72 protein-coding genes and 2 pseudogenes are annotated in these 55,206 nt (G+C 35.8%); 56 read left to right on the top strand and 18 right to left on the bottom strand.

Features of this window, described 5'->3' with window-relative positions:
* Positions 1-104 precede the first annotated feature (104 nt).
* Together AC1DKZ_RS03065 and AC1DKZ_RS03060 are read right to left on the bottom strand one after the other, a co-directional pair.
* Positions 105-347, bottom strand: coding sequence for a DUF2626 domain-containing protein (locus AC1DKZ_RS03065; RefSeq protein ID WP_002015110.1), 243 nt, complete (start codon positions 345-347; stop codon positions 105-107).
* A 129-nt stretch (positions 348-476) separates the two neighbouring features.
* Positions 477-1,172: a helix-turn-helix transcriptional regulator gene (locus tag AC1DKZ_RS03060; protein WP_476995630.1), complete on the bottom strand. Its 696-nt coding sequence runs from the start codon at positions 1,170-1,172 to the stop codon at positions 477-479.
* A 205-nt stretch (positions 1,173-1,377) separates the two neighbouring features.
* Here AC1DKZ_RS03060 and comGA point away from each other — a divergent pair, with 205 nt between their 5' ends.
* From comGA to AC1DKZ_RS03010, 10 genes and pseudogenes are all read left to right on the top strand, one after another.
* Positions 1,378-2,421, top strand: coding sequence for a competence type IV pilus ATPase ComGA (gene comGA / locus AC1DKZ_RS03055; RefSeq protein ID WP_353825465.1), 1,044 nt, complete (start codon positions 1,378-1,380; stop codon positions 2,419-2,421).
* A pseudogene (comGB, locus tag AC1DKZ_RS03050) lies at positions 2,408-3,444 on the top strand (competence type IV pilus assembly protein ComGB). Before comGA ends, comGB begins: the two are co-directional and overlap by 14 nt.
* An 11-nt stretch (positions 3,445-3,455) precedes the next feature.
* Positions 3,456-3,755 (top strand): competence type IV pilus major pilin ComGC, encoded by a 300-nt coding sequence (gene comGC, locus AC1DKZ_RS03045; protein WP_002088623.1) that lies wholly within the window; start codon positions 3,456-3,458, stop codon positions 3,753-3,755.
* The gene (gene comGD / locus AC1DKZ_RS03040; RefSeq protein WP_002165074.1) at positions 3,752-4,207 is read left to right on the top strand and encodes a competence type IV pilus minor pilin ComGD; all 456 of its coding nucleotides are present in this window, start codon (positions 3,752-3,754) and stop codon (positions 4,205-4,207) included. The genes comGC and comGD overlap by 4 nt, the downstream gene beginning before the upstream one ends.
* Positions 4,200-4,496: a type II secretion system protein gene (locus AC1DKZ_RS03035; RefSeq protein WP_476995721.1), complete on the top strand. Its 297-nt coding sequence runs from the start codon at positions 4,200-4,202 to the stop codon at positions 4,494-4,496. The genes comGD and AC1DKZ_RS03035 overlap by 8 nt, the downstream gene beginning before the upstream one ends.
* Positions 4,480-4,943 (top strand): annotated as a pseudogene (gene comGF / locus AC1DKZ_RS03030) (competence type IV pilus minor pilin ComGF). The gene AC1DKZ_RS03035 and the pseudogene comGF overlap by 17 nt, the downstream one beginning before the upstream one ends.
* A complete protein-coding gene (comGG, locus tag AC1DKZ_RS03025; RefSeq protein ID WP_016096113.1) occupies positions 4,940-5,311 on the top strand; it encodes a competence type IV pilus minor pilin ComGG in 372 nt (123 codons plus the stop codon). The pseudogene comGF and the gene comGG overlap by 4 nt, the downstream one beginning before the upstream one ends.
* Positions 5,312-5,484: 173 nt before the next feature.
* On the top strand, positions 5,485-6,135 hold the full coding sequence (locus AC1DKZ_RS03020; protein WP_476995629.1) for a 2OG-Fe(II) oxygenase: 651 nt from the start codon (positions 5,485-5,487) through the stop codon (positions 6,133-6,135).
* A gap of 120 nt (positions 6,136-6,255) precedes the next feature.
* A complete protein-coding gene (locus AC1DKZ_RS03015) occupies positions 6,256-6,753 on the top strand; it encodes a shikimate kinase (RefSeq protein ID WP_002138327.1) in 498 nt (165 codons plus the stop codon).
* A 38-nt stretch (positions 6,754-6,791) separates the two neighbouring features.
* Entirely contained in the window at positions 6,792-6,992 is a 201-nt protein-coding gene (locus AC1DKZ_RS03010; protein WP_002015009.1) for a YqzE family protein, read from the top strand.
* A gap of 66 nt (positions 6,993-7,058) precedes the next feature.
* Here AC1DKZ_RS03010 and AC1DKZ_RS03005 read toward each other — a convergent pair whose 3' ends face one another.
* Positions 7,059-7,691 carry a VC0807 family protein gene (locus tag AC1DKZ_RS03005; RefSeq protein WP_002145755.1) on the bottom strand — a complete coding sequence of 211 codons (633 nt, stop codon included), beginning with the start codon at positions 7,689-7,691 and terminating at the stop codon, positions 7,059-7,061.
* A gap of 126 nt (positions 7,692-7,817) precedes the next feature.
* Complete coding sequence (locus tag AC1DKZ_RS03000; protein WP_080019198.1) at positions 7,818-7,934, bottom strand: GTP pyrophosphokinase; 117 nt, start codon at positions 7,932-7,934, stop codon at positions 7,818-7,820.
* Between the two features lie 72 nt (positions 7,935-8,006).
* On the opposite strand from AC1DKZ_RS03000, the gene AC1DKZ_RS02995 reads away from it, so the two are divergent.
* Together AC1DKZ_RS02995 and AC1DKZ_RS02990 are read left to right on the top strand one after the other, a co-directional pair.
* On the top strand, positions 8,007-8,234 hold the full coding sequence (locus AC1DKZ_RS02995) for a hypothetical protein (protein ID WP_000032698.1): 228 nt from the start codon (positions 8,007-8,009) through the stop codon (positions 8,232-8,234).
* Between the two features lie 98 nt (positions 8,235-8,332).
* Entirely contained in the window at positions 8,333-8,464 is a 132-nt protein-coding gene (locus AC1DKZ_RS02990; RefSeq protein ID WP_002088613.1) for a hypothetical protein, read from the top strand.
* Positions 8,465-8,513: 49 nt separating this feature from the next.
* On the opposite strand, the gene AC1DKZ_RS02985 is transcribed toward AC1DKZ_RS02990, so the two are convergent.
* Positions 8,514-9,308 carry a YqhG family protein gene (locus tag AC1DKZ_RS02985; protein WP_002088611.1) on the bottom strand — a complete coding sequence of 265 codons (795 nt, stop codon included), beginning with the start codon at positions 9,306-9,308 and terminating at the stop codon, positions 8,514-8,516.
* Entirely contained in the window at positions 9,295-10,977 is a 1,683-nt protein-coding gene (locus AC1DKZ_RS02980; protein WP_002015016.1) for a DEAD/DEAH box helicase, read from the bottom strand. Before AC1DKZ_RS02980 ends, AC1DKZ_RS02985 begins: the two co-directional genes overlap by 14 nt.
* A gap of 390 nt (positions 10,978-11,367) precedes the next feature.
* Here AC1DKZ_RS02980 and gcvT point away from each other — a divergent pair, with 390 nt between their 5' ends.
* The 12 genes from gcvT to AC1DKZ_RS02920 all read left to right on the top strand — a co-directional run bounded on the left by gcvT (position 11,368) and on the right by AC1DKZ_RS02920 (position 20,415).
* Positions 11,368-12,468 (top strand): glycine cleavage system aminomethyltransferase GcvT, encoded by a 1,101-nt coding sequence (gene gcvT, locus AC1DKZ_RS02975; protein WP_002034013.1) that lies wholly within the window; start codon positions 11,368-11,370, stop codon positions 12,466-12,468.
* 20 nt (positions 12,469-12,488) lie between these two features.
* A complete protein-coding gene (gcvPA, locus tag AC1DKZ_RS02970) occupies positions 12,489-13,832 on the top strand; it encodes an aminomethyl-transferring glycine dehydrogenase subunit 1 (protein ID WP_476995628.1) in 1,344 nt (447 codons plus the stop codon).
* A complete protein-coding gene (gene gcvPB, locus AC1DKZ_RS02965; protein WP_002122485.1) occupies positions 13,829-15,304 on the top strand; it encodes an aminomethyl-transferring glycine dehydrogenase subunit 2 in 1,476 nt (491 codons plus the stop codon). The genes gcvPA and gcvPB overlap by 4 nt, the downstream gene beginning before the upstream one ends.
* Positions 15,305-15,586: 282 nt before the next feature.
* Positions 15,587-15,790: a DUF3929 family protein gene (locus AC1DKZ_RS02960; RefSeq protein WP_000262495.1), complete on the top strand. Its 204-nt coding sequence runs from the start codon at positions 15,587-15,589 to the stop codon at positions 15,788-15,790.
* Between the two features lie 70 nt (positions 15,791-15,860).
* The gene (locus AC1DKZ_RS02955; protein ID WP_002088608.1) at positions 15,861-16,052 is read left to right on the top strand and encodes a hypothetical protein; all 192 of its coding nucleotides are present in this window, start codon (positions 15,861-15,863) and stop codon (positions 16,050-16,052) included.
* 118 nt (positions 16,053-16,170) lie between these two features.
* On the top strand, positions 16,171-16,545 hold the full coding sequence (locus AC1DKZ_RS02950; protein ID WP_002190660.1) for a GntR family transcriptional regulator: 375 nt from the start codon (positions 16,171-16,173) through the stop codon (positions 16,543-16,545).
* Between the two features lie 3 nt (positions 16,546-16,548).
* Positions 16,549-17,421 (top strand): ABC transporter ATP-binding protein, encoded by an 873-nt coding sequence (locus AC1DKZ_RS02945; RefSeq protein ID WP_476995627.1) that lies wholly within the window; start codon positions 16,549-16,551, stop codon positions 17,419-17,421.
* Entirely contained in the window at positions 17,402-18,070 is a 669-nt protein-coding gene (locus AC1DKZ_RS02940) for an ABC-2 transporter permease (protein ID WP_476995626.1), read from the top strand. Before AC1DKZ_RS02945 ends, AC1DKZ_RS02940 begins: the two co-directional genes overlap by 20 nt.
* A gap of 14 nt (positions 18,071-18,084) precedes the next feature.
* On the top strand, positions 18,085-18,717 hold the full coding sequence (locus AC1DKZ_RS02935) for an ABC-2 transporter permease (RefSeq protein WP_012261704.1): 633 nt from the start codon (positions 18,085-18,087) through the stop codon (positions 18,715-18,717).
* A gap of 31 nt (positions 18,718-18,748) precedes the next feature.
* Positions 18,749-19,372 carry an ABC-2 transporter permease gene (locus AC1DKZ_RS02930; protein ID WP_476995625.1) on the top strand — a complete coding sequence of 208 codons (624 nt, stop codon included), beginning with the start codon at positions 18,749-18,751 and terminating at the stop codon, positions 19,370-19,372.
* 14 nt (positions 19,373-19,386) lie between these two features.
* Entirely contained in the window at positions 19,387-19,983 is a 597-nt protein-coding gene (locus AC1DKZ_RS02925) for an ABC-2 transporter permease (protein ID WP_476995624.1), read from the top strand.
* Positions 19,984-20,229: 246 nt separating this feature from the next.
* Positions 20,230-20,415 (top strand): hypothetical protein, encoded by a 186-nt coding sequence (locus tag AC1DKZ_RS02920; RefSeq protein WP_215600701.1) that lies wholly within the window; start codon positions 20,230-20,232, stop codon positions 20,413-20,415.
* A gap of 170 nt (positions 20,416-20,585) precedes the next feature.
* Here AC1DKZ_RS02920 and AC1DKZ_RS02915 read toward each other — a convergent pair whose 3' ends face one another.
* From AC1DKZ_RS02915 to AC1DKZ_RS02895, 5 genes are all read right to left on the bottom strand, one after another.
* A complete protein-coding gene (locus tag AC1DKZ_RS02915; RefSeq protein WP_088034289.1) occupies positions 20,586-20,843 on the bottom strand; it encodes a DUF3975 family protein in 258 nt (85 codons plus the stop codon).
* Positions 20,844-20,858: 15 nt separating this feature from the next.
* Positions 20,859-21,173, bottom strand: coding sequence for a DMT family transporter (locus AC1DKZ_RS02910; RefSeq protein ID WP_002015033.1), 315 nt, complete (start codon positions 21,171-21,173; stop codon positions 20,859-20,861).
* A gap of 1 nt (position 21,174) precedes the next feature.
* Entirely contained in the window at positions 21,175-21,507 is a 333-nt protein-coding gene (locus AC1DKZ_RS02905; protein WP_000312339.1) for a DMT family transporter, read from the bottom strand.
* Between the two features lie 71 nt (positions 21,508-21,578).
* Positions 21,579-22,160 carry a TetR/AcrR family transcriptional regulator gene (locus AC1DKZ_RS02900; RefSeq protein WP_002034003.1) on the bottom strand — a complete coding sequence of 194 codons (582 nt, stop codon included), beginning with the start codon at positions 22,158-22,160 and terminating at the stop codon, positions 21,579-21,581.
* Between the two features lie 97 nt (positions 22,161-22,257).
* On the bottom strand, positions 22,258-23,235 hold the full coding sequence (locus AC1DKZ_RS02895) for a LacI family DNA-binding transcriptional regulator (protein ID WP_476995623.1): 978 nt from the start codon (positions 23,233-23,235) through the stop codon (positions 22,258-22,260).
* 317 nt (positions 23,236-23,552) lie between these two features.
* On the opposite strand from AC1DKZ_RS02895, the gene AC1DKZ_RS02890 reads away from it, so the two are divergent.
* Complete coding sequence (locus tag AC1DKZ_RS02890) at positions 23,553-24,089, top strand: hypothetical protein (RefSeq protein WP_002129065.1); 537 nt, start codon at positions 23,553-23,555, stop codon at positions 24,087-24,089.
* A 37-nt stretch (positions 24,090-24,126) separates the two neighbouring features.
* Here AC1DKZ_RS02890 and AC1DKZ_RS02885 read toward each other — a convergent pair whose 3' ends face one another.
* Complete coding sequence (locus tag AC1DKZ_RS02885) at positions 24,127-24,510, bottom strand: rhodanese-like domain-containing protein (protein WP_002015038.1); 384 nt, start codon at positions 24,508-24,510, stop codon at positions 24,127-24,129.
* A 170-nt stretch (positions 24,511-24,680) separates the two neighbouring features.
* On the opposite strand from AC1DKZ_RS02885, the gene AC1DKZ_RS02880 reads away from it, so the two are divergent.
* Complete coding sequence (locus AC1DKZ_RS02880; protein WP_476995622.1) at positions 24,681-25,517, top strand: lipoate--protein ligase family protein; 837 nt, start codon at positions 24,681-24,683, stop codon at positions 25,515-25,517.
* A gap of 28 nt (positions 25,518-25,545) precedes the next feature.
* On the opposite strand, the gene AC1DKZ_RS02875 is transcribed toward AC1DKZ_RS02880, so the two are convergent.
* Positions 25,546-26,385, bottom strand: coding sequence for a hypothetical protein (locus AC1DKZ_RS02875; protein ID WP_002138306.1), 840 nt, complete (start codon positions 26,383-26,385; stop codon positions 25,546-25,548).
* Between the two features lie 271 nt (positions 26,386-26,656).
* On the opposite strand from AC1DKZ_RS02875, the gene splB reads away from it, so the two are divergent.
* The 3 genes from splB (at position 26,657) to AC1DKZ_RS02860 (ending at position 28,945) form a co-directional block, all read left to right on the top strand.
* Entirely contained in the window at positions 26,657-27,682 is a 1,026-nt protein-coding gene (splB, locus tag AC1DKZ_RS02870) for a spore photoproduct lyase (protein ID WP_002015042.1), read from the top strand.
* 133 nt (positions 27,683-27,815) lie between these two features.
* Positions 27,816-28,244: a transcriptional regulator MntR gene (mntR, locus tag AC1DKZ_RS02865; protein ID WP_002143106.1), complete on the top strand. Its 429-nt coding sequence runs from the start codon at positions 27,816-27,818 to the stop codon at positions 28,242-28,244.
* Between the two features lie 53 nt (positions 28,245-28,297).
* The gene (locus tag AC1DKZ_RS02860) at positions 28,298-28,945 is read left to right on the top strand and encodes an HAD family hydrolase (RefSeq protein ID WP_431181678.1); all 648 of its coding nucleotides are present in this window, start codon (positions 28,298-28,300) and stop codon (positions 28,943-28,945) included.
* A gap of 80 nt (positions 28,946-29,025) precedes the next feature.
* Here the strand turns inward: AC1DKZ_RS02860 and AC1DKZ_RS02855 are convergent, their stop codons facing one another.
* Together AC1DKZ_RS02855 and AC1DKZ_RS02850 are read right to left on the bottom strand one after the other, a co-directional pair.
* On the bottom strand, positions 29,026-29,427 hold the full coding sequence (locus AC1DKZ_RS02855) for an SA1362 family protein (protein ID WP_002015046.1): 402 nt from the start codon (positions 29,425-29,427) through the stop codon (positions 29,026-29,028).
* A 79-nt stretch (positions 29,428-29,506) separates the two neighbouring features.
* Positions 29,507-30,427, bottom strand: a complete 921-nt coding sequence (locus AC1DKZ_RS02850) for a DUF1385 domain-containing protein (RefSeq protein ID WP_002015047.1) — start codon at positions 30,425-30,427, stop codon at positions 29,507-29,509.
* 244 nt (positions 30,428-30,671) lie between these two features.
* Between AC1DKZ_RS02850 and AC1DKZ_RS02845 the strand changes: the two genes are divergently transcribed.
* From AC1DKZ_RS02845 to efp, 4 genes are read left to right on the top strand one after another with little or no spacing between them, the layout of a single operon-like run.
* Entirely contained in the window at positions 30,672-31,157 is a 486-nt protein-coding gene (locus AC1DKZ_RS02845; protein WP_113935559.1) for a YqhR family membrane protein, read from the top strand.
* Positions 31,158-31,212: 55 nt separating this feature from the next.
* Complete coding sequence (gene aroQ, locus AC1DKZ_RS02840; RefSeq protein ID WP_070144825.1) at positions 31,213-31,653, top strand: type II 3-dehydroquinate dehydratase; 441 nt, start codon at positions 31,213-31,215, stop codon at positions 31,651-31,653.
* 4 nt (positions 31,654-31,657) lie between these two features.
* Complete coding sequence (gene pepQ / locus AC1DKZ_RS02835) at positions 31,658-32,719, top strand: Xaa-Pro dipeptidase (protein ID WP_002033991.1); 1,062 nt, start codon at positions 31,658-31,660, stop codon at positions 32,717-32,719.
* A 21-nt stretch (positions 32,720-32,740) separates the two neighbouring features.
* On the top strand, positions 32,741-33,298 hold the full coding sequence (efp, locus tag AC1DKZ_RS02830; RefSeq protein ID WP_002033989.1) for an elongation factor P: 558 nt from the start codon (positions 32,741-32,743) through the stop codon (positions 33,296-33,298).
* 35 nt (positions 33,299-33,333) lie between these two features.
* Here the strand turns inward: efp and AC1DKZ_RS02825 are convergent, their stop codons facing one another.
* Together AC1DKZ_RS02825 and AC1DKZ_RS02820 are read right to left on the bottom strand one after the other, a co-directional pair.
* Positions 33,334-33,654, bottom strand: a complete 321-nt coding sequence (locus tag AC1DKZ_RS02825; RefSeq protein ID WP_002138295.1) for a hypothetical protein — start codon at positions 33,652-33,654, stop codon at positions 33,334-33,336.
* Positions 33,635-34,216 carry a GNAT family N-acetyltransferase gene (locus AC1DKZ_RS02820; RefSeq protein ID WP_113935558.1) on the bottom strand — a complete coding sequence of 194 codons (582 nt, stop codon included), beginning with the start codon at positions 34,214-34,216 and terminating at the stop codon, positions 33,635-33,637. Before AC1DKZ_RS02820 ends, AC1DKZ_RS02825 begins: the two co-directional genes overlap by 20 nt.
* 178 nt (positions 34,217-34,394) lie before the next feature.
* Between AC1DKZ_RS02820 and AC1DKZ_RS02815 the strand changes: the two genes are divergently transcribed.
* From AC1DKZ_RS02815 to AC1DKZ_RS02775, 9 genes are read left to right on the top strand one after another with little or no spacing between them, the layout of a single operon-like run.
* Positions 34,395-34,676: a YqhV family protein gene (locus AC1DKZ_RS02815; RefSeq protein WP_000816054.1), complete on the top strand. Its 282-nt coding sequence runs from the start codon at positions 34,395-34,397 to the stop codon at positions 34,674-34,676.
* Between the two features lie 27 nt (positions 34,677-34,703).
* Positions 34,704-35,630: a stage III sporulation protein AA gene (gene spoIIIAA, locus AC1DKZ_RS02810; protein ID WP_476995621.1), complete on the top strand. Its 927-nt coding sequence runs from the start codon at positions 34,704-34,706 to the stop codon at positions 35,628-35,630.
* The gene (gene spoIIIAB / locus AC1DKZ_RS02805) at positions 35,624-36,139 is read left to right on the top strand and encodes a stage III sporulation protein SpoIIIAB (protein ID WP_002088574.1); all 516 of its coding nucleotides are present in this window, start codon (positions 35,624-35,626) and stop codon (positions 36,137-36,139) included. The genes spoIIIAA and spoIIIAB overlap by 7 nt, the downstream gene beginning before the upstream one ends.
* A 14-nt stretch (positions 36,140-36,153) precedes the next feature.
* Positions 36,154-36,357: a stage III sporulation protein AC gene (gene spoIIIAC / locus AC1DKZ_RS02800; RefSeq protein ID WP_000020914.1), complete on the top strand. Its 204-nt coding sequence runs from the start codon at positions 36,154-36,156 to the stop codon at positions 36,355-36,357.
* A gap of 23 nt (positions 36,358-36,380) precedes the next feature.
* Positions 36,381-36,764 carry a stage III sporulation protein AD gene (spoIIIAD, locus tag AC1DKZ_RS02795; RefSeq protein ID WP_078172833.1) on the top strand — a complete coding sequence of 128 codons (384 nt, stop codon included), beginning with the start codon at positions 36,381-36,383 and terminating at the stop codon, positions 36,762-36,764.
* A gap of 10 nt (positions 36,765-36,774) precedes the next feature.
* Positions 36,775-37,947: a stage III sporulation protein AE gene (gene spoIIIAE, locus AC1DKZ_RS02790; protein ID WP_002067101.1), complete on the top strand. Its 1,173-nt coding sequence runs from the start codon at positions 36,775-36,777 to the stop codon at positions 37,945-37,947.
* Between the two features lie 12 nt (positions 37,948-37,959).
* A complete protein-coding gene (gene spoIIIAF, locus AC1DKZ_RS02785) occupies positions 37,960-38,592 on the top strand; it encodes a stage III sporulation protein AF (protein WP_113935555.1) in 633 nt (210 codons plus the stop codon).
* Positions 38,582-39,244, top strand: coding sequence for a stage III sporulation protein AG (gene spoIIIAG / locus AC1DKZ_RS02780; protein WP_113935554.1), 663 nt, complete (start codon positions 38,582-38,584; stop codon positions 39,242-39,244). The genes spoIIIAF and spoIIIAG overlap by 11 nt, the downstream gene beginning before the upstream one ends.
* A 15-nt stretch (positions 39,245-39,259) precedes the next feature.
* Positions 39,260-39,916 carry a SpoIIIAH-like family protein gene (locus AC1DKZ_RS02775; RefSeq protein ID WP_002067104.1) on the top strand — a complete coding sequence of 219 codons (657 nt, stop codon included), beginning with the start codon at positions 39,260-39,262 and terminating at the stop codon, positions 39,914-39,916.
* 52 nt (positions 39,917-39,968) lie between these two features.
* Here the strand turns inward: AC1DKZ_RS02775 and AC1DKZ_RS02770 are convergent, their stop codons facing one another.
* On the bottom strand, positions 39,969-40,166 hold the full coding sequence (locus AC1DKZ_RS02770) for a hypothetical protein (protein ID WP_012261697.1): 198 nt from the start codon (positions 40,164-40,166) through the stop codon (positions 39,969-39,971).
* 471 nt (positions 40,167-40,637) lie between these two features.
* On the opposite strand from AC1DKZ_RS02770, the gene accB reads away from it, so the two are divergent.
* The 14 genes from accB (at position 40,638) to spo0A (ending at position 55,171) form a co-directional block, all read left to right on the top strand.
* Positions 40,638-41,126, top strand: a complete 489-nt coding sequence (gene accB / locus AC1DKZ_RS02765; protein WP_476995620.1) for an acetyl-CoA carboxylase biotin carboxyl carrier protein — start codon at positions 40,638-40,640, stop codon at positions 41,124-41,126.
* A gap of 16 nt (positions 41,127-41,142) precedes the next feature.
* Entirely contained in the window at positions 41,143-42,495 is a 1,353-nt protein-coding gene (gene accC / locus AC1DKZ_RS02760) for an acetyl-CoA carboxylase biotin carboxylase subunit (protein WP_002015065.1), read from the top strand.
* A gap of 22 nt (positions 42,496-42,517) precedes the next feature.
* The gene (locus AC1DKZ_RS02755) at positions 42,518-42,910 is read left to right on the top strand and encodes an Asp23/Gls24 family envelope stress response protein (RefSeq protein WP_000807630.1); all 393 of its coding nucleotides are present in this window, start codon (positions 42,518-42,520) and stop codon (positions 42,908-42,910) included.
* A 348-nt stretch (positions 42,911-43,258) separates the two neighbouring features.
* Positions 43,259-43,651: a N utilization substance protein NusB gene (gene nusB / locus AC1DKZ_RS02750; RefSeq protein ID WP_113935553.1), complete on the top strand. Its 393-nt coding sequence runs from the start codon at positions 43,259-43,261 to the stop codon at positions 43,649-43,651.
* A 23-nt stretch (positions 43,652-43,674) separates the two neighbouring features.
* Entirely contained in the window at positions 43,675-44,535 is an 861-nt protein-coding gene (folD, locus tag AC1DKZ_RS02745) for a bifunctional methylenetetrahydrofolate dehydrogenase/methenyltetrahydrofolate cyclohydrolase FolD (protein ID WP_113935552.1), read from the top strand.
* A 26-nt stretch (positions 44,536-44,561) separates the two neighbouring features.
* Positions 44,562-45,920, top strand: a complete 1,359-nt coding sequence (gene xseA / locus AC1DKZ_RS02740) for an exodeoxyribonuclease VII large subunit (RefSeq protein ID WP_002015068.1) — start codon at positions 44,562-44,564, stop codon at positions 45,918-45,920.
* Positions 45,910-46,140 carry an exodeoxyribonuclease VII small subunit gene (gene xseB, locus AC1DKZ_RS02735; protein ID WP_000428422.1) on the top strand — a complete coding sequence of 77 codons (231 nt, stop codon included), beginning with the start codon at positions 45,910-45,912 and terminating at the stop codon, positions 46,138-46,140. Before xseA ends, xseB begins: the two co-directional genes overlap by 11 nt.
* Positions 46,140-47,033, top strand: a complete 894-nt coding sequence (ispA, locus tag AC1DKZ_RS02730; RefSeq protein ID WP_002015072.1) for a (2E,6E)-farnesyl diphosphate synthase — start codon at positions 46,140-46,142, stop codon at positions 47,031-47,033. Before xseB ends, ispA begins: the two co-directional genes overlap by 1 nt.
* Positions 47,034-47,341: 308 nt before the next feature.
* Positions 47,342-49,234, top strand: a complete 1,893-nt coding sequence (gene dxs / locus AC1DKZ_RS02725) for a 1-deoxy-D-xylulose-5-phosphate synthase (protein WP_002067083.1) — start codon at positions 47,342-47,344, stop codon at positions 49,232-49,234.
* Positions 49,235-49,237: 3 nt separating this feature from the next.
* Complete coding sequence (locus AC1DKZ_RS02720; RefSeq protein ID WP_002015074.1) at positions 49,238-50,077, top strand: TlyA family RNA methyltransferase; 840 nt, start codon at positions 49,238-49,240, stop codon at positions 50,075-50,077.
* A gap of 142 nt (positions 50,078-50,219) precedes the next feature.
* Positions 50,220-50,669, top strand: coding sequence for an arginine repressor ArgR (argR, locus tag AC1DKZ_RS02715; RefSeq protein ID WP_002015076.1), 450 nt, complete (start codon positions 50,220-50,222; stop codon positions 50,667-50,669).
* Positions 50,670-50,938: 269 nt separating this feature from the next.
* On the top strand, positions 50,939-52,678 hold the full coding sequence (recN, locus tag AC1DKZ_RS02710; RefSeq protein WP_002088564.1) for a DNA repair protein RecN: 1,740 nt from the start codon (positions 50,939-50,941) through the stop codon (positions 52,676-52,678).
* Positions 52,679-52,797: 119 nt separating this feature from the next.
* Positions 52,798-54,090 (top strand): SpoIVB peptidase, encoded by a 1,293-nt coding sequence (spoIVB, locus tag AC1DKZ_RS02705; protein ID WP_215600697.1) that lies wholly within the window; start codon positions 52,798-52,800, stop codon positions 54,088-54,090.
* A gap of 286 nt (positions 54,091-54,376) precedes the next feature.
* Complete coding sequence (spo0A, locus tag AC1DKZ_RS02700; RefSeq protein ID WP_002015081.1) at positions 54,377-55,171, top strand: sporulation transcription factor Spo0A; 795 nt, start codon at positions 54,377-54,379, stop codon at positions 55,169-55,171.
* Positions 55,172-55,206 lie beyond the last annotated feature (35 nt).

Here is a 55,206-nt window from a genome sequence, read left to right as displayed (position 1 = left end):
AATTCCCCCTAATTCCAATGTGTTATATAGAATATAAGGTAATAAAACCTATAAGTCAACTAGGGAATTGCGGGATTAAAAAAAAGATGGCAATTTGCCATCTCTTAATGCCCAGCTCCAGGGACAAGTAAAAATGTTGTGTACCATGTAAATCCGATGAAGAAAACGGTTAAATATGCCCCGAATACGTATATATACATACGCTCTGTTAATTTTAAATAACTTAAAAGTACGAAGAATCCTGTTTGTCCTAAAAATAGTAGTGCGGTCGAATGCATATCCCCTACGTAAAACATAACCGAGAAAATTCCAGTCCAAAAGCCGAGAACGCGAAACATGCGCTCCATGCCATCTCCCTCCTTTTCTAAAAAAAGTAAAACCTCTTTTCATTATAGTTTATTTTTCTAACTATTGTAAATATTCATTCATATAAAAAAGAAGCCAATTATAATATTGACTTCTTCTTAGTTGAAAAACTAAATTTGAACTTTATAGTTACAAGATTTGCAGCCATCTAGTAGACTATCGTTTCGTGTTAATTCCACGTTCGGGAATAAGATTTCAAAAATCCCTTTCATCATATCTCCGTGCATGTTACAAATTTCAGTTGGATGATGCGCAGCAACTTCTTTAAACGGACAATTGTGTACATCATAGAAAATTTTTGTGCCATCCGTACTTATTTCAAAAGCAGGAGATAAACCAGCTGTTGAGAATGCTTCTTTTGCGATTTGTATTTTTTGTTCTATCGTCAATGCTTCTGCACTTACATTTAAGCGATGCATATGTTGTTGCATTAATTCTTTACCGAATTGTTTCCCTGTTTCATATAGCGCTTTTTCACCAGCACTACCTAAGCTTAGCAGTGAATTAAATGCTATCTGCGCTAATAATTGATAATCGCGAAATGGGAATTGTAACTGGATGACATCTTGAGACAAGACGTATAGTCTGCTTGGTCTGCCGCCTTTCCCAGTTTTTTTTGTTTCTGATTTGAGCATATTAACATCTTCTAATTTAGATAAATGTAAACGCGCTACGTTTGGATGAATGTTAAACTCATCTGCAATTTCTTGTACAGTTACGTAATTATGCTTTTGCGAAATATATTTATAAATGTAATAACGAGTAGGGTCAGATAACACACCTGTAATTTTTAAAGCTTGTTCCATTAGGATCTCCACCTTTATCACTTTATCCAAGATATTAACATTATAATACAGATAAACTTCCATATAGGTAATTTCAGACAATAATTCAGAAATTGTTCATAATTTCACAAACATATTTTCCCTTTTTATCCTAGTGAAAATACAAAATCTCTAATTTTTCTTGTGCATTTTTTTATGATATATACATAGTGAGGAGGGAAACTTGATGAATAGTGTCGAGCTTTTTGCAAATATGATTATGAAAGAAGCTTGTGGGGTGCAAGCATCGGACTTACATATTGTGCCCAGGCAGAAGGATGTGGCGATTCAATTACGTATTGGAAAAGATTTAATTACGAAACGGTGTATTGAAAAGGGATTTGGAGAAAAGCTTGTTTCGCACTTTAAATTTTTAGCATCAATGGATATAGGAGAGAGGAGAAAACCTCAAAATGGTTCGTTGTACTTACAAATTGATGGACAAGAAGTGTATTTACGCCTTTCAACACTTCCAACAGTATATCAAGAAAGTCTCGTTATTCGCCTCCATTTACAAGCATCTGCTCAGCCGTTGTCTCACCTTTCGTTATTTCCAAGTTCAACGGAAAAATTACTCTCTTTTTTAAAGCATTCGCATGGGTTACTCGTATTTACTGGGCCGACTGGTTCTGGAAAAACAACAACAATGTATGCGTTATTAGAAGTAGCTAGAAAATGGCAAACACGTCGCATCATTACACTAGAAGATCCAGTTGAGCAAAGAAAAGATGGTTTATTACAAATTCAAATAAATGAAAAAGCTGGTATCACATATAAAACGGGATTAAAGGCTATTTTGCGTCATGATCCAGATATTATTTTAGTTGGCGAAATTCGTGATGAAGAAACAGCAAAAGTAGCTGTAAGGGCCAGTTTGACGGGACATTTAGTAATGACAACCTTGCATACAAATGATGCGAAAGGAGCGATACTACGATTTATGGATTATGGTATTACAAGGCAAGAAATTGAACAATCATTATTAGCAGTAGCTGCTCAGCGGCTCGTCGAATTAAAATGTCCATTTTGCAGAGGGAAGTGTGCAACTTTATGTAAATCAATGAGGAAAGTGAGACAGGCAAGCATTTATGAACTGTTATATGGATATGAATTAAAACAAGCGATTAAAGAAGCAAGTGGAGAACATGTTACGTATCACTATAAAACGTTGGAATCGTCGGTTCGAAAAGGGTATGCTTTAGGCTTTTTAGAAGAAGATGTATATGTTTAAGAGAAAATGGAGTTTAAGTGATCAAGCATTATTATGTAAAAGATTAAGTGATTTATTAGAGAAAGGTTACTCACTTTTGCAGGCGTTAGAATTTTTGCAGTTGCAACTACCATTAGGGAAGAAATTACAGTTACAGCGTATGATCGAGGGATTGAAAAATGGACAAAGTTTGCACGCTTCTTTTCACCAATTAATGTTTCACTCTGAGATGTTAAGTTATTTGTTTTATGCAGAGCGACATGGTGACATTTCTTTTGCTTTGCAACAAGGGAGTGTACTTCTTTACAAGAAAGATAAATATAGGAAAGATATGATGAAAGTAATGCGATATCCTATGTTTTTATCATTTTTTTAATGATTATGCTTTCTGTTTTTAACCTCATTTTATTGCCTCAGTTTGAAATGATGTATAGTTCTTTACGTTCTACAGCACCACCACTTACGGAGCAAATTTTAGTTGCAATTAAATTATTACCCTACTTCATTTATATCATTTTTCTTATCGTTATAACGGGATTTAATTTATATATATTTTATTTTCGAAAACTTCCGCCTACTCAAAAGGTAAAGATTATGATCCGTATTCCCCTTATGAAAACATTTCTTATTTTAAATCATTCGCATTATTTTTCCACTCAATTAAGTGGCTTATTACACGGTGGATTGTCGGTACACGAAGCATTAACAATAATGATGAAGCAAAAGTGTCATCCGTTCTTTCAGTATGAAGCAGACCGAATTGAGCGGCAATTAATTGCAGGAGAACCGTTACAATCTATTATTGATAAAAGCGGTTATTACGAGAAAGAACTTTCTTATATCATTACGCATGGACAAGCAAACGGTAATTTAGCAAATGAGCTTGGTGATTACAGTGAGCTCATTATTGAAAAAGTAGAACAAAAAATTAAACGTATGTTATTTGTGATTCAACCCATTTTATTTACATGTCTTGGGGTTATAGTCATTTTGATGTACTTAGCGATGATTATGCCGATGTTTCAAATGATGAATTCTATATAGGGGGCATTTACATGCAGAATGAGGAGGGTTTTACTCTTTTAGAAATGTTATTAGTTATGGTTGTCATAACTGTATTATTACTATTAATTATTCCAAATGTAGTTACACAGCGCTCATCCGTCCAAGGAAAAGGATGTGCAGCCTATGTGAAATCTATAGAAGCACAAATACAAGCATATCACTTGCAACATAATAAGATTCCATCAATAGAGGAACTTGAAACAGGAAAGTATATTACTTCAAAAACTTGCCCGAAAGGTGAACCAATCCATATTTCCGATGATGGTACGGTATCAGCTGGGAAATCGTGAAGCAAAAAGGTTTTACTCTTTTAGAAATGCTACTTGTCTTATTTGCTATTTCTGTACTGAGTGTTGTTACGCATTTTAACGTTACTTCATTACATGAAAAACAAAAAGTTGAGCAGTTTTTGAAACAGTTTTCAAATGATATTTTGTATATGCAGCAGTTAGCGATTAAGCGTCAAAAACATTATACGTTACGCTGGTTTAAAGAGAAACATATGTATTATATTTCGGAATCGGAGACAGCCCTTTTAATTGCTAAGGGAGAATATGATAAAGATGTCCAAATTGATCTGCATACCTTTCCAAATCCAATGACATATAATCCGAGCGGGAATATTAATAGGGGTGGTACGATTTTACTTTCCTATCGAGGGTATAAATATGAGATTGTATTTCAGCTTGGAAGAGGGAGATTTACGTATCGTGAAGTGTCAAAAAGGATCAGTAATGGTTGAAATGGTTGTAGCGTTAAGTTTAATAATGATGGCGGTATTGTTATTGCTCCCGCAAACATTATTAATTATGCAAGAAAGAAAAAATATAAAAATGAGCTATAAAGCATTAATATTATTAAAAAAAGAAGCGGCCTTATTTAAGTATGAGAATGAGGAAAAGCGAGTAAAAGAGCAAGTCATAAAAGGAATTGTATATTACACATATTGGAGAGGAGATGAAGTTTGTACGATGTGGAAAGATATGAGAGGAAAAGCGATGGAGCAATGCCTTTATGCAAAGGAAAAATAAAAAAGAAGCGGGATTTACATTAATAGAAATGATTGCATGTTTGTTGCTTTTATCAATGTTCTTTTTACTTTTACCGCGTCTTCATATTATGGGGATAGAAAATACACATTCAAAAGGATTAAATGACTGGGAGTGGGATGTGTTTTTAGGACAAATGCAATTAGAGTTTCGTGAAGTATTAAGTGGGAGGAAGATAGAGTTAGAAAACGGTGGGAATATTTTACGCTTCCAACTTCGTAATGGTGATCAGGTGACGTATGAAAAGTTGAATAGTAATTTAATAAGAAAAGTAAATATGCGCGGAAGGGAATTTATATTACAAAGGATTGAAGCGATTTCGTATAAATTAACACCTCATTTGTTATATATATATATGTGAAAGATATAAGTGGTGAAATATATGAAGGCGTGGCTGTGCGCTATAGTGAAATTGAGATAGAAACATGAGAAAACAAGATGGATTTGTAATGCCAGGAACAATTATTTTTCTTATTTTATTCATTTCATTTTTGATGTACGAAACGAATATGTTACTTTCGGATAAAAAATTTTATTCTGAAATAGAACAAAGTTTTTTCATGGAGGAACTTGTTGATCGAGCTATTTCAGATATAAAAAGAGACTTACAGCAAAAAGAAAAAGAGGATGTTTTTTTATTTCAGTATGAAAGAGGAGAAGTGAGTGGAAAGTACGTCTTTGAAAATGATGTTATTATCATTTCTTTGCAATGTGTTACAAAACAGAGAGTTTTCTATACAGTGAGCTTTCACTATAGGAAAAAGGATAATAAAATATTTGATTGGGTAGAAGGATAATATGTAAAATATATGGAGAAGAACCATGAGTTTCTATTGTGGAGGGAGTCAATTTCTTTGAGGAAAGGGATAAGAACGATGTTTAAAAGTTTAAATTTTCTCAAAAAAGAGAAAGGTAGAAAGAATGTGATATATTCATGCTATCCAATCATTTTTTCTAGGGAGATAAGAAAATGACAAATAACAATCAAATAGGTGAAAATAAGGAACAAACTATTTTTGATCATAAAGGAAATACGATTATGACAGAGGATAGGGAAATACAAATTATTTCAAAATTCGAAGAACCTCTTATTGTTGTATTAGCAAATGTATTAAGTGATGAAGAGTGCGCTGAATTGATTGAATTGTCTAAAAGCGATATGAAACGTTCTAAAGTTGGTTCATCACGTGATGTAAATGATATTCGAACGAGTAGTGGTGCATTTTTGGAAGAGAATGAACTTACTTCGAAGATTGAAAAACGAATTTCATCTATCACGAATGTTCCTGTAGCGCATGGAGAAGGATTGCACATTTTAAATTATGAAGTGGATCAAGAATATAAAGCGCACTATGATTATTTTGCAGAACATAGCAGGTCAGCTGCTAATAATCGTATAAGTACTCTTGTGATGTACTTAAATGATGTAGAAGAAGGCGGGGAAACATTCTTTCCGAAATTAAATCTTTCTGTACACCCTAGAAAGGGAATGGCAGTATACTTTGAGTACTTTTATCAAGATCAATCACTAAATGAGCTTACGTTACATGGAGGAGCACCTGTAACGAAAGGTGAGAAATGGATTGCAACGCAGTGGGTGAGAAGAGGTACTTATAAGTAAAAGCGAGTATGTTACGTTTTGTTCTTCATTTTACAAGAAGAACAAAACGTTTTTTTATTAAATAAAGTAACATCTTTCGTTATAATAACAAATAATAACGGATGATTGAGAGGAACGAAAATGAAATCTATATACATAACCGGCTATATGGGAGTCGGGAAAACAACAATTGGAAAAGCGTTAAGTAAAGAACTCCATATGGAAGTTGTAGATACAGATCAAAAAATCGAAGAGCAGAAAGAGAAGGCGATTCGGTATATTTTTGCAGAAGAAGGCGAAATGGCTTTTCGTGAATATGAAAGTGAAATGTTACGTTCACTACCGGTTCAGAATGTAATTATGACAACTGGTGGAGGGATTATTGAACGAGAGGAAAATCGAAAGTGGATGAAGGAAAATGGAACTGTTGTGTATTTATATTGCGATCCACATGTAATTGCAGAAAGGCTTCGTGAAGATACGACACGTCCACTATTTCAGAAGAAAGATATAGATGCATTTATAACGAAATTTGAATCGCGCCGAGCGTATTATGAAGAGGCTGATATTCATATCGATACGACAAATAAGTCGGTAAAGCAAATTATGAATGAATTAAAGCAAAAGATTAATGAATAAAAAAGTGGACATACTAATCAAGTAGAGGTGATGATAATATGTCTACTAATGATTATGTACGCTTTGTGACACAGCAATTTGTGTCATATATGGATGCTCCAAAAGAGGATCGAAAACAACAGAAACAACAACGTCGTGCGGAGAAAGAGCCATTCTTAAATAAATGGTTTGGTGTTATGCCACTGAGCGCTGCTTTGTTTTATCGAAATGTAAAAAATAAAAGAAAAAAATCAAGCTAACTTTTTCGTAATATGTTTAGCAAAACAAAAATCCCCTAGTATAACAAGATGCTAGGGGATTTTTGTTTATTGCACAGACTCTTTTTCCTCAGTAACCGCATGTATTTTATTGTTTACCCATACAAATCCAATTCCGATACAAATAGAAATCCCCCAGCCAACAGCGGTCATAATAGCTCTCATTTCACCATATCCATCTACACCGAAAACAGAGATGAAATAGATTTTCAAGAAGCTTTTTAATATAAATTGAAGGCCGAAAAATAGTGTTAAATATTGCAGTGCTGGATATATACGACTATCACGATAAAGCTCACGGCTTTTATCACGATCATGACCTTGCAGTGCTGCGATATCAGCTGCGAAATATAACATGAGTGGTTTTTTTATAAAGATTGTACATATAACGATGCAGCCAAGTACGATATGATAATATGCATCATTCCATAGCATTCGTTCAGCCGACCCAGATATTAAGTCTACCGCTGTATTAGAAATAAGTGTAATTAAAATAAAGAACCCTGTAACGTTAAGCTGTTTTTCTTTTTTAAAGGTATACAGTGTATAAATAATCCCCGGAACAGAGGAAATTAACATTGCGTAATAAGGATCGATATAAGGTTTTGCAAATTTCCAAATGAGGAATGGGAATACGAGATAAAAGACAAGATCTAATATAGCTTTTTTATTTTGATTCATACATGGCCTCCTTAAGTCATACATATATTTTATAATATAATTTCTGAAAATTGTATAAGGTTAATGAAAAAAAGAAAAGTAGATGATTAGTAGATTAAAAAATTGCCCCTAGCGTAGTAAGTTTTTTTAGTATATAATAAAGGAAACGCTTTCATTTTTGGTTTGTTCACAAAATGGACGGAAAATCACATATTTACTATTGATATGTTGCTTTATAATGAAACCAATTAAATATACATGCATACAATATTGTGAAATAAATAACATAAATAATCTATATAAATGTAAACGTTATCAAAGAGAGAGGTGGAGACAATGAGTAAATTTTTCTTCAATCATAATCCAGCAACATTAGAGGATGGAAGACTGGTTAAGTATGCTGAAATTATTTATGGAGAAGGTGGCCGTTCTGTATTAGAAAATTTAATGGTGAAGGCATCTATCAGATTACGTGATCGTTATCCGAATAAATCTGACGAACAGATCTCGAACCTCGTAAATCAAGGCATCCATGATATGTTTCAAAAGTACGTGAATGAGTAAGAGCAGCTACTGGCTGCTCTTATTTTTTTGTATAAGGATTGTGCCTCTAGCTGAAAATAAAGATGCATTTTGAAACATGCAAAAAGGAGGCGAAAAAGATGAGTAATGGAATTGGTCGTTCAAAAGAAAATCTTCCAACTGATGCAAACCATGTAAGTGCAAAGGATCGTGCATATCAGAAACGTATGACAGAGAAAAAACAGCAAGAGCGTAATGAAGATAGAGAATAGGCTGGGAACATATCTTAAAAGAAGCTCCTTCAATCTGAAGGAGCTTTCTTTAAGATAGAAAATGATTTGCGGTAACATAAAAGAGACCACCGTTTATAATTTGTATTGTAATGCGTGGTTCGTATTGTTCTTGTAATGCTTGCTTTTCAATTTCATAGCTTTCTGGAAGTTCATCGCTATCTTCGTAAAATCGATTTAAAAGGTCTAAATCGTGATTCCAACGCACTCTCGCTTCTTTTGCCCACGTGTGGTCATCTTCAGCGATTATACTTTTTAAAGCATCCTCTATACGTTGTAAGCCACTTTGTGGCTTAATGATAGGTGAGAGGGTAAAACAAAAGTCAGGTATTTTCGGTGTGAGTTTGATCTCTGCTAAAGTGTCGTGAAAGTTTGCAATCATTGTCCCGGAAATAAGATGAATACCGATGGAATGAAGTATGTCTTTTTTTCGGTCGCATTGATAAGATACTTTTATATTTACACCAAGCCAAGGATGAAGGGGGGTATGAGTTGCCCCGCTATGTTTCACTTCCTCATATAAACGTATGTATGAACCTAGTTCTTTTGTTGTTTCAAATATTTGATGCAAACGGGGTGAACCGTAATGAATAAGTTCACCGTCGTTTTCTTCGTTTTCTGGATTTGTAATAAGAGTAAGGCGCATCGGGTTCGGAACGCCTCCTGTTTTTTCAAGATAGTGCCAATAGAAAGGGCGGTTCATTAATAATTTATCCATTTCAATTGTTAACTGCACGTCTAATAGGTGAGGGGAACGTTCTAAAATTTCGCAGTTATTCGCCTCAAAAAAGTTATATAAGTAATTATGAATTTCATTTTGCTGCATAGTCTTGCACCTCTGCTTCATTGCGCTTCGCAAAATCGATAATAGATGTTAAATTTTCCATCTTGATTCGAATTTCACCTTCGCTTTTTGACTGCGCGAAAATTTCTTGAATATGCGCATCAATATTTTTCATGTTGATTCTCGTTAAAATTTCATCGAGTTCACCGATTACACGTTCAAATAAATTAATTTTTTCATATAGTAGTTTTAAAATGTGCTCTTCAACAGTGTGCTTTGTTGCTAAGTTATAAATATGAACATCATTTTTTTGTCCAAGACGGTGAATACGTCCAATCCTTTGCTCGAGTCGCATTGGATTCCACGGTAAGTCGTAATTAATCATATGGCTACAAAATTGTAAGTTAATTCCTTCACCACCAGCTTCGGTCGCAATTAATACTTGGGCATGATTTTGGAAAAGCTCCTTCATCCAATCTTTCTTCCCGCGCTTAAATCCACCGCGAAATGGAACAGAGGAAATGCCATGTTGTTGTAAGAACCATTGTAAATACATTTGTGAAGCTCTATATTCAGTGAAGATAATGACTTTATCGTCAACTTCTTTTATAAGCTCTAGTGCTTTATTTGCTTTGGAGTTGAACGGAATATGATTAATTTTGTCCATCAGCACATCAATATGTGGGTCCTTTATGTAGTGCTCATTTTCTTTCTGTCTTTTTTCTACATGTTTTTTTAGTGAATAGTAAACAGCTTCACGACTACTACATGCTTCCCGTTTTAAAGTTAAGGATGAGAAAGCAGATGTGACGGCATCTTGTCCACGCCAATTTTCAATTTCATTATACAAAGCTTGTTCTTCTTCATTGAATTCAACGAAGATTGTTCGTACATGCCTCTTCGGCCAATCAATGCCAGTGTTATTGCGTCTATTTCGAACCATTACTTTATTGATAAGAGCTTTTAAATCTTCATCGGATTCAGTGGAACGATTTTTAGAAGCGTAATATTCTTCAAAATTAGATTGATTGCCTAAATGACCTGGTTTTAATAAAGAAACGAGGTTGAAGATTTCATCGATTTTATTTTGAACAGGAGTTGCAGTTAGTAATAAACAAAACTTCTTTTTTAATCGCTGTGCAAATTCATAGTTTTTTGTTTTATTATTTTTTAGTTTATGTGCTTCATCGATAATAATAAGGTCATACTCTAGGTTTAAAACGATATCGCGATGCGGTGAACGTTTCGCAGTATCGATTGATGAAACGATGACATCAGCTTGTTCCCAAGAATAACTTTTCTTTTGAGCGACCGCAGGAATAAAAAATTTTGTGTTTAGTTCATACGCCCATTGAGATACGAGAGAAGCTGGAACGAGAATGAGTACCTTTTTTACAAGTCCTCGAACCATATATTCTTTTAAAATAAGTCCAGCTTCAATCGTTTTTCCAAGTCCGACTTCGTCTGCTAGAATCGCTTTACCATTCATTTGTTCAATGACATTTTGAGCGACCTCTAATTGATGTGGAAGCGGCGTGAAATGTGATAAATGTTTCGGTGCTTGCAATCCATCAAAAGTAGGGACGAGTAACGATTTCTCTGTTTTATAAGCTAAATGATATAAATCCCAATTTGTCCAAGGGCCATCTTCATCAATTCTTTTTAAAAAATTATTTTGCCACGTTCGATCTACGGAAATATCGACATTCATTAAGACTCTCCCACCTTTTATAAACTAAAGTGATTATTAAAAAAATCTTTATTATAAGCCTTGTAATAAGGCGCTATCACAATTACTAAAAGTTAAAGAATAGACAACGATAAAGGTCTAAATCTTAAAAGTTGTATTTAATAGGATTAAGAATAAAAAATTCTAAATTATTTTTTATGCTAGAATATTGATGAAATATAGCGAATGATGTTAGGATAATGGTGTGAAATGTGTGGAATCTTTCGTATTTTATCCAAGAAAGCACTTTTTTATTTACGCTTTCATAAAAAAATATAGTGAGATTCCGTATATCCTATCTTTTCAGAATGAAAATGTTTAGATATGGGAAGCAACTTTTATTGATTTGTCAGAGCATAAGGGGGAAAGAGCATGATTACATTACAACGTACACCGTTATTTGATGTATACGCGAAGTATGGTGGGAAAACAGTCGACTTCGGTGGTTGGGAATTACCAGTTCAATTTTCAAGCATTAAAGAGGAACATGAAGCTGTACGTACAGGAGCAGGTTTGTTCGATGTATCTCATATGGGAGAAGTAGAGGTAAAAGGTGTAGATAGTTTAGCATTTTTACAACGTGTTGTTACAAATGACGTATCTACCTTAAAGGTAGGGGGCGCACAATATACAGCTATGTGCTATGAAAATGGTGGCACAGTAGATGATTTATTAATCTACAAACGTGGTGAAGAAGACTATTTATTAGTAATCAATGCGTCAAATATCGAGAAAGATTACGAATGGTTAGCTAGCCATGTAATTGGCGATGCGAAAGTAGTCAATGTTTCTAGTGAAGTTGCGCAGCTTGCAATTCAAGGACCAAAAGCAGAAGGCATTTTACAAAAAGTTGTGTCAGAAGATTTGAAAGAAATTAAGTTCTTTAAATTTAAAAATAATATTCTTGTAGATGGAATTCCTGCACTTGTATCTCGTACAGGTTACACAGGTGAAGATGGATTCGAAATTTACTGTAAGAGTGAAGATGCAGCAAAACTTTGGGAGAAACTTCTTGAAGTGGGAGCAGAAGAGGGCTTAAAACCATGTGGCTTAGGTGCTCGTGATACACTTCGCTTCGAAGCAACACTTCCGTTATACGGACAGGAGTTATCAAAAGATATTACACCGATTGAAGCGGGAATTGGCTTTGCGGTAAAACCAAATAAAGAAGCAGATTTCTTTGGAAAAGAAACGTTAAAAGAGCAAAAAGAAAACGGTGCATCTCGTAAATTAGTCGGCATCGAAGTAATCGAACGCGGTATTCCTCGTACGCATTACCCTGTATTTATAGGAGAAGAAAAAATCGGGGAAGTAACGAGTGGTACACAATCTCCAACGTTAAAGAAAAGCATTGGTTTAGCACTAATTGATGTAAAATACGCAGCAGTTGATACAGAAGTAGAAATTGAAATTCGTAATAAACGCGTCAAAGCAGTAGTTGTTCCAACACCATTTTATAAACGTTCAAAGTAACGGGGAGAGGGGTAGATTTCATGTTGCATCGTTATCTTCCAATGACAGAAGAAGACAAAAAAGAAATGTTACAAACGATCGGCGTTCAAACGATCGACGAATTATTCTCTGATATTCCAGAGAGTGTTCGTTTTAAAGGGGATTTAAAAATTAAAGAAGCAAAATCAGAGCCAGAGCTTTTAAAAGAGTTATCTCAAATGGCTAGTAAAAATGCTAATTTAAAAGAATATGCTTCTTTCTTAGGAGCAGGTGTATACGATCATTACGCTCCAGTAATTGTTGATCATGTTATTTCTCGTTCAGAGTTTTATACAGCTTACACACCATACCAACCAGAAATTTCACAAGGGGAATTACAAGCAATTTTTGAATTCCAAACAATGATTTGTGAATTAACAGGAATGGATGTAGCAAACTCTTCTATGTATGACGGAGGTACAGCTTTAGCTGAAGCGGCAATGCTAGCAGCTGGTCATACTCGCAAAAAGAAAATTCTTGTATCTAAGGCAGTTCATCCAGAATCAAGAGCGGTACTTGAAACATATGCAAAAGGTCAAAATCTTGAAGTTGTTGAAATTGATCATAAAAACGGTGTAACAGATTTAGAAGTATTACAAAGTGAAGTAGATGATACAGCTGCTTGTGTAATCGTTCAATATCCAAACTTCTTCGGACAAGTGGAAAAGTTAGCTGATATCGAAAAAATCGTTCATCAACAAAAATCATTATTTATCGTTTCTTCAAATCCATTATCATTAGGCGCATTAACACCGCCAGGAAAATTCGGTGCTGATGTTGTAATCGGTGATGCACAACCATTCGGTATCCCAACGCAGTTTGGTGGACCGCACTGTGGTTACTTTGCAACAACGAAAGCATTTATGCGTAAAATTCCAGGACGTCTTGTCGGACAAACTGTAGATTCAGATGGTAAACGTGGATTTGTATTAACGTTACAAGCACGTGAACAGCATATTCGCCGTGATAAAGCGACGTCTAACATTTGTTCAAACCAAGCGTTAAATGCATTAGCAGCTTCTGTTGCAATGACGGCACTTGGCAAACAAGGTGTAAAAGAAATGGCACGTCAAAACATTTCTAAAGCACAATATGCAAAACGTCAATTCGAAGCGAAAGGCTTCACTGTAACGTTCGCTGGACCATTCTTTAATGAATTTGTTGTAGATTGCAAACGTCCAGTTAAAGAAATAAATGATGTATTAATACAAAAGAATATTATCGGTGGTTACGACCTAGGCCGTGATTATAAAGAGCATGAAAATCATATGCTTGTAGCAGTAACAGAGCTTCGTACAAAAGAGGAAATTGACACACTTGTAAACGAAATGGGGGCTATCCAATGAAGAACCAAGACCAAGCACTTATTTTTGAAGTGACTAAAGAAGGACGCGTAGGATATAGCTTACCCAAATTAGATGTAGAAGAAGTAAAATTAGAAGATGTGTTTGAGAGTGATTATATTCGAGTAGAAGATGCAGAGCTTCCAGAAGTATCTGAACTTGATATTATGCGCCATTACACAGCGCTTTCAAACCGTAACCACGGTGTGGATTCAGGATTCTATCCACTTGGGTCTTGTACGATGAAGTATAATCCTAAAATTAATGAAAACGTAGCTCGTTTCGCAGGATTTGCAAATATTCATCCACTTCAAGATGAAAAGACAGTGCAAGGTGCAATGGAATTAATGTATGACTTACAAGAACATTTAATTGAAATTACAGGTATGGATACTGTTACGTTACAACCAGCAGCTGGTGCACACGGAGAATGGACAGGATTAATGTTGATTCGTGCATATCATGAAGCGAACGGTGACTTTAACCGTACGAAAGTAATTGTTCCTGACTCTGCTCACGGGACAAACCCGGCGTCTGCAACAGTAGCTGGTTTTGAAACAATTACGGTGAAATCAAATGAACATGGTCTTGTTGACTTAGATGATTTAAAACGTGTTGTAAACGAAGAAACAGCAGCACTTATGTTAACAAATCCAAATACATTAGGCCTATTCGAAGAAAATATTTTAGAAATGGCAGAAATCGTCCATAACGCAGGCGGTAAATTATACTATGATGGTGCAAACTTAAATGCGGTATTAAGCCAAGCGCGCCCAGGAGATATGGGATTTGACGTTGTGCATTTAAACCTTCATAAAACATTTACAGGTCCTCACGGCGGCGGTGGCCCAGGTTCTGGTCCAGTAGGTGTGAAAGCTGATTTAATTCCGTACTTACCAAAACCGATTTTAGAGAAAACAGAAAATGGCTATCACTTTAACTATGATCGTCCAGAAGCAATTGGGCGCGTAAAACCATTCTATGGTAACTTCGGAATTAACGTTCGTGCATACACATATATTCGTTCTATGGGCCCAGATGGCTTGCGTGCAGTAACTGAGTATGCTGTATTAAATGCGAACTATATGATGAGAAGATTAGCACCATTCTATGATCTTCCGTTCGATAGACATTGCAAGCATGAATTTGTATTATCTGGTCGTCGTCAAAAGAAACTTGGTGTACGTACATTAGATATTGCAAAACGTCTGCTTGATTTCGGTTACCATCCACCAACAATTTACTTCCCATTAAATGTGGAAGAATGTATTATGATTGAGCCAACAGAAACAGAATCAAAAGAAACATTAGATGGTTTCATTGATAAGATGATTCAAATTGCTAAAGAGGTAGAAGAAAATCCAGAAGTTGTACAAGAAGCACCACATACAACAGTAATAAAACGTTTAGATGAAACATTGGCTGCTCGTAAACCAGTTTTACGTTATGAAAAGCTAGCACCTGTACAAGTGTGATTGGAAAAAAAGAACTCGCTACATGCGGGTTCTTTTTTTTGCAAAATTGGTGTGGCTAGAATGAAAAAATGTTGAAAATTTATATTTTTTGTTTCTTATTGCTGTAAAGGTGCGGTTTTATAGGTGTTTTTGTTGAAAAAGTCGGTTTGATAAAAGTATTTATTTTTGTTAGAATTTTATTGAAATTAAGAAGATGTGATGAGGTAGAAATTACTCATTTTTATGTATATGTGAAAAAACGAGCAAGACGGGGGTGGAAGTGTGGGATATCGATGTTATAGAATGGTATACCATTTAGAAAATGGAGAAACAATTAAAGATGTAAAAGAATTTTGTTACCGAGACCAAGGGAAAGTGTTAGAAAGAGTAGCGCACCGTGTAATGGATAATAGAGAAGTGACAGCGATTGATAAACAAGGAACAATCATTTCAATAGCGTGTGAGGACATTGTAAAGGTAGAACTTGATTACATAACAGAAAGTTAACCTTGAGTCATATCGAATTATTCGATACAATATACTGTTGAATGGTGAAGAGAGAAGAGAGGAGTTTATCATGGGTAATACAAGACACTTTTATATGTTTATTTTAGCGTTTGTTCTTGTTGTGGCGTTAACGATTTATTTAATTGTTGATAGCAGCTGGTACAATACAGTTCATCCAGCATTCCTTCTTTTTATGTATGTAGGAATTGCGGTTGTTAGTTTCGGAATGAGAGACGAAATGTTAGATCGCTTTGAAAAGTGATACATATACGAAAGACCAACAGGAAAATGTTGGTCTTTTTTTCTTGCCAAAAATAGGATGTTGTGTATATACTGTGTATACAAGGTATATACAGTATATACACACACTGGAGGAAAACATGAATATTATTATTTCGAATTCTTCCCAAGACCCTATTTATGTGCAAATAAGAAAACAATTAAGCCAGCTTATTTTAAATGGTGGTTTAAAGGGTGGAGACCAATTACCGTCTATTCGTAGCTTAGCGAAGGAATTACAAATTAGTGTAATTACAACGAAGCGTGCATACGAGGAGCTTGAAAAAGAAGGATATATAGAAACTGTTGCTGGGAAGGGGACATATGTTTCACGTAAAAATAATGAACTATTAAAAGAACAGCGGCTACGTCTATTGGAAAGTAAAGTGGAAGAGATTGTGAATGAAAGTAAAGTGTTGCAGCTTTCACTGGAAGAGTTGCAACAGATGATTGCGTGTTTATACAAGGGGGAATAAGAGATGTTAGAGCTAAAAAACGTTTGTAAAACTTATCAAGATTTCTCAGTGAAAAATGTAAGTTTTACATTGCCACGTGGATATATTATGGGATTTATCGGACCGAATGGAGCTGGAAAAAGTACGACGATCAAAATGATTATGAATTTAATCAGAAAAGAGAGCGGTGATATAAAAATTTTTGGTAAGGACAATAAGAAAGCCGAAAAGGAAATAAAACAAAATATCGGTTTTGTGTATGATGAAAATCATTATTACGAAGATTTAACGTGTGAGCAAATGAAACGGATTATTGCACCGTTATATAAAAAGTGGGACGAAAAGCAGTATCAATCGTATATGCAGAGATTACAAGTTCCAACGTATAAAAAGATTAAAGAGTTATCCAAAGGGATGAAAATGAAATTTGCGATTGCAATCGCACTTTCACACCATGCGGAATTCATTATTATGGATGAACCAACAGCAGGATTAGATCCAGTTGTCCGAAGTGAATTACTTGATATGTTGCAAGAAATTGTAATGGAAGATGAAGTATCTGTATTATTCTCAACCCACATTACAACGGATTTAGAACGTATTGCAGATTATATTACGTTTATCAACGATGGAGAAATTATATTTACTGGTGAAAAAGATGAATTAATGGAGAACTACGTAATCGTAAAGGGAAGCAATGATTTATTAGATCGAGAAGGAAAAGAACTATTTGTTGGATTACGAAAAAATAAATTTGGTTTCGAAGGTTTAGCAAAGGAAAAACAAGCAATTATAGACTGGTTTGGGCAAGAAGTAATATTAGAAAAACCTACATTAGATGATATCATCGTTTACACTGCGAAAGGGAGAGGTGCCTATGCGTCAGCTCATCTATAAAGATTTATTCTTTTTTCGGGTAACTTGGTTAGTGAATCTTATTGTGCCCCTTGTGTTATTTATGTTAGATCCAAGTGGTGAATTGTTAGTTCCGATGAGTTGTCTATTTATAACTCTTTCCTCCGTTATGACGTTAATCTTTATGGATGAAAGGAATAAAAGTGACATTATTATAAATAGTTTACCGGTAAGTCGAAAGGATATCATTATTGCTAGATATATTTCCAGTGCAATATTCATTGTAGGTGGCATGATCTCTACTATGCTAGTTGTTTTTCTTATAAGAGGCATTGTGGTCATTGGTGATATCGGCGCATATCATCCTAATCTATACATTGAAATTCCATGGTATGAAGTAATAAATGGAGTTGTTTACGCCGTATTTTTGGTTGTCACGTTTTTCCCTAGTTATTATGGTACAAAATCGAAGGTAGTAAGAAGTATAGTATCAGCAGCATCAATAGGAGTGGGGGGAATCTTTTGGATATTTATTAGTGATGGGCTAAATGAAACAGCACCTTCATTCATTGAGTGGATTATGAATCCAATGCATATTGGTGTATTTATACTTGGAGGAATTATATTAGCTAGTGTCTATATTATTTCTATGTTTCTTACAATTAAAATTTATGAAACGCGTGATTTATAGAGAGGGGAATTCAGATGCAACAGTTGATTTTGAAGGAGTTTTTCTTACAGAAGAAGATGTTTCCTTTCTATTTTTTAATACCTATTTTATCTGTTTTTAGAAATTCCGTAGAACCGATGGGGATTGCAATAGGATTATTTATAACATGTAGTACGATTATATATATTTCTTTTTATTATGACGAGAAAAGTAAAATAGAAAAAGTATTAGTGAGTTTGCCGATAATGAGAAAAGAGATAGTTATAGCTAAATATATTTCAAGCACATTATTTATTATAGTCGGTTTGAGCATAACTTCTATAGTCGTAATATTAGGAAATATTTTGTTGGACAGAGATATAGTTATTCCTGGATATGCAATATTTTCAGCAATAGTAGCAACTTTGATTTATTGTGTAGTAACGATACCTACTAATTACATTGGAGGATATAAAGCTATTACTGTCTTGAATGTGATTATGATTTTTCCTTTAATGGGTATGATTGGCCTTATGTGCAATATTTTTGGTGATGAAATAATTATGTTAAAAGTACTCCACTCTCAAGAGGCTACACTAGCAATGAGTGTTCTTGGTATCGGAGTGTTAGTAAGTATAGTCATATCAATGTTTCTCTCAATGAAAATGTTTCAGGAGGCAGAGTTATAGAAGGGACATTTTCATATTAGGAGGGTAAAACATGATCAAGCAATTAGTCTTAAAAGATATAGTGTTGCAAAGAAAGTTAGGGTTTGCGTATCTTATATGTTTGTTTTTCCTTGCTATTGTTGATTTTCGTAGTGATAGCTTCCTTATGACGATTAGCTTATCTATACCTTTTCTTGGCATGGTACTGTCAATGAGTTATGAGGGGAAAAATAAAAGTGAAATAATAGTAAATAGTTTACCGTTACAACGTAAAGAAATTGTCATAGCAAAATACATATTTGTAAGTATTTTAGTTGCGTTAGGGGGGATTCTCTCACTTGTGGTTGGTTTGATTCAGTTACAAAATGAACATATAACTGGATTTATGCTGTGGGGAGAAATTCTCGGAGGTATAACAGGTGGGCTTGTTTGTAGCATAATTGTACTTCCGATTGAATTCTCAGTAGGGTATAACAGTGCAAAACAAATTGCTCCTTTTATCGGAATAGCATTTGGGTATTTAAGTGGACTGATTGTAAGTAACGTATGGTTAGATGTAGAGAATGTTTGGAGCACGAGTGTAGTCGTAAATATTTGTTTTATAGCAGGGCTGCTTCTTTTATATATCATGTCTATGTTATTCTCAATTAATTTGTATAGTGAGCGTGATTTGTAAGAGAGAGGAGAATAGTGTTGAAACAACTAATTTTAAAAGATTTCATCATTCAATGGAAATTTTTAATTTGGTACATATTGTATCCTGTTTTCTTTTATATGGCTTTAACAGATACGGAAAATCTGTTCATAATTATGTCAGTAATTATTACAATTGGGGCAACAGTAAAAACATTTGAAGCAGATAGTAAAAATGAGAGTGAAGTTACAGTAAGTAGTTTGCCAATATTGAGAAAACAAATTGTATATGCGAAATATATAGTAGCAATTATTATTCTTTTTATAAGCGTAACGGTCGGTTGTTTCACGATGGGAATGAAGAATGGGGTTAACCTATTTGAATTTATTGAAACGACAATGGTTGCTAGTATTAGCTTTATTTTAGTGTATTTAAGCTTTGTTTTACCGATATCGTTTTGGCTAGGGTATAAAAAAACTATTTTTATTACGATAGTAATATTCATGGCGCCGATTGTTATTTTAGAAACTTTGTTTCAAATCAACCTGGAACAAATTCAACTATACAACAGCGTGTTATTCGTTAGTTCAATTTGCATGTTCATAGTATCTATCTTCGTTTCAGTGAAATTGTATGAGAAGAGAGAATTTTAAAAGGTGCCTCGTAAAAGGCACCTTCTTCAATAACGGCAATACGAGAGCAAAAGTTTATAAACAGAAAGGCTATTAGGCACATCTTTCGGAGTATGTAATATAAAGCTGAAAACGATAACGAAAATGAGAAAGAGGAAAAATAAAAACAGGATTTGCTTATGTATAGAATTCTGCATACTATCCACTCCTTTTTTAGGTAGTATGTCCAAAGGAAAGAAGGGTATGAAAAATTTAGGAGGGAGAATGATGAACAAAAGAAAATGGTTATATAGAATAGGGGTACTTTTATTTTCAAGTGGTCTCATATTAGCAAATTTTTACTCAGATATACCATCGCCATTTCCTAATTTGCATAAAGGGATTGGTATAAGTATTGTCATAGCTGGTCTGCTTTGTCTGATCGCATCAAATTTCTATAGAAAATCTGAATGAATATAAAGTGAAACTTTAATCAGTGGGGGTTTTGTCCATCCCCACTGATTATTAGCCCACACCAATCGGGCGTTTACGAGCAGCCCGACTCCCACCTAACTCCCTCGCATTCGCCGAATTTTGAGGTGGGGGTCTTACTGCCCGCGAATAGCGGGATAAAAAAAGGACAGTTACTTCTTTTCAGAAGAACTGTCCTTTTTAAATAACTTGTTCCATAGCTTGGCGATACTCCATATAATCACGATTGTAATGGAGGCAATAATTGACCAAGCGATAGATGCAATTTCAAGTGCCATGTTAGGAAGGAATGTAAGAATGAATAGTACTTTATGAAACAGCCATTCTATTATATGAAAACTTATTTGTAATAGAATGACGATCCCAAGTGTAATCCATGCTAAGATTTGTTTTCCTTTTTCTTTCCACATGACATTCACCTCACGTTAGCCTAATAATTTTAAGCCAACAGCGCCGCATAGAATGCAGCTTAAGAAGGCAAGGCGACGCCAATCCGCTGACTCGCGGAAAATAAGAATACCGAGAAGTGCACTTCCGGCAGTTCCGATTCCAGTCCAAATTGCGTAAGCAGTTCCCATCGGTAATGTGTTCATTGCAAGAGATAAGAAGAAGAAGCTTACGCCAAAGTTAGCGATTAAAATAACTTTTGGTGCCCAGCCTTTCTTTTCAGTGGCTACTTTCATAAAGAGTACACCAACAATTTCACAAATACCAGCTAGAATTAAAAATACCCAAGCCATTTTATGCGGCCTCCTTCGCTTCTTTTTCTTCTGTTACTCGTTTTAAACCAATTACTCCGAAGAAGATTAAACCAATTAATAAAACTTTTACGATAGAGAAAGGTTCTCCGAAGATGAAAATCTCTGTAAGAACGATTCCACCAGCTCCAATTCCTGTAAAGACTGCGTATACAGTGCCGACAGGTAAATCTTTATATGCTCTAAATAATAAGACGAAACTAATTGTAATTAATAGAGCAACACCAGCCCACTCAAGTGGTGCCTCCGCTTTTTTAAGTCCAATAACCCAAAAAATTTCAATAATACCAGCTATGATTACATAAATCCATGCCATATGTCATTTCTCCTTCCTACCAGTCGTTAGGTAAAGGGCTTAAAAACGACGCATTGCAAAGGAGCAATCCGTCAGTTTGAAAGTCCGCGCCAAAATACTTTCCAAGAAGCTTCTAAACGTGTCTCAAAACGATTTAAACCTGCGTATAGTAGTTCAACCATAAGGCCGTCAAGTAAGCATAAAAAAGCCTCCAAAGCGTCTTTTACTTCAATGTTATGCAGTTCATCTTGTTCGCTTGCTCTTTTAAACACAGGGAATAAAAGTTTTCCGACATTTTCAATGTGTACATTCGCTTTATCAATAATTTGTTCGCGAAATGCATCCGGCGGAAAATAAGAAGTTCGTAACCAAAACATTGATTCTTCACTTTCACCAAATCGTTTTGCATAACCTTTTAACAGATTTACTAGCAATTCTTCAGTAGACGATTTTGAAAAATTTTCGATATCGTCAGTGAAGCTTTGTAAATCTTTTTGAAGAGCGGATTCTAAGCATGTAAAATATAGCTCTTCTTTTCCTTTAAAGTGTGCGTAAATCGATGGTTTTTTAATCCCAACTTCTTGAGCAATATTTGCTAATGAAGTTCCTTCGTAGCCGTAGCGTGCGAAATGAGAAAGTGCTACAGCTTTAATGCGGTTTGCTGTCATTTTCATCCCCTACCTACCGTTCGTTAGGTTCATTATATGAGATAAAAAATATAAAGTCAATAGGTGAAGAACTGAAAAAAGAGTGCTATGGTTGCACTCTTTTCTAGACTGTTTTTCGCTCAATTAAATGGAATGAAAGTTCTTCTGGGGTTCCAATAATGTGTTCGTTTTGTATCTGTTTATGAAATAAAGAAAAAGCACGTGATCCCATTGTGAGCCCAGGATGCTCAATAGTTGAAATTTCTAACGCCTTTGAAATTTCATGATTATCAAATCCAAGGATAGCAAGGTCTTCAGGAACGCGAATGCCATGTTTTCGCGCCTCTGTTAATAAACCAGCAGCTACTTGATCGTTCGCTGTGAAAATAGCGGTTGGACAATTTTTCATGTTTAAAATACGATGAAGTATTTTTGCCCCGTCCTGCATCGTATAACATTGATGAAAAATCCAATCAGGGTGTACTGTTTTTCCTTCGTGACGAAGAGTATCGGCGAAAGCTTTTTCACGCTCGATTGAATTAACACTTGTTTTTCTTGCTAAACAAATGCCGATTTTTTCATGACCTTTACTGAGTAAATAGGAAGTACCAAGGCGGAATCCTTCGTAATGATCTACATAGACAGATGAAATGAGGGGATGGTTCATTTTTTCACATGAAATAATAGGCGCAAATTTTGCGAACGGTTCAATTTGTTCCCATGAACTCGTGCGAGAGCAAATAATCATCCCGTCAAATTGTTTCATTTTCATCATTTCAAGAACGCGAATTTCTTCAATACTATCGTAATTCGTTTGGCATAAATTAATATGATATCCAGCTGCTAACGCTTCGTTTCCGATTCCTTCAATGATCGTGCTAAAGTACGGAAGATTAATAAAAGGTAGCATAACCCCGATTGTATACGTTTTTCCCTTTATTAAATGGATAGCATTTATATTTTTTGCATAGTTCAATTCTTCAACTGCATCTAAAACACGCTTACGCTTTTCTTCTTTTACGTAAGGATGATTATTAAGAACACGAGAAACAGTTGATATAGATACACCAGCAGTTTTTGCAATTTGTTTTATATTGGCCATATGTATCACCTCTTTACTTAATTATAAGGGGAAAATAATAAGAATGAAAAAAATCTTGACCTGAAAAGCTTTTCACAATCTATGTTATAAGCATGACTTCTGTTATTCGCGTAACCTTTTTATTTGGGCGTAAGAATAGCGAGGTCTTTTTTGTATGTCTGCAAAGAATTTTTGTCAAAATGTGTGAGAATAACGTGGAAAGTTTTCGGAGGAGGCGTTTGATAACGAAGCGAATAGAAGAGAGTATAAACGCTTCGCTCGTTAAGAGAGCGGTATGAAAGGGCGGAAACAAATTGAAAAAAGGAATCATTTGTTTCGTGTTTTCTAGTGTAATACTTAGCTCATGTTCATTTCAGCAAACGATGCAAGAAGAAAAAACATTTGTAGGAACAACAGGAGGGGCTAAGGACCGTGTTACTGATCCGATTCCCCTAAAGGAACTTCCAAAATATTTTCCGGCAAAGTTTAAAGTTCCAACGTTTTTACCTTATGACATTACGAGTGATGTGAAGGGAGAGGTAAGAACGATGGGAAAGAAGAATGCTGTCTTAACGATTAAATATAAGCAACAAGAGAAAGGAAGGCACGATTATATAGAATTAACAGTGGCCAATTTTTCTTACAGTTTTCCATACCTCGTAGAAGAGAATCGATTTCAAGAACAAATGAAATTGAATAATGGAGCACCTGCTTATTTTAAAAATAAGGATGATTACGAGCGAGGGGACGAATTTGCTACGCTTATATGGAAAGAGAAGGGGATTGAATATCAGCTATTATATCGTAATGTAGATGAGAAAGCTGAAGATGTGATTAAACAAAATCTGCTGTACATTGCGAACAATATGGAATGAAAAAACTAGCTGTATCGTGCAGCTAGTTTTTTGTATATTATTTCTTTTTAATTTTTCCTGACCAAGATTTAAATCCACCTTTTAATTGGTAGAAATCTGTGTAGCCTTGTTTTTTTAAGTATTGAGCTGCACGACCTGTACGGAATCCGCTTTGGCAATATAAATAAACCGGTTGATCTTGGCGGAGTTCTTTGTGGCGAAGGCGAATTTGTGATAATGGAATGTTACGCGCACCTAAAATATGTCCCGCGTTAAATTCATCCGCTTCGCGAATATCGATAAGCTGTGCTTTACGGTAGCCAGCGCGAAATTCATCTTCTGAAAGTGTTTTAATTAATTTTTTCTGATAGAAATACATCCATACAGTGTAGCCGATGAATGCTGCAATTGCGGCTAGTATAATAATCAAGTTTGTTGACACGATTCTATCGCTCCCTTTTTTCTTATCCTACTTTCAATATTATAATGCCCATATGTATTTATGCAACAGATTCATTTGTATATAAGAAGAAATTTCGTATTCTTTCACAAATTTTGTCGAATTTGGTAGACTAGAGAATGTGAAAAATAATTGGTTATATGAGGTGCAGGATGGGAAAAGAAAAATGGTGTTATATTAACTCTGGTCAATGTTCACCAGCATTTAATATGGCGTTAGATGAATGTTTATTAAATTGGCAAAGTGCAAAGAAAATGTCACCAACAATTCGTTTTTATGAATGGGAAGTACCAACATTAACAGTCGGGTATTTCCAGCGTGTTGAAAAAGATATAAATATGGATGTAGTTAACGAAAAGAAATATGGATTCGTTCGTCGTCAAACAGGCGGCAGGGGTGTACTACATGACAAAGAATTAACGTACAGTGTTATTGTGTCTGAAGATCATCCGAATATGCCAAAAACAGTTACAGAAGCATACCGAATTATTTCGCAAGGCTTATTGGACGGTTTTAAGGCATTAGGATTAGAAGCGTATTATGCAGTTCCGAAAACAGAAGCGGATCGTGAGAATTTAAAAAATCCGCGTTCAGGAGTATGTTTTGATGCACCATCTTGGTATGAAATTGTAGTTGAGGGAAGAAAAATCGCGGGTAGTGCTCAAACACGTCAAAAAGGTGTTATATTACAACACGGTTCTATTCCGTTAGAAATAGATTTAGATGAGTTATACGAACTATTTTTATTCCCAAATGAGCGAGTAAAAGAGCGTATGAAAAACATGTTTTCTTCTAAAGCGGTAGCGATTAATGAATTAACAGACCGTACATTTACGATTGAACAGTTAATTAAAGCGTTTGAAACTGGATTTGAAAAAGGTTTAGATATAGAGCTTGTGCCGTATGAACTAACAGAAGAACAGCTTCATGAAGTTCAAACTTTAGCAAAAGAGAAGTATGAAAGTAATGAATGGAATTATAAAAAATAAGGAGATGGCGACCGCCATCTCCTTATTTTTATAGTAAATTAAGTACTTTTTCTACTTTGATTCCTTTATCTTGTAAAGAACGAAGGCGATTTACAACGTCCATAATTTCTTTGTCGAATGTAACGCTAATACCTTGGCTTTGTAGTTCTTTTTTTAATCCTTCAATAGAATCATCTATGTCGATGCCAAGCTCGTAATCTTGACAAACTTCAATTGTCTTTTTCACAAGTTTAACATAATTTTCTTGTAGTTTTGTATTTGTTTCAGTCAAAGCAGGTTGCTTCGGTTTTGTAGGAGTAACCGGTGCTGTCTCTTGCTTTGTAACTGGAGTAGGTACTGCTTTTTTCACAGGTGCTGGAGTAGATAGTTCTATAGCTGCTTCAACACTTACTGACTTCGGCGTTGGTACCGGAGTAGGTTTAGGTGCAGCAGGTGTTTCTACTCGCGTAATAGGCTTTGGAGCAGGTGTAACTGCTTTTGGAGCTTCTACAACTACTTCTTTTTTCGGAGTAGCTTCTACAACTGTTTCTTCTTGCTCAGCAGCTTCTTTATTTTCTTTGCTCCACATAACGCGTTCAACTTCTAGAGAAACATTATTTTTGTTCATCGCTGTTAATGTAACTTTACCAACCTCAGCGTTCCCAGTGAAATCAACAATTTTATAAATAACACTCTTGTTCCAATCCACGTTTCCGCTCAAAAATAATTCTTCGTTACATTTTGGCGTTAAGCCCTCGATTTTAATTTCTGCGTTTACACCGTTTTCACTATATACCATAATTAGCGAAGCATTTACATCTTCGTCTGCTAACATTAGTTCACGTACCATTTTGCCGGTGCGTACTTGCGTTTTCTTCTTAACTGACATCAAATTTCTCCTCTCAAAAATTCAATAATAATAAAAAAATCGTATAACGAAAAATAATTGCTCACGAAGATTTATGATACCGATAATAAAAGCATCACGTCAACAATTAACTTTAATTATTTTGCATTTTTCTTATTTTCTTTATGAAATTTTTCAATTTGTAAAATTAGACAGAAGAAAAATAGCCGTTTGAAAGGCTGTTAAAACGTGGAAAACTTTAATCTGTGTTAATTTTCATGTGCTTCCCATACTAACGAGAGGAGGGAAGCACATGAAACCATTTATGCCAAAACTCGTTTACTTTGAACCGAGGGCACTCGAATATCCGCTTGGAAAAGAGCTTTATGAGAAGTTTACGAAGATGGGATTAGAAATTCGTGAAACGACATCACACAATCAAATTAGAAATTTTCCAGGGGAAAATGAATTGCAAAAGTATCGTAATGCAAAAGCAACACTTGTCGTTGGGGTGAGGAAGACGTTAAAGTTCGATACATCAAAACCTTCAGCTGAATATGCAATTCCGCTTGCAACAGGGTGTATGGGACATTGTCATTATTGTTATTTGCAGACGACACTTGGGAGTAAACCTTACGTAAGGGTGTATGTGAATCTAGATGAAATCTTTGAGAAGGCAAAGCAATATATGGATGAAAGGGCCCCTGAAATAACAAGATTTGAAGCGGCGTGTACATCAGACATCGTTGGAATTGATCATTTGACACATGCATTAAAGCGGGCGATAGAGTTTATCGGAGAAAGTGAACATGGACGTTTACGTTTCGTTACGAAATATTCGCATGTTGATCATTTATTAGATGCAAAGCATAATGGGAAAACGCGTTTTCGATTTAGTATTAATTCACGTTATGTTATTAAAAACTTTGAACCAGGGACATCGCCATTTGAAGAGCGAATTGAGGCTGCTCGTAAAGTAGCGGGGGCTAATTATCCTCTTGGCTTTATTGTTGCGCCAATTTATATGCATGAAGGGTGGGAAGAAGGGTACCGTGAATTGTTTGAACGATTGTACAATGCATTAAAAGACATGACGATACCAAATTTAACGTTCGAATTAATTCAACATCGTTTTACGAAACCAGCCAAAAAAGTCATTCAAGAACGTTATCCGAATACGAAACTTGAAATGGATGAAGAGAAGCGGAAATATAAATGGGGACGATACGGTATTGGGAAATATGTATATCAAAAGGATGATGTGGAAGTATTAGAAGAAACAATACGAGGTTATATATATGAGTATTTTCCAGATGCAGAAATTCAATATTTTACATAAGGGGAATCTGGATTCTTTTTTTGTTTTATATATTTAGGCTCGTTTCCACCTTGTCACGTTATTCTTTCTGGTGTATCATTTTATTGATTGCTTCGTACGGAATAAGCAAAATGAAATTGGATGGAGGAAACCGATGCCTACCCCTAGTATGGAAGATTATATTGAACAAATTTATTTGTTGATTGATGAAAAGGGTTATGCCCGTGTATCTGATATTGCTGAAGCGCTTAGTGTACATCCATCCTCTGTAACAAAAATGGTACAAAAATTAGACAAAGACGAATATCTAATTTATGAAAAATATAGAGGGCTTGTATTAACATCAAAAGGTAAAAAAATCGGTGAACGTCTCGTATATCGTCATGAATTGTTAGAACAGTTTATGCGCATTATCGGTGTGGATGAAAGCAAAATTTATAATGATGTAGAAGGAATTGAACATCATTTAAGTTGGGAATCAATTGACCGTATCGGTGATTTAGTACAATACTTTGAACAAGATGAAGTTCGAGTAAAAACACTTCGTGGTGTTCAAAAAGCAAATGAAGAGAAAAGTAATTAAGGGGAACGTGTGGCGTTTCCTTTTTTATTTCAATCGAAAAGGACGGGAGAATAATGAAAGCAATTATTTTTGATTTTGATGGATTAATTGTGGACACAGAAACAATATGGTTTCACTCTTTCAGAGATGCTGTTCGTGAATACGGCGGCGAGTTACCTTTAGAGGAATTTGCAAAATGTATTGGAACGACAGATGAAGTGCTTTATGCATATTTAAAAGAGCAATTAAAAGAAAAATTTAACGAGCATGCATTAAAGGGAAAAGTAACAACTTTACATAAAGAGAAAATGAAAATACCAAAAGCGCGTGGCGGGGTAAAAGAATATTTAGAAGAAGCGAAAGAACTTGGATTGAAAATCGCATTAGCCTCTAGTTCATCTAGGGAGTGGGTCGTTCGTTTTTTAGAAGAGCTACAAATTAGAGATTATTTTGAAGTGATTAAAACGCGAGAAGATGTAGAGAAGGTAAAACCAGATCCAGCTCTTTATAAAGTTACGATAGAAGAATTAGGAATTGAACCATCAGAAGCTGTTGTGTTTGAAGATTCATTAAATGGATTGAAAGCAGCGGTGGCAGCAGGATTAAAGTGTGTCGTCGTACCTAATGATGTGACAAGAAATTTGCAATTTGAAAACCATCACCTTCGTATCGAAAGTATGAAAGAGAAAAGTTTGAAAGAAGTGCTTCAACATATAAAGTGAAACTTTAATCAGTAGGGTTTTTCGCATCTTCCACTGATTATTAGCCCCGCACCAACCGGGATAAAAAAAGACCGTATTTCCTAAAAGGAAGCACGGTCTTTCTTTTTGTTTTTTTTACCTTCAATGACAGTTAAATGAGATTGTTTTCTTTTTCTTTTCAACGATGGAGAATTACCCTTTTTCCCCTTGTCATCAGAAGCATTTCGTTTCAAGAAAGAATTACTTAGGGGTGCTACATTTTGTTTCCCGTGTTTGCGGTTCGATTGTTTCGCTGCACGCTTATATGAGCTTTGCGAATTTGCAGAACCACTAGAGTTTGTAAACATTTTGTAGAGTAAGTAAAAGATACCGACGACAGCTAACATGATACCAATGTTTTTCAATACTTCCATTGGATTTGTAATAACAGATGAAACAAGGCCGAATATTGCCAATCCGATAATAAGCACAAATATAGCGAATGTAAACGAACGACCGTTCATAAGGGACACCTCCTAAAAACATATATTAAAATTAGTATATTAACGATGAGGAAAGGAGTTGAACACCATTTTTAAATAATTATTGTTTGTTTTCTAAACGTAATAATTCTTCAAACGATGCGATTGCAACTTCCGCTTGATCATCTGTTGGTTCTTTCGTTGTTAATAGTTGCAGCCATAATCCTGGATATCCAAGTACTCGTAAAACAGGGACATCTCGTAATCGATTGGTAAATTGTAATACTTCAAAAGAAATACCGAGAACAACTGGAATTAATAAAATTCGGTTTACTACCCTTGCCCAAAGCGGATCTGTAGGGACGAGGAAATAGACAAACATTCCAATAATGACTGTAAATATAATAAAGCTACTGCCACAGCGATAATGGAGGCGAGTTTGCTTTTGAACATTTTCTACAGTCAGTGGAAGATTATTCTCATAAGCATTGATTACTTTATGTTCCGCACCGTGGTACTGAAATACCCGCTTAATAAGTGGGGTTAAAGAAATGAAGTATATATAGCTCAATAATAGCATGAGCTTAATGACACTTTCGACAATGATTTGCCCTGTATGAGATGGGAAAATCGGTCTCGTTAATTCAGCTAAAAGTGCAGGAACTGCTGTGAAAATTACTTTACCGAATATGAACGATAAAACGCCAACTGCTGCAACTCCTAATACCATCGTTAATTTTGATTGTTCTTCTTTTTTATTTGCAAGTTGTTCATCTTCTTCTGGGTGGACATCAAATCGTTCTGAAGCAAAGTTTAAATGTTTCGCTCCATTCGCACTTGCATCCACAATAGCGGCAATACCTCGTAAAAATGGAATTTTCTTTAGTAGAGACAATGCTTTATTACGAACGCGTGGTAAACGATAAAATTCAATCGATTTATCTTTACGACGAACCGCTGTAACAGTATATTCTCTACCGCCAAACATAACTCCTTCTATGACTGCCTGCCCGCCATATATTTGTTTTGACTCTTCTGCCATGTTAACACCAACCTGTATTTGTTTCTCTCTTATGTAGAAAAAGAGGCAATTGTCATACTTGGTTTTGTCATCTTGAAATAAGACAATCACCGAGTTTCCTTTATTTTATCGACAAATACAGGCAGATGACAAGGGAAAATGTTACGAGAGTCGGACATTTCTTATTCTTTTTATAGACAAATTTTGCAGGATTTAAACATGCCTCAAAATAGTTTCGGGCATACTAGTGAGCGGAGGTGTCAATGTGAATCAAGAACAATCAACAATAAGAAACTTTGTACAAATTGGTTTATTTGGTGGCTTATTTTGGGGAGGTATATGGTATTTCCTTCATATATTCTCATTTACAGAAGCTGGACCTAACTATTTACTTTTACCGTTTGCATTTGGAGATTGGAAAGAAGGGGTTTGGGGAAATGTAGTAGGTATCGTTTGTATGGGACTTCTTTCAATTTTAGTGGCATTTCTCTATAAAGCCCTTTTTAAAAAGTTTGAAGGAGTATTCCCTGGCGTACTATACGGTTTGTTTTGGTGGGCATTATTATTTTTGGGGATGGGGCTAATGGCACCTGTTATTAAAAGTGCACTCCATTTACCGAAAGAAACAATTGTAACGACAGTATGTATCTTTATATTATATGGTGTTTTTATTTCGTATTCTGTAGCATTCGAATCGAATAATACAAATAGAGGAGAAGGGAGCGAGAAGACAAACTATTCAAATAAGTGATTCCTATGTTAAAATGTCGTATAGACATTCTTTAATATTAAGGAGTTTTAAGAAAATGAAAAAGTTACTCCTCGTAAACGGTCCGAACCTAAATCGCCTTGGCGTTAGGGAAGTAAATGTATACGGAAAAGGAACGTTAGCGACGCTTGAAACAGATATGAAACAAGAAGCAGAGAAAATGGGAGTGGAGTTAGAATGTTTCCAATCGAATCATGAAGGTGCTATTATCGATCGTCTTCATGAGGCTGAAGATATATATGAAGGGATCATTTTAAATCCTGGAGCATTTACGCATTATAGCTATGCGATTCGAGATGCAATTGCGAGCATTTCGATTCCTGTTATTGAAGTACATATTTCTAACATTCACCAGCGTGAATCGTTCCGTCACGAATCTGTGACGGCGGCTGTTTGTGCGGGACAAATTGTTGGATTTGGTTTTTATGGCTATAAGTTAGCGTTATTTGCATTAATGGAGAAATTGAGGGAGGCATAAAGTAATGGAAAAGATCGAGAGATTAAGAAGTGCGTTTGATGAGGCTGGTATTGACGGTATCGTATTAACGAATGAACATAGCCGTAGATATATGGCGAATTTCACGGGAACAGCTGGTGTTGTACTAATTTCAAAAGAGCGTGCTCTATTTATTACAGATTTCCGTTATGTAGAGCAAGCTAGTAAGCAAGCGGTTGGATACGAAATAGTGCAGCATCCAGGATTAATTCTTGATGAAGTTGCGAAACAAGTTAAAGAACTTGGAATTCAAAAGCTAGGCTTTGAGCAAGATACTCTTACATATAGCTCTTACGTAACGCATAATGAAGCGATCGAAGCTGAATTCATCCCAACTTCTGGGCTTGTAGAAAAGTTACGCTTGATAAAGACTGATTCAGAGATTAAGATATTAAAGGAAGCTGCACAGATTGCAGATGCTGCCTTTGAGCATATTCTATCATTCATTCGCCCGGGAGTATCTGAAATTGAAGTGTCAAATGAACTTGAATTTTTCATGAGAAAACAAGGAGCAACATCTTCTTCGTTTGATATTATCGTTGCTTCAGGTCTTCGTTCGGCATTACCGCACGGCGTGGCATCTGAAAAAGTGATAGAAAAAGGAGATTTCGTTACATTAGACTTCGGCGCTTATTACAAAGGATATTGCTCTGATATTACTCGTACGATTGCAGTCGGTGAACCATCTGATAAATTAAAAGAAATTTATAATATCGTTTTAGAAGCTCAACTACGTGGTGTGAACGGTATTAAAGCTGGTTTAACGGGTCGTGAGGCTGATGCATTAACGCGTGATTACATAACGGAAAAAGGATATGGTGAATACTTCGGACACTCTACTGGTCATGGAATCGGTCTTGAAATCCATGAAGCACCAGGTTTAGCGTTCCGTTCTGATACAGTACTTGAACCAGGTATGGCTGTAACAGTAGAACCAGGTATTTATATTCCAGGTGTTGGCGGGGTACGTATTGAAGATGATATCATTGTAACAAGTGAAGGTAATGAAGTAATAACGAAATCACCAAAAGAACTTATTATTTTGTAATACACAGGAGGATTTTTTTACATGATTTCAGTAAACGATTTTCGTACAGGTTTAACAATTTCAGTGGACAATGCCCTTTGGCAAGTAATGGATTTCCAACACGTAAAGCCAGGTAAAGGTGCTGCATTCGTTCGCTCTAAACTACGTAACCTTCGCACAGGATCTGTTCAAGAGAAAACATTCCGTGCAGGTGAAAAAGTAGAAAAAGCACACATCGAAAACCGTCGTATGCAATACTTATACGCGAGCGGTGAGTCTCACGTATTTATGGATAACGAAACTTATGAGCAAATCGAACTTGGTGAAAACCAAATCGAGCGCGAATTGAAATTCTTAAAAGAAAACATGGGAGTATCTATTATGACATACCAAGATGAAGTACTTGGTGTTGAACTTCCGAACACAGTTGAATTAACAGTGTCAGAAACAGAGCCTGGTATTAAAGGTGACACAGCTTCTAACGTAACAAAACCAGCTAAATTAGAAACTGGTCTTGTTGTACAAGTACCAATCTTCATTAACGAAGGCGAAATGCTTATCATCAACACTGGTGAAGGTAAATACGTTTCTCGTGCATAGTAGAAAAGCACTCGTGATTATCACGAGTGCTTTTTTTATAGGAAGTAGGGAAGATAGTAAATTGCGGTTATAACAAAACTAACTGTGACGAGTGAAAGGGTGCCCATAATATATGGAGTCAAAACAATTTGAAACGGGCGTATTTCACCAGTTTCAATACCGGTAAAAGTTTTATTCGTTGCATGATCCATATTGTTATTTCTAAAGGTACTCATAATAATTAACCAAGTAATTGCAAATATTGCTAGACTGCCAAGGAAAAAGCTCTCCAAAAATGACCAGCCGACCATTTTTGAAAAAAGATAAATAATAGCTAATTCTACTACAATTGTTAAACTAATTTTCAATCCCTTCATATTTTCCCCCCTCATTTCGTACTTCCAACCAATTTGAAAATTTTTCGCATGATACAACATGCAGTACGCAAGGTGATTTTACTTCTTTCTCCAAAGCAGCGTGTATGTCTGGAAATTGTTTTTCCACATGTAATGAAATGTAAGGTAGTTTCTCTTGTGCTTTTAAAGAGCGAATGTTATTCGTTTTAGCACCGGCAAATACGTATGTAAGTTGCAAGTCTAAAAAAGCGATTTTAAAGATCTCTTTTTTAGCAGATTCGTTATATCCTCTTCCCCAATATTGATAGCCGAGCCAACTTCCAATATGTGAGTGCTTTTGTTCGTAATTAATATGTTTAAGTGTCGTGAGGCCAATTATTTCATTTTCCTCACTTACAATCACTCTTGATAAGGAGTGCTTTTTTCGTTCCTCTTCAATTGCAAAAAGAATGAATGTTTTTGTATCTTCCACTGATTCTACTTTTAGCCCTAATGCATTTTTTACATGTGGATTGCTTGATAGCTCAAAAAGCACATTTGCATATCGTAAATCGAGTGGTAATAAAGTAACTTGCTTCATCATCTATGCTCCTTTTCTATTAAATATACCATAAAATAATTAGAATATTTAGCTTTCTATTAAGTCGATAGAGAAAAATTATGTTTTTACTTCTGAAATAGACAACCTCTGCATATGGTTGTACAAATATATTCTTTTTCAGAATAAGGAAGTAGTAACTGTTATGGGAGAAGGTGGGAGAATGAAACAGTGGCTAGCGGCAATGGAAACATCCGTGCTTGTTATGGGGTTACTTCGGTTGTTTTCAGGAAGCGCGGAAATATTCGCCGCTTTGCTTATGCTTTACGTGAATGATGCGAAGAAAGCATTGTTTATAAATGGTATGTTGGCGTTTGTTGGACCGACCGTATTAATTTTAACAATGACAATTGGCATAGCGAGTGTAGCAAGTGAGATTTCTTTCTTGAAACTCTTTTTTCTAGCACTTGGAATTGGCTGCATTTTTATCGCGTTGTTGAAATAGTAAGTCGAGTATAGTGGGGAGAAGCTTATGAAAGAAGTATTAGAAGTTTTACCGAAAACGATGAAACAGTTAGTTGAAGGTTGTAAGCAATACGATACTCTAGAGGAAATTCGCGTTCGAATTGGAAGGCCACTAGAGTGTATCGCACATGGAGAAGTGTTTTTCTATGACTATATCGCTACAGCGGAAGATGCAATCCATTTATTGAATAAATTAAGTCAATTCTCAATTTATACGATGGAAGAGGAATTGAAACGTGGATATGTGACACTACGAGGAGGACATAGAATTGGCCTAGCAGGAAAAGTCATTACAGAAAAAAGTGCAGTGAAAATGATTCGGGATGTCTCTTCTTTTAATATTCGTATTGCCCGTCAAAAAATAGGGATTGCTGAGCCGCTTCTGCCATATCTTTATGAATCGCGATGGTTAAACACGATGGTAATAGGCCCACCGCAAACGGGGAAAACAACACTTTTAAGAGATGTAGCACGCTGTATGAGTCAGGGTGTAAGTGCTTCGAAAATTCCTTCATGTAAAGTGGGAATTGTTGATGAACGATCAGAAATTGCGGGCTGTGTGAAAGGAATCCCGCAATATGACTTTGGCGTGCGAGTAGATGTATTAGACGCTTGTCCAAAAGCTGAAGGAATGATGATGATGATTCGTTCTATGAGCCCAGACATATTAATCGTAGATGAAATTGGACGTAAAGAAGATAGTGAAGCGATTATGGAGGCGGTACATGCAGGTGTTCAGCTTTTTATAAGTGCACATGGATTTTCTTATGATGATGTTGTGAAACGTCCATCGTTACAGGCAGTGCTGGAACTTGGTGTATTTGATAGGTTTGTGGAATTATCAAAAGCGAGAGGGCCAGGAACGGTTATGCAAGTGAAAGATAGAGATGGAAAACCAGTATTACCTCATAGAAAGGCTCAAGGCGTATGGTGAAAATATTTGGTGCGGTATTAATAGTTGCTGTTAGCACTTTTTTCGGATTTTCATACGCTAAAAGGTACAGTGAGAGACCGCGGCAACTTAGGTTATTGAAGGCAGCATTGCAATCATTAGAAGCTGAAATTATGTATGGACACACGCCGTTATCTGAGGCTGCAGAGCGTTTAGTCAAACAAATGCCGAAGCCGTTAAATTGGATATTTCAAAGCTTTTCGAAACGGCTAGAGGACGGGGAGCAAACAGTTAGAGAAGCTTGGATTGATAGTTTGAAGGAGAACTGGACGTTAACGGCGTTTAAACAAACCGAGTATGAAATCTTACAACAATTTGGTGAAACACTTGGACAACATGATCGTGAATCACAGCAAAAACATATTCGCTTATGTATTACACATTTGGAGAGAGAAGAAGGAGAAGCGAAAGCATTACAACTACAATATGAAAAAATGATAAAGAGTTTAGGGGTACTAGCAGGGCTACTTATCGTAATTTTACTGCTATAGGGGGGAGAAAGGCGATGTCCATTGATGTTGGATTAATATTTCAAATCGCCGGAATCGGCATTGTTTTAGCTTTCATTCATACTGTACTAAAAGAATTAAAGCGAGAGGATATTGCAAATTGGGTTATCCTTGTCGGTTTTGTCGTTATTTTGTTTCATGTTGCATTTTTAATTAATACTCTATTCGACAAGATTAAAAGTGTCTTTCTCTTCCAGTAAAGGAGGCGGTTCGAATCGAAATTATACAAATTGTCGGATTAGGCCTCGTTGCTACATTTTTAGCTGCTGTTTTAAATCAGCATAAGTCTAGTATTACATCGTTATTTATTGTGTTCATTGGTAGCATGATGTTTCTTCTCTTAATCGATCAAATTCATTCTATTTTACAAATGATTGAGAGAGTGGCGAGTGAAGCGAAGGTTAGCAACGTATATGTAGAAACGTTATTGAAAATTATAGGGATTGCTTATATCGCTGAGTTTGGTGCGCAAATTACAAAGGATGCTGGTCAAGGTGCAATCGCTTCGAAAATTGAATTAGCTGGGAAAATCTTAATTCTCGTCATGGCAATTCCTATTTTGACGGTTGTAATTGAAACAATTCTCGGTTTTTTACCTACGGGATAAGGGGGAGTGAATGTTGAGGAAGTTTGGAGCTAAGCTATTATTTGCTTGCTTCCTTTTCTTTTCTTTACCGATTGTTGTACAAGCTTCTCCTATAGAAACAAACGTCGTTGATCAACAATTGGATAAGCTCGGAATTGAAGATGTGAAGCAATTTTGGGACGGGCTTGTTACAAAGTATGGAGGCTATTTACCAGAGAGTCAAAAAGGAAGCTTTATGGAGTTTGTAAAGGGAGAAAAAGAGTTCTCCATAAAAGAGTGGATGATAGGTCTACTAAAATATTTATTTCATGAGCTTGTTGCAAATGGAAAGTTACTTGGAACGCTCATTATGCTCACGATTTTCAGTGCATTGTTGCAATCGTTACAATCTGCTTTTTCAAAGAGTAGCGTGAGTAAAATCGCTGATGCAGTCGTATACATGGTACTTATTATTTTCGCTTTAAATAGTTTTTATGTCGTTATGACATATGCAAGAGAGACGATACAAACAATGGTAGATTTTATACTAGCGTTATTACCAATTTTACTTGCACTCGTAGCAACAGGCGGCGGTGTTGTTTCTGTATCATTTTTTCATCCAATCATCATTTTCTTAATGAATACGAGTGGGCTTCTTATGAACTATATCGTTCTACCACTTTTATTACTTGCAACTATATTAAGTATTGTAAGCACGATGAGTGATCAATATAAAGTTACGAAATTGTCCAAGCTTTTGCAAAACGTTAGTGTTGGGATTATTGGTATCTTTTTGACGGTTTTTTTAGGCGTATTATCTGTACAGGGAACAGCGTCAGCCGTTGCTGATGGTATAGCTGTGAAAACGGCTAAATTTGTAACAGGAAACTTCATTCCTGTAGTAGGAAGGATGTTTACTGAGGCAGCGGATACTGTTATTAGTGCATCTGGATTATTAAAAAACACAGTAGGAATTATCGGGCTCGTTATTTTATGCTTAATTGTCGCTTTCCCAGCGATTCAAATTTTTTGTATCGCGTTTATTTATAAATTCGCAGCAGCAGTATTGCAACCAGTAGGCGGAGGAGCAATTATTCAATGTTTAGATATCATTGGACGAAGTATCATTTACGTATTTGCTTGCTTAGCTATCGTATCATTTATGTTCTTTTTAAGTATCACAATTATTATTGCTGCCGGGAACATTACTCTCATGATGCGGTAGGAGGTGAAGAGTGTGCAATTTGTTACAGAGTGGATTAGAAATATTATCGTTTTTTTACTCTTAGCGACAATGCTTCATCTTATTCTTCCAAATTCAAATTTGCAAAAGTACGTTAAATTCGTTGTAAGTCTATTGTTAGTCGTATTAATTTTAACGCCTCTATTTAAGTTGTTACAAACAGATGTAAATGAAGTTATCGCAAATTTCAATGAAGAAAAGTACGTAGCAGATGGATCTGTAAAAAATTCGATAGATTCGAAGAAAAAAGAAATACAAGCTCTAACACGTGCATATAGTTTAGAAGAGATGGCTACCAAAATGAAAAAAGACGTAGGAAAAGAGTTTGAGAAAAAGTATGGTATGACAGTCTCTGGAATACAAATAGTCGCAGTGGAGCATGCAGGAGAAGTAAAGTCAGCGAAAGATATTCAATCTGTTGTTGTGACGTTGAAAGAAAAAGAACGTAGTAATAATGATGCAATCGAAACAGTAAAGCCCATTGAAATTAATATGAAAGAACCTCCAAAAAAAATAGAAGAAACGAATGTAGAAATGAAAGATTTCTTTTCAAGCAGGTGGCAACTAGAGGATAAACAAATCCAAGTTCAGATGGAAGGGAGGACAGGTAGCGTAAATGGACAATAAAGATAAAAATTCGAGGTTCTCATTTTTTCGAAACTTATTAAATGGGGATGGAAAAGAAAGTAATGAGAAGGGGAAAAAGGTAACACCTAAGTTTTTGCTTGTCCTACTCATACTTGGGATTGCGCTTATGTTTTCTAGTAATTTCTTAGCACCTAAAAAAGAAGAAGTGCCTGTGTTTAAAGAAAAGACAAGTCAAAGCCAAGATAAAGATGTACCAACTTTCGGTCAAAAAAACAATGATAATATGTCAAATGTAGAAAAATACGAAAAAGCGTATGAACAAGAATTGAAAGCTTCTTTAGAAGAGATAGCCGGAGTAAAAGATGTAACTATTAAAGTGAACTTAGATTCATCTGAAGAAAAAATACTCGAGAAAAATACAGTAAAACGTTCACAAACGACAGGTGAAACTGATAAAGCAGGCGGGAAAAGGGAAGTAGAAGACGAGTCTCTTGATGAAAAGACAGTCATTATACGTGAAGGTGATAAAGAAACTCCAATTGTTTTGCGAACAGAGAAACCGAAAGTACGAGGTGTTCTGGTCGTAGCAAAGGGAGTGGATAATATACAAATAAAAGCAATGGTAAAAGAAGCTGTGACGCGATTATTAGATGTACCAGCTCATCGCGTTTCAGTATCACCGAAAAATTGATAGGGAGGAAATAAAGTGTTAAAAAAACAAACGGTTTGGCTATTAACGATGTTAAGTTTAGTGGTTGTACTATCTGTTTATTACGTAACAACTCCTGATAAAATGAATACAGCAGCACCGGCAACGGGTGAAAAGATGGGACAAGAAAAGCAAGGTGTTGATAAAGCAGTTACAAAAGAAACAACGAAAGAAACTACAAATAAAGAGACAACAAAAGAAAATACAAGCAAGGAAACTACAAATAAAGAAACAGACAAAAAAGAGAATGACAAAAAAGAAACAAGTAAAAAAGAGGCTAGTGTAACAGTTCAATCAAGCGATGAGAATTTTACAGCGCTACGTATGCAAATGGAAGATCAGCGTAGTGTAGAGAAAGAAAAGTTACAAAATGTAATGAAGTCATCAAAATCTTCAGCAGAAGAAAAGAGTAAAGCGAAAGATAATCTTGATGCCATTACTACGATGGAAACGAAGCAACAATTACTTGAGACAGTGATTAAATCTCAAGGTGGATATAAAGATGCTCTTGTAAGAGCTGATGGAACGGACATTAAAGTAACAGTTAAATCGGCAAAGCATTCACAAAAAGAAGCGAATAAAATTATTCAGCTTGTAAGAAGTGAAGGTGGTCCAAAAGATGTAGGTGTGAAATTTGATCCATCAGTAAAATAAATTATAATAGGTGTTGCTGCTTCAAATTAGATAAAAGAATAATAGAAAAAAGCTATCGTTTTCGATAGCTTTTTTCTATTTCATCTTTGCAGTTGTATTTAGTATTTTCAATTGGAAACGGGGAAATACGCTGTGAGTAAAAGATTAATGGTTCGTGATGATGGTGATTAGTTTTTCCAGATTTGACGTGAATGAAGAGGACCAATGTCCAAATCACTACGGCAGGCAAGAACAGGATGAGCCATATCATATGTCCGCACCTCACTACAATAAATTTGCTACACTTTGAACATACTATTCTTTTATGAAGGAAGAATGAACGGCGCGTAAACAAAAAAATAATATTTGGTAAAAATATGTTTTTTTACCGTAGATAAAATGAAGAATTCTGAGGGAATTACGTTTTTACACTTTGCAGTTTTGAAAAAGTAAAGAATGTTTTTTAGGAAGTGGTCTTGCCAATTTTGTGTGAAACTTGGTATTATTACTAGGTAATAATTTTTTGATGGAATAATATTTTTACAGGAGTTTCGATTTATAATAAAGAAATATAAATTGGAATGTTTAAAAAATTTAGCGTAAGATGGGAATAGTAAATATTTCTATTAGTAAATGTCATAGGAATAAATTTTCTAATAGAATACATCGTATTTTTACAGTAAATCAGTTTGATGCCAATCTGTAAAAACGGGACAAACAAGAGTATGGGAGTGGATTTTACATGTTTAAAATTCAAGAAGTTCGTGAATTAATTAAATTAATTGATAGCTCTAATATTGATGAATTTGAATACAAAAAAGACGGTACAGCAATCAAAATGAAAAAACGTGGTAATGAAGTTGTTGCTGTGCAAGCACCGGTAACGAAACAAGTAGTACAACCAGCAGCATCTGTTGAAGTAGAAACAACAGTAGCGGCAGCGCAAGTAGAAGTGCAAAAACAAGAAGAGAAGAAAGTTGTTCAAGATGAAAACCTACATAAAATCACATCACCGATGGTAGGGACATTTTATTCCTCTTCTTCGCCTGATACACCTCAATATGTAAGTGTTGGGGACAGAGTATTGAAAGATTCTATCGTATGTATTGTTGAAGCTATGAAATTATTTAACGAAATTGACGCAGATGTAGAGGGCGAAATTGTTGAAATTCTTGTTAATAACGGACAGCTTGTTGAGTATGGACAACCGCTATTTCTTGTAAAAGCGTAATAAGGGAGTCTTTGTGATGATAAAAAAAGTATTAATAGCCAATCGTGGGGAAATTGCTGTACGAATTATTCGTGCTTGTAAAGAAATGGATATTGAAACAGTTGCAATTTATTCAGAAGCAGACAAAGAGTCACTTCATGTGCAAATTGCAGATGAAGCGTATTGTGTTGGACCAACGATTTCAAAAGAAAGCTATTTAAATTTGACGAACATTATTAGTGTTGCGAAATTAACAGGTTGTGATGCAATTCATCCGGGATATGGATTTTTAGCAGAGAATGCAGATTTTGCAGAATTATGCCGTGAGTGTAACTTGATTTTTATCGGTCCAAGCCCAGAAGCCATTTCAAAGATGGGCACAAAAGACGTTGCACGTGATACAATGAAAGAAGCAGGGGTTCCAATTGTACCAGGTTCACAAGGGATTATTAAAAATACCGAAGAAGCGATCGAGCTTGCTAATCAACTTGGATATCCAGTTATCATTAAAGCGACTGCAGGTGGCGGCGGAAAAGGTATTCGTGTTGCGCGCCATGAAGAAGAGCTTGTAAAAGGAATTCAAATTACACAGCAAGAAGCCAGTACCGCTTTTGGGAACCCTGGTGTATACTTGGAGAAGTACGTTGAAGATTTCCGCCATGTTGAGATTCAAATAATGGCAGATACACATGGAAATGCCATTCATTTAGGAGAGCGTGATTGTACAATTCAGCGCCGTCTGCAAAAACTATTAGAAGAAAGTCCATCACCTGCACTTGATGAGAATATTCGCAAGCAAATGGGTGAAGCAGCAGTTAAAGCGGCGGTAGCGGTTGATTATACAGGTGCTGGTACGGTTGAGTTTATTTATGAATATAAAACGAAAAGCTTTTATTTCATGGAGATGAATACGAGAATCCAAGTTGAACATCCAGTTACTGAAATGGTAACAGGGATGGATCTAATTAAAGAACAAATTCTTGTTGCTTCTGGAGAAAAGTTATCGTTACAGCAAGAAGAAGTACAATTTAATGGTTGGGCAATGGAATGTCGAATTAATGCGGAAAACCCTGCCAAAAAATTTATGCCATCTCCAGGTAAAGTAGAAATGTACTTACCACCGGGCGGATTTGGTATTCGCGTCGATTCAGCTGTATATCCGGGATATTCAATACCACCTTTCTATGATTCGATGGTTGCTAAATTAATTGTTCACGGAAAAACACGTGAAGAGGCAATTGCAAAAATGAAGCGAGCGCTCAGTGAGTTTGTCATTGAAGGCGTACATACAACAATCCCGTTCCATTTGCAATTGCTAGAGCATCCTGATTTTGTAAAAGGTGAGTTTAACACGAAATTTTTGGAAGAGCATGAACTTGTGACGCAGTGATACATTAAAGGAGGTTTTTTTCATGGCTGAACATATGTTAGATATGGGTCAAGATACAACTCTTGGAAAAGTAGAAATTGCACCAGAAGTAATCGAAGTAATTGCAGGTATTGCAGCTGCTGAAGTAGAAGGTGTAGCGGCAATGCGTGGTAATTTTGCTACAGATGTTGTTGAGAAGTTAGGTAAGAAAAATCATGGTAAAGGTGTAAAGGTTGAATTAGCAAACGAAGATATTATTGTTGACCTTTATGTTGTGATGTATTTTGGTGTAGCAATTCCGGTTGTTGCACAAAAAATTCAAGACAATATTCGCCAAGCACTCTTTACAATGACAGGACTTGAGCCAAAAGAAGTGAACGTTCACATCGTTGGCGTAACATTCGAAACACAAAAAACAGAAATCGAACCAGTGTAAGAGTGGAAAAAGGTGCCTAGTAAAATAGGCATCTTTTTTATCGTTTCATTTCTTCACAAATTAAAACCCTCTAATTATTATACTATTTCAAAAAAAAAGAAAAATAAAACGGTATGTTTCATTTTTCCAAAAAACGTACATTGTGATAAGATATGGAACTTGAAGTTAATCTTTTTATTATTTTTCAGCCTTGTACCCCGTGTGTGAAACGATAAATTGTGTTATTATCATTGTATTATAAGGTTGGAAAATCAATGAAAACTGCAAGAGTAAGTGAATTGACGGCTTATAAATTATAATAATATAACAAAACATAAGGAAAGACTTGAAGTATAAAGGAGAGTTACAATGAAACGTAGGACGGCTAGAGAAAGAGCAATGCAAGCATTATACCAAATGGATATTACAGGTGAATTAGAACCGAAAGTAGCGGTGGAAAATACGCTAGATGAAGGCGAAGAAACAAATGAGTTTCTAGAATCACTTGTTGTAGGATTTGTAGACAACAAAGAAGAGATTGACGCAGCAATTCGTCAAAATTTAAAAAAGTGGAAGCTTGAGCGTATTAGTATTGTTGATCGCAGTATTTTACGTGTAGCTGTGTGTGAGATGAGATACATGGAAGAAATTCCGCACAATGTAACAATTAACGAAGCAATTGAAATCGCAAAAACATTTGGGGATGAGGAATCTCGTCGTTTTATTAACGGCGTTTTATCTAATATAAAAGATACACTGTAATTTCTTTAAGGGGGAAACTTAAAATGGTAGCAGTAATCATCAAAGGAAATGAAGTTGCGGAGAAAAAACGAGCACAATTAAAAGAAAAAGTTGTGAAGTTAAAAGAGCAAGGGATTGTACCAGGATTAGCAGTTATTTTAGTTGGAGAAGATCCAGCATCGCGTTCTTATGTAAAAGGAAAAGAAAAAGGTTGTGAGCACGTAGGAATCTATTCAGAGCTAATTGAACTTCCTGAAACGATTACTGAGGAGCGTTTGCTTGCTGAAATCGATCGCTTAAATGGAGACGACCGCATTAATGGCATATTGGTACAATTACCTTTACCAAAACACATTGAAGAAAAAGCTATCATTGAAAGAATTTCACCGGAAAAGGATGTAGATGGATTTCACCCAATCAGCGTAGGACGTATGATGACGGGACAAGACACATTCCTTCCATGTACACCGCATGGCATTTTAGAATTAGTAAAAGAAACGAATCTTGATATTTCTGGAAAGCATGTTGTTGTAATTGGAAGAAGTAATATTGTTGGTAAACCAGTGGGGCAACTGTTTTTAAATGAAAATGCAACTGTAACATATTGTCATTCTAAGACGCAAAATATAAAAGAATTATCGAAGTTAGCTGATATTTTAATCGTAGCCGTTGGACGACCGAAAATGGTAACAGCTGACTATATTAAAGAGGGTGCGGTTGTAATTGATGTTGGTGTTAACCGTTTAGAAACAGGCAAACTTTGTGGTGATGTTGATTTTGACAATGTATTAGACGTTGCAGGTTACATTACGCCTGTGCCAAAAGGAGTCGGCCCAATGACTATTACAATGCTTCTTCACAACACTGTGGAGTCTGCAAAGCGTGCAGGTGTTGTTTGTCAATAATTTGAATCGGCTATGAGGAGAGAGAAATGGAGAAACAATATTTAACCGTTACAGCGTTAACACGCTATATTAAAACAAAAATAGAGTATGACCCGCATTTACAGTCTGTTTGGTTAAAAGGAGAAATTTCCAACTTTAAATATCATAGTCGTGGTCATATGTATTTTACATTGAAAGATGAAAATGCAAGAATTGCAGCGGTTATGTTTGCGGGTCATAATCGTAACATTAAATTCAGACCGGAAAATGGAATGAAAGTACTTGTAAAAGGAAAGATTTCTGTTTATGAGGCGAGTGGTTCTTATCAAATTTATATTCAAGACATGCAGCCTGACGGAATTGGAAACTTGCATTTAGCTTATGAGCAATTAAAAGTTCGTTTAGAGGAAGAGGGCTTGTTTTCTCAAGTTTATAAAAAAATAATTCCTCCGTATGCTAAAACAATAGGTGTAATCACGTCGCCAACAGGAGCAGCAATTCGCGATATTATAACAACAATTAAACGTCGTTATCCGATTGGAAATGTTATTGTGTTTCCTGTACTTGTACAAGGGGAGTCAGCAGCTCCCTCGATTGTACAAGCAATTCGTACAGCGAATGAAATGGGAGATATTGATGTTTTAATTGTTGGACGTGGTGGAGGCTCTATTGAAGAATTATGGGCCTTTAATGAGGAAGTAGTTGCAAGAGAAATTTTCACAAGTGAGATTCCGATTATTTCGGCTGTAGGCCATGAAACAGATTTTACAATCGCAGATTTTGTCGCGGATTTACGTGCACCAACACCGACTGCAGCAGCTGAGTTGGCGGTACCTAATACTATAGAGTTACAAGAAAAGGTATTACAAAGAACTCTGAGATTGCAAAGAGCAATGAGAGAGAGAGTACATAAAAAAGAAGAAAAACTGCAAGTGTTACAAAAATCTTATGCGTTCCGTTATCCAAGGCAAGTGTACGAGCAAAAAGAAGAGCAGTTAGACAGGGCTCTTGAACAACTTGTTTTAGCGAAAGAGCGTTATATAGATAAAAAAGTAAATCAATTAAAGCAACTTTCATTTTATTTAGAAAAGCACCACCCATCTCAAAAAATTATACAAACGAAAACGGCAATTGAAACGTTGCAAAAGCAGTTGCAACGTGAAATGCAAACATTACTTCAAACGAAGGAGTTCGTATTTGTGAGAGCGGCTCAAAAGCTTGAGGTATTAAGCCCGCTTAAAGTAATGATGAGAGGGTATGGGCTTGTATACGATGAAGAGAAACAAGTATTAAAAAGCGTGAAAGATGTTAGCCTTGGAGATGCTGTTTCGGTTCAATTACAAGATGGAATACTAGATTGTAGCGTATCAAGCATAGAGGAGCGTGAATTGAATAATGGAAAATAAATTAAGCTTTGAAGAAGCAATTTCGCAGCTTGAGCATCTCGTTTCTAAGCTTGAACAAGGTGATGTACCTTTAGAGGAAGCAATTTCTTATTTTAAGGAAGGCATGGAATTATCTAAGCTTTGTGATGAGAAATTGAAAGATGTACAAGAACAAATGGCAGTTATCCTTGGGGAAGATGGAGAGCTTAAACCGTTTACTGCTTTAGGAGATGAAGCGTAGTGACACATATAGCTTTTGATGCTTTTTTGAAAGAGAGTAAAACTTTCGTAGAAGAAAAGCTTGTAAGCTATGCAAATGAATTACAATGTCCAAATGTGCTTCGTGAAGCGATGGCATATTCTTTGGAAGCGGGTGGGAAACGTCTCCGCCCGTTACTTTTATTTGCAACGTTACAAGCGTTTGGGAAAGAAAGAAATCTTGGAGTGGGTGCAGCTTGTGCCCTTGAAATGATTCATACATATTCGTTAATTCATGATGATTTACCTTGTATGGATGATGATGATCTAAGACGAGGAAAGCCTACAAATCATAAAGTATTTGGTGAAGCAATGGCAGTTTTAGCGGGAGATGGTTTGTTGACATATGCTTTTCAAGTTATTATGGCATATGAGCAAAAAGAAATCTCTGCTGAAAAAAAAGTAAGACTTGTACTTGAGCTTGCGAAAGCAGCAGGACCTGAAGGAATGGTTGCTGGACAAGTGGCAGATATGGAAGCTGAAGGAAAACGACTTACAATTAATGAATTAGAGTACATTCATAATCATAAGACAGGTAAACTGCTTGAGTTTGCTGTACTTGCAGGCGCGATACTTTCTGATGCTACAGAAGAGCAAGAAGAGAAGTTACTTGCATTTGCGAAATATATCGGTCTAGCTTTCCAAATTAGAGATGATATTTTGGATGTAGAAGGAACAGAAGAAGAGATTGGAAAACCGATTGGTAGTGATGCTTCCAACGAGAAGAGCACATATACGACGTTATTTACTGTAGATAGAGCAAAATCTATTTTAGAGGAGAAAATTGCAAAAGCAAAAGATTCTATTAGCTCCTTACAATTACAAGATGAATATTTACTATCTATTTGTGATTTAATCGCAAAACGTAATAACTAATATAACAGCGTTTCCATTTGTTGAGTCATTCATCATTTTATGATATAAATGTAGGAAAAGGTTTTTCTTTTCTTGTTATTGGCAAAAATATATGTAGATTACATTGCCGTTATCACTTCGTGTTAGCGGCTATTTTTTTCATCACGTAAAGAAATATGATGTATAATATGATAAGTGAAAAAATGGAAGTGTTTTCTGAAAGCAGGACAAGATAAAAAGAATAGAAAAGATAATTTCTTGTGTTGTGTAAATGTTTCTTATAATATTTGACATGTTGACAGATTATGAAATGAAAGTGAGTGATCCATGTGGATCTAACGCAAATTCAAAACCCTAGTTTTTTGAAAGATATGTCTATCAGTGAACTAGAGGGGTTGAGTGAGGATATTCGTAAGTTTTTAATTGAAGAGCTCTCTCAAACAGGTGGACATATTGCACCTAATTTAGGTGTAGTAGAACTCACAATTGCTCTGCATAAATTATTTGATAGTCCGAAAGATAAGTTTTTATGGGACGTAGGACATCAATCCTATGTACATAAAATTTTAACAGGGCGTGCGAAAGAATTCGGCACATTAAGGCAATACCAAGGTCTATGTGGTTTTCCAAAACGCTGTGAGAGTGAGCATGATGTTTGGGAAACTGGTCATAGTTCAACGTCGTTATCTGCTGCAATGGGAATGGCTCTAGCACGTGATTTAAAGAAAACGGAAGAATACGTTATACCAATCATTGGCGATGGTGCATTAACAGGCGGAATGGCTTTAGAGGCATTGAACCACATTGGGCATGAAAAAACGGACATGATTGTTATTTTGAATGACAATGAAATGTCAATTGCACCAAACGTCGGTGCACTTCATAATGTACTTGGTCGTTTACGTACCGCAGGGAAGTACCATTGGGTAAAAGATGAACTAGAGTATATATTGAAGAAAATCCCAGCAGTCGGCGGGAAAGTTGCTGCGACAGCAGAGAAAATAAAAGATAGTCTAAAATATTTACTAGTATCAGGCGTCTTTTTTGAAGAATTAGGCTTTACATATTTAGGTCCGGTCGATGGGCATGATTATGAAAAGTTATTCGAAACGTTGCAATATGCAAAGAAAACAAAAGGCCCAGTACTTGTTCATGTTATTACGAAAAAAGGAAAAGGTTATAAACCAGCTGAAAGTGACGTTATTGGAACTTGGCACGGAACAGGACCGTATAAAATTGAGTCAGGTGACTTCGTTAAACCGAAAGAAGTTGCACCAGCATGGAGTGCTGTTGTTAGTGAAACAGTGCTTAAGCTAGCGAGAACGGATGAACGTATCGTTGCAATTACGCCTGCAATGCCTGTTGGATCGAAACTTGAGAAATTCCAAAAAGAATTTCCGGATCGCATGATTGATGTAGGTATTGCAGAGCAGCATGCTACAACAATGGCAGCTGGTATGGCAACACAAGGGATGAAGCCGTTCTTAGCAATTTATTCAACATTTTTACAAAGAGCATATGACCAAGTTGTTCATGATATTTGTCGCCAGAATTTAAATGTTTTCATTGGAATAGATCGCTCTGGATTAGTAGGAGCAGACGGTGAAACGCATCAAGGTGTATTTGACATCGCGTTTTTACGTCACTTGCCGAATATGGTGCTTATGATGCCGAAAGATGAAAATGAAGGTCAACATTTAGTATATACAGCGATGCAATACGAAGATGGACCGATTGCTTTACGTTATGCACGCGGAAATGGACTTGGCGTTCAAATGGATGAAGAATTAAAGGCGATTCCAATCGGTACATGGGAAACGTTAAAAGAAGGCACACAAGCAGCAATTTTAACGTTTGGTACGACAATCCCGATGGCAATGGAAGCAGCTGAGCGTCTTGAACAAGCTGGAGTATCAGTGAAAGTAGTGAATGCTCGCTTTATTAAGCCGATGGACGAAGCATATTTACATGAGCTTTTAGGGAAAAATATACCGATTTTAACGATTGAAGAGGCTTGTTTAATCGGTGGCTTTGGAACGGGAGTAGTTGAATTTGCTTCTGAGAACGGATACCATAGTGCTTTAATTGAACGAATGGGTATTCCTGATCGCTTCATAGAGCATGGTAGTGTAACAAAACTGTTAGAAGAAATTGGTTTAACGACAGATGCTGTTGTAGACCGTATTCATACAATGATTCCATCAAAACAAAAAAGGGCGTAACAAATGAGCGTAAAAAAAGAAAGAGTAGATGTACTATTAGTAGAGCGAGGACTTATAGAAACGCGTGAGAAGGCTAAACGTGCTGTTATGGCAGGTCTTGTATATGCGAATGAAATGAGACTCGATAAGCCAGGGGAGAAAATCTCACAAGATACGGAGATTACGGTGAAAGGGCAAGTCATGCCGTATGTAAGCCGTGGTGGTTATAAGCTTGAAAAGGCATTAGAAACATTTCAACTTGATTTACAAGATAAGGTTATGATAGATATTGGTTCATCAACTGGTGGTTTTACAGACTGTGCGCTTCAAAATGGGGCGAAGTTATCCTACGCATTAGATGTAGGATATAATCAACTTGCGTGGAAATTGCGTCAAGATGAGCGTGTTGTTGTGATGGAACGAACGAACTTCCGTTACGTGACACCGGCAGATTTAGAGCGTGGTTTACCGCAGTTTGCAAGTATTGATGTTTCATTTATATCATTAAGGCTTATATTGCCGGTTTTAAAAACAATGCTTATGCCAAATGGTGATGTAGCTGCATTGATTAAACCTCAGTTTGAAGCTGGACGAGAACAAGTCGGGAAAAAAGGCATTGTTCGTGATAGAAAAGTACATGAAGCTGTCGTGGAAATGATTGTCGATTTTGCTCTTAAGGAAGGCTATAATATCGAAGGTTTAACATTCTCACCAATTACAGGCGGGGATGGAAATATTGAATTTTTAATTCATCTAAAGTGGCACGGTGAGCGTGAGAATGGCGAAAATCATTCTCCGGTTTCTATTGAGCAAGTTGTTACAGAAGCACATGATGTTCTAAAACAAAAAGGGAAAGGGGAATGACATATGTTGTTCCTCTTTTTGTTGTAATCGTATAATGATTGTAAAAACAATTGTGTACAAGTAATGGATTATACGGTAACATAAATAAATGAAGTATACCAATGTTTAAACTATGGTAAGAGATAGTGTGAGGTGCAAATGTATGAATAAAGGTCAGCGCCATATTAAAATCAGGGAAATTATTGCTAACAAAGAAATTGAAACACAAGATGAACTAGTTGATATTTTACGTAATGTGGGGTTTAATGTAACGCAAGCAACAGTATCGCGCGATATTAAAGAACTGCACTTAGTGAAGGTGCCATTACATGATGGCCGCTATAAATATAGCTTGCCAGCAGATCAACGATTTAATCCGTTGCAAAAATTAAAACGAAATCTAGTGGATTCATTTGTAAAATTAGACACGGCAGGACATATGCTTGTGCTAAAAACATTGCCTGGTAACGCTCATTCACTTGGGGCACTCATTGATCATTTAGAGTGGGATGAGATCGTCGGAACCATTTGTGGTGATGATACTTGCTTAATTATTTGCCGTACACCTGAAGATACAGGTGTTGTCTCTGATCGTTTCTTAAATATGCTTTAACAGAAAAATCTTGTTTACTTTCCTCTGTAAAGTGGAAAGTAAACAAGATATTTTTATTGGCGAAAAATACGGATTTTCAAATACAATACATTATTTTTTTGAATGAAGTTAGAAAATAGGTGGATTGACCCGTAAAACGAATGTTTGGTACAATGGAGCGGGTTAGAAGAGTAATTTATACATACAAACATATAGTATAACTATTTGAATGAAGAATACTGAGAAAAGCCCTTAATAGGGGATTAGTTTATAACGAGGTGAATGGGGCATTGTTATCGGAATTATCGATCAGAAACTTTGCTATTATTGAGGCATTAAATATTTCTTTTCAAAAAGGTTTAACCGTTTTAAGTGGTGAAACAGGAGCTGGAAAATCCATTATTATTGATGCAATTAGTTTGCTTGTTGGTGGCCGTGGTTCAGCAGAATTTGTTCGATATGGAACAGAAAAGGCTGAGATAGAAGGCTTATTCTATGTAGAAGATGACAAACATCCATGTATCGCAAAGGCAGAAGAGTTAGATATAGAAATAGAAGATGGCATGATTATTTTGAAGCGTGACATCGCTGCGAACGGAAAAAGTGTCTGTCGTGTAAATGGGAAACTTGTTACACTCAGCATATTAAAAGAGATTGGAAAAACGCTAGTTGATATTCATGGACAGCATGAAACACAAGATTTAATGAATGAAGAGCGTCATATGTTTATGCTTGATCATTTTGATGGAAATCGCATTGTTAAACAATTGGGCATATATCAAAATGTATATACAGACTATGAGAAGTTAAAAAAACAGCTGAAATCTTTAAGTGAAAATGAACAACAAATGGCCCATCGTCTAGATTTAATTCAATTCCAACATGAAGAAATTCGTAAGGCGGATTTAAAAATGGATGAAGAATATGAATTGACTGAGGAACGATTAAAAATCTCCAATTTTGAAAAGATTTATAAAGCATTAGGAGATGCGTATCGTTCGTTAAGTGGGGACGGACAGGGATTGGATCACGTAAGAAATGCAATGGGACAAATGGAGAGTATTACGCACTTAGATGAAGCGTATCAAGAAAATCATGATTCTATTGCAAATAGTTATTACTTATTAGAAGAAGTTGCATACCAGCTTAGAGAAAAATTAGATATGATGGAATATGATCCGAAACGTCTAGATGAAATTGAAACACGTTTGAATGAAATCCGTATGTTAAAGAGAAAGTATGGAAATACTGTAGAAGAGATTTTAGCGTATGCTGATAAAATTGAACAAGAAATTTTTACGATTGAAAATAAAGACGTACATATTGAAACGACGAGAAAGCAGTTAACGAAATTAGAAGGTGTTATTGTAAAAGAAGCAACGTTGTTAAGTACTATGCGTCATGAGCTTGCAGATCATCTTACAAGCGCTATTCATCAAGAATTAAAAGAACTATATATGGAAAAAACGAAATTTGAAGTGAGAATTATGAAGAGGGTAGGAAATGTAGAAGAACCTCTCGTGGAAGGAACACCGGTAAAACTTACGGCGGATGGCTACGATCATGTGGAATTTTATATTTCAACGAATCCGGGTGAACCGTTAAAGCCACTTTCAAAGGTCGCTTCTGGCGGAGAGTTATCTCGTATTATTTTAGCTTTAAAAAGCATTTTTTCTAAGCATCAAGGTGTTGCATCTGTTATTTTTGATGAAGTGGATACGGGTGTGAGTGGTCGGGTTGCACAGGCTATTGCGGAAAAAATTTATCGTGTATCAGTAAACTCGCAAGTACTTTGTATTACGCACTTACCTCAAGTAGCTTCAATGGCGGACTCTCATTTATTTATTAGAAAACAAGTGGCGAATGATCGTACGATTACATCGGTTACTGTGTTAAGTACGGATGAAAAAGTAACAGAAATTGCTCGAATGATTTCTGGTGTTGAAATTACAGATTTAACGACAGAGCATGCGAAAGAGTTACTTACGCAAGCGCATCATTTCAAACAGACAGCAGAGGCTATCCAGTAATGGATAGCTTTTTTTTCTCAAATGACGATTTCTTAATTCTTCCGGTTATAAATAAAGCGCTGCAAGGAGAGATTAAAAAGTGAAGCCAAGAGGCTGAATGTGGGGTAGGAGCGAGGAGAGTGAACAAATTGAAATTAGAAAGATTTCGAAAAATAATAGGTCTTTGTCTCCTTGTTTCTCTAGTTTTTATTGGATGTTTTAAACCGCTTCGAACGTTTATTTCATCGCCGAAGCAACTTGTTGTTTTTGAAGGACAACAATCAGAAATAGCATCATTACCAGTTTTTAAGGCTGCATCTACAAATCGTAATGTATTTACTGTAAGTTCAAATGAACAAGAACTTATGGTAAATTCTCACCAAAATGGTGAAGCTGATATGGTGTTTCAACTTGCTGGTTTTCCAGTGAAAAAAGTAAATGTGAAAGTATTAAAAGATTTTAAAGTTATTCCAGGTGGACAATCGATTGGTGTAAAATTGAACACAAAAGGTGTACTTGTTGTAGGCCATCATTTAATTCAAACTGAAAAGGGTAAAATATCTCCTGGTGAAACAGCTGGTGTACAGATTGGAGATATGATTACTGAAATCAATGGTAAAACAATTGAAAGAATGAGTGATGTAGCACCATTTATTCATAATAGTGGAGAAACAGGTGAACCGCTTAATCTTGTTTTATTAAGAGATGGAAAATATATTCGTGCTAAGCTAACACCACAAAAAGACAATGGTGAATCCTCTTACCGAATTGGACTGTATATTCGTGATTCAGCAGCTGGTATCGGAACGATGACATTTGTACATCCAGATTCTATGAAATATGGAGCGCTTGGTCATGTAATTTCCGATAATGATACAAAAAAGCCAATTCAAGTAGAAGATGGACAAATTATGCGTTCGACAGTAACGTCTATTGAAAGAGGAAGTCACGGGAACCCGGGAGAAAAATTAGCAAGATTTTCACCGGATCGTGAAGTGATTGGTAATATTACAATAAATAGCCCGTATGGTATTTTTGGGAAATTAAATACAGATATGACAAACGGCATAATGGATAAAGCAATGCCTATCGCATTATCCCATCAAGTAAAAGAAGGGCCAGCGAAAATATTAACAGTTATTGATCAAGATAAGGTGGAAGCGTTTGATATTGAAGTTGTTAGTACGGTACCACAAAAGTTCCCAGCTACAAAAGGTATGGTTATAAAAGTGACAGATAAACGTTTACTAGCAAAAACAGGTGGTATTGTACAAGGAATGAGTGGAAGTCCGATTGTACAAAATGGGAAAGTAATTGGTGCGGTTACACATGTATTTGTAAATGATCCAACGTCAGGATACGGTGTTCATATTGAATGGATGTTACATGAGGCTGGAATTAATATTTATGATCAAGAGAAAAAAGCGAGCTAATACATATTAGCTCGCTTTTCTTTTGAAAAATTCGTTGAAATTTTGTAAAAGCTCCGCAAGAGCTGTTTTTTGTTGTAAGATATAAGCAAAGGGTTGAACGTTTCGCTGTAATTCTATGATGGAATGTGTTGCGAAAGTAAAAAAATGAACGATAAACATATTTTTTTGTGATTTTATCGGAAAGTAAGAAACTTTAAAGGGAATTTTCACACAATTGTCGAACAATTCATGTAGCCTAGAAGCTTACACATGTCGGAAGAATCGATTCGGTAAGGGAGGAAAAACTGTGGAGAAAATTAAAGTATGTCTTGTGGATGATAATAAAGAATTGGTATCGATGCTAGAGAGTTATGTTGCTGCCCAAGATGATATGGAAGTTATCGGAATTGCTTACAATGGTCAAGAATGTTTAAACTTATTGAAAGAAAAGCAGCCTGATATACTCGTTTTAGACATTATTATGCCACATTTAGATGGTCTAGCTGTGCTAGAGAAAATGCGACATATTGAAAGATTAAGACAACCTAGCGTTATTATGTTGACAGCATTCGGACAAGAAGATGTGACGAAAAAAGCGGTTGATTTAGGGGCATCATATTTCATATTAAAACCATTTGATATGGAGAATTTAACAAGTCATATTCGTCAAGTTAGTGGTAAGGAAAGTGCTACTATTAAACGTCCATTACCATCTTTCCGATCAGCAACAACGATCGATGGAAAACCGAAAAACTTAGATGCGAGTATTACAAGTATCATTCATGAAATTGGTGTACCCGCTCATATTAAAGGGTACATGTACTTACGAGAAGCAATCTCTATGGTGTACAATGATATCGAATTACTAGGATCTATTACGAAAGTATTATATCCAGATATTGCAAAGAAATATAATACAACAGCAAGCCGTGTCGAGCGCGCAATCCGTCACGCAATTGAAGTAGCTTGGAGCCGTGGGAATATTGATTCTATTTCGTCCTTATTTGGTTATACTGTATCCATGTCAAAAGCAAAACCTACGAATTCCGAGTTCATCGCAATGGTTGCGGATAAGCTAAGACTTGAACATAAGGCTTCGTAAACGCTGATATAACAGTATCTGACGCGAATTTAACG

This window comes from Bacillus sp. 05T21 (assembly GCF_056396785.1).
This window is presented reverse-complemented; position numbering and strand designations above follow the sequence as displayed.

Bases quoted from the DNA above. Each gene is read 5' to 3' on its own strand.
- AC1DKZ_RS03065 (WP_002015110.1), bottom strand. From the start codon at position 347: ATGGAGCGCATGTTTCGCGTTCTCGGCTTTTGGACTGGAATTTTCTCG.
- AC1DKZ_RS03060 (WP_476995630.1), bottom strand. From the start codon at position 1,172: ATGGAACAAGCTTTAAAAATTACAGGTGTGTTATCTGACCCTACTCGT.
- comGA (WP_353825465.1), top strand. From the start codon at position 1,378: ATGAATAGTGTCGAGCTTTTTGCAAATATGATTATGAAAGAAGCTTGT.
- comGC (WP_002088623.1), top strand. From the start codon at position 3,456: ATGCAGAATGAGGAGGGTTTTACTCTTTTAGAAATGTTATTAGTTATG.
- AC1DKZ_RS03035 (WP_476995721.1), top strand. From the start codon at position 4,200: ATGGTTGAAATGGTTGTAGCGTTAAGTTTAATAATGATGGCGGTATTG.
- comGG (WP_016096113.1), top strand. From the start codon at position 4,940: ATGAGAAAACAAGATGGATTTGTAATGCCAGGAACAATTATTTTTCTT.
- AC1DKZ_RS03020 (WP_476995629.1), top strand. From the start codon at position 5,485: ATGACAAATAACAATCAAATAGGTGAAAATAAGGAACAAACTATTTTT.
- AC1DKZ_RS03015 (WP_002138327.1), top strand. From the start codon at position 6,256: ATGAAATCTATATACATAACCGGCTATATGGGAGTCGGGAAAACAACA.
- AC1DKZ_RS03010 (WP_002015009.1), top strand. From the start codon at position 6,792: ATGTCTACTAATGATTATGTACGCTTTGTGACACAGCAATTTGTGTCA.
- AC1DKZ_RS03005 (WP_002145755.1), bottom strand. From the start codon at position 7,691: ATGAATCAAAATAAAAAAGCTATATTAGATCTTGTCTTTTATCTCGTA.
- AC1DKZ_RS03000 (WP_080019198.1), bottom strand. From the start codon at position 7,934: ATGCATGTATATTTAATTGGTTTCATTATAAAGCAACATATCAATAGT.
- AC1DKZ_RS02995 (WP_000032698.1), top strand. From the start codon at position 8,007: ATGAGTAAATTTTTCTTCAATCATAATCCAGCAACATTAGAGGATGGA.
- AC1DKZ_RS02990 (WP_002088613.1), top strand. From the start codon at position 8,333: ATGAGTAATGGAATTGGTCGTTCAAAAGAAAATCTTCCAACTGATGCA.
- AC1DKZ_RS02985 (WP_002088611.1), bottom strand. From the start codon at position 9,308: ATGCAGCAAAATGAAATTCATAATTACTTATATAACTTTTTTGAGGCG.
- AC1DKZ_RS02980 (WP_002015016.1), bottom strand. From the start codon at position 10,977: ATGAATGTCGATATTTCCGTAGATCGAACGTGGCAAAATAATTTTTTA.
- gcvT (WP_002034013.1), top strand. From the start codon at position 11,368: ATGATTACATTACAACGTACACCGTTATTTGATGTATACGCGAAGTAT.
- gcvPA (WP_476995628.1), top strand. From the start codon at position 12,489: ATGTTGCATCGTTATCTTCCAATGACAGAAGAAGACAAAAAAGAAATG.
- gcvPB (WP_002122485.1), top strand. From the start codon at position 13,829: ATGAAGAACCAAGACCAAGCACTTATTTTTGAAGTGACTAAAGAAGGA.
- AC1DKZ_RS02960 (WP_000262495.1), top strand. From the start codon at position 15,587: ATGGTATACCATTTAGAAAATGGAGAAACAATTAAAGATGTAAAAGAA.
- AC1DKZ_RS02955 (WP_002088608.1), top strand. From the start codon at position 15,861: ATGGGTAATACAAGACACTTTTATATGTTTATTTTAGCGTTTGTTCTT.
- AC1DKZ_RS02950 (WP_002190660.1), top strand. From the start codon at position 16,171: ATGAATATTATTATTTCGAATTCTTCCCAAGACCCTATTTATGTGCAA.
- AC1DKZ_RS02945 (WP_476995627.1), top strand. From the start codon at position 16,549: ATGTTAGAGCTAAAAAACGTTTGTAAAACTTATCAAGATTTCTCAGTG.
- AC1DKZ_RS02940 (WP_476995626.1), top strand. From the start codon at position 17,402: ATGCGTCAGCTCATCTATAAAGATTTATTCTTTTTTCGGGTAACTTGG.
- AC1DKZ_RS02935 (WP_012261704.1), top strand. From the start codon at position 18,085: ATGCAACAGTTGATTTTGAAGGAGTTTTTCTTACAGAAGAAGATGTTT.
- AC1DKZ_RS02930 (WP_476995625.1), top strand. From the start codon at position 18,749: ATGATCAAGCAATTAGTCTTAAAAGATATAGTGTTGCAAAGAAAGTTA.
- AC1DKZ_RS02920 (WP_215600701.1), top strand. From the start codon at position 20,230: ATGAACAAAAGAAAATGGTTATATAGAATAGGGGTACTTTTATTTTCA.
- AC1DKZ_RS02915 (WP_088034289.1), bottom strand. From the start codon at position 20,843: ATGTGGAAAGAAAAAGGAAAACAAATCTTAGCATGGATTACACTTGGG.
- AC1DKZ_RS02910 (WP_002015033.1), bottom strand. From the start codon at position 21,173: ATGGCTTGGGTATTTTTAATTCTAGCTGGTATTTGTGAAATTGTTGGT.
- AC1DKZ_RS02905 (WP_000312339.1), bottom strand. From the start codon at position 21,507: ATGGCATGGATTTATGTAATCATAGCTGGTATTATTGAAATTTTTTGG.
- AC1DKZ_RS02900 (WP_002034003.1), bottom strand. From the start codon at position 22,160: ATGAAAATGACAGCAAACCGCATTAAAGCTGTAGCACTTTCTCATTTC.
- AC1DKZ_RS02895 (WP_476995623.1), bottom strand. From the start codon at position 23,235: ATGGCCAATATAAAACAAATTGCAAAAACTGCTGGTGTATCTATATCA.
- AC1DKZ_RS02880 (WP_476995622.1), top strand. From the start codon at position 24,681: ATGGGAAAAGAAAAATGGTGTTATATTAACTCTGGTCAATGTTCACCA.
- AC1DKZ_RS02875 (WP_002138306.1), bottom strand. From the start codon at position 26,385: ATGTCAGTTAAGAAGAAAACGCAAGTACGCACCGGCAAAATGGTACGT.
- splB (WP_002015042.1), top strand. From the start codon at position 26,657: ATGAAACCATTTATGCCAAAACTCGTTTACTTTGAACCGAGGGCACTC.
- mntR (WP_002143106.1), top strand. From the start codon at position 27,816: ATGCCTACCCCTAGTATGGAAGATTATATTGAACAAATTTATTTGTTG.
- AC1DKZ_RS02860 (WP_431181678.1), top strand. From the start codon at position 28,298: ATGAAAGCAATTATTTTTGATTTTGATGGATTAATTGTGGACACAGAA.
- AC1DKZ_RS02855 (WP_002015046.1), bottom strand. From the start codon at position 29,427: ATGAACGGTCGTTCGTTTACATTCGCTATATTTGTGCTTATTATCGGA.
- AC1DKZ_RS02850 (WP_002015047.1), bottom strand. From the start codon at position 30,427: ATGGCAGAAGAGTCAAAACAAATATATGGCGGGCAGGCAGTCATAGAA.
- aroQ (WP_070144825.1), top strand. From the start codon at position 31,213: ATGAAAAAGTTACTCCTCGTAAACGGTCCGAACCTAAATCGCCTTGGC.
- pepQ (WP_002033991.1), top strand. From the start codon at position 31,658: ATGGAAAAGATCGAGAGATTAAGAAGTGCGTTTGATGAGGCTGGTATT.
- efp (WP_002033989.1), top strand. From the start codon at position 32,741: ATGATTTCAGTAAACGATTTTCGTACAGGTTTAACAATTTCAGTGGAC.
- AC1DKZ_RS02825 (WP_002138295.1), bottom strand. From the start codon at position 33,654: ATGAAGGGATTGAAAATTAGTTTAACAATTGTAGTAGAATTAGCTATT.
- AC1DKZ_RS02820 (WP_113935558.1), bottom strand. From the start codon at position 34,216: ATGATGAAGCAAGTTACTTTATTACCACTCGATTTACGATATGCAAAT.
- AC1DKZ_RS02815 (WP_000816054.1), top strand. From the start codon at position 34,395: ATGAAACAGTGGCTAGCGGCAATGGAAACATCCGTGCTTGTTATGGGG.
- spoIIIAA (WP_476995621.1), top strand. From the start codon at position 34,704: ATGAAAGAAGTATTAGAAGTTTTACCGAAAACGATGAAACAGTTAGTT.
- spoIIIAB (WP_002088574.1), top strand. From the start codon at position 35,624: ATGGTGAAAATATTTGGTGCGGTATTAATAGTTGCTGTTAGCACTTTT.
- spoIIIAC (WP_000020914.1), top strand. From the start codon at position 36,154: ATGTCCATTGATGTTGGATTAATATTTCAAATCGCCGGAATCGGCATT.
- spoIIIAE (WP_002067101.1), top strand. From the start codon at position 36,775: ATGTTGAGGAAGTTTGGAGCTAAGCTATTATTTGCTTGCTTCCTTTTC.
- spoIIIAG (WP_113935554.1), top strand. From the start codon at position 38,582: ATGGACAATAAAGATAAAAATTCGAGGTTCTCATTTTTTCGAAACTTA.
- AC1DKZ_RS02770 (WP_012261697.1), bottom strand. From the start codon at position 40,166: ATGATATGGCTCATCCTGTTCTTGCCTGCCGTAGTGATTTGGACATTG.
- accB (WP_476995620.1), top strand. From the start codon at position 40,638: ATGTTTAAAATTCAAGAAGTTCGTGAATTAATTAAATTAATTGATAGC.
- accC (WP_002015065.1), top strand. From the start codon at position 41,143: ATGATAAAAAAAGTATTAATAGCCAATCGTGGGGAAATTGCTGTACGA.
- AC1DKZ_RS02755 (WP_000807630.1), top strand. From the start codon at position 42,518: ATGGCTGAACATATGTTAGATATGGGTCAAGATACAACTCTTGGAAAA.
- nusB (WP_113935553.1), top strand. From the start codon at position 43,259: ATGAAACGTAGGACGGCTAGAGAAAGAGCAATGCAAGCATTATACCAA.
- folD (WP_113935552.1), top strand. From the start codon at position 43,675: ATGGTAGCAGTAATCATCAAAGGAAATGAAGTTGCGGAGAAAAAACGA.
- xseA (WP_002015068.1), top strand. From the start codon at position 44,562: ATGGAGAAACAATATTTAACCGTTACAGCGTTAACACGCTATATTAAA.
- xseB (WP_000428422.1), top strand. From the start codon at position 45,910: ATGGAAAATAAATTAAGCTTTGAAGAAGCAATTTCGCAGCTTGAGCAT.
- AC1DKZ_RS02720 (WP_002015074.1), top strand. From the start codon at position 49,238: ATGAGCGTAAAAAAAGAAAGAGTAGATGTACTATTAGTAGAGCGAGGA.
- argR (WP_002015076.1), top strand. From the start codon at position 50,220: ATGAATAAAGGTCAGCGCCATATTAAAATCAGGGAAATTATTGCTAAC.